61 protein-coding genes and 4 tRNA genes (2 of these 65 only partly in view) are annotated in these 55,529 nt (G+C 55.5%); 48 read left to right on the top strand and 17 right to left on the bottom strand.

Translation table 11 applies throughout. The annotated features are described in order from the left end of the window. A protein-coding gene (locus HUO07_RS09875; protein WP_176303413.1) for a putative bifunctional diguanylate cyclase/phosphodiesterase crosses the window boundary here: on the top strand, nt 1-538 show its end. 1,304 nt of this gene lie to the left of the window's left edge; the window shows 538 of its 1,842 coding nt (coding positions 1,305-1,842); the start codon falls outside the window, past its left edge; it ends in the stop codon at nt 536-538. Here HUO07_RS09875 and HUO07_RS09870 read toward each other — a convergent pair. The 9 genes from HUO07_RS09870 to HUO07_RS09830 all read right to left on the bottom strand — a co-directional run bounded on the left by HUO07_RS09870 (nt 535) and on the right by HUO07_RS09830 (nt 9,456). After that, entirely contained in the window at nt 535-1,029 is a 495-nt protein-coding gene (locus tag HUO07_RS09870) for a DUF2878 domain-containing protein (protein ID WP_176303412.1), read from the bottom strand. The genes HUO07_RS09875 and HUO07_RS09870 overlap by 4 nt on opposite strands. Then, nucleotides 1,030-2,298, bottom strand: a complete 1,269-nt coding sequence (locus HUO07_RS09865) for a class I SAM-dependent methyltransferase (RefSeq protein ID WP_176303411.1) — start codon at nt 2,296-2,298, stop codon at nt 1,030-1,032. Then, complete coding sequence (locus HUO07_RS09860) at nt 2,295-3,062, bottom strand: DUF1365 domain-containing protein (RefSeq protein ID WP_176303410.1); 768 nt, start codon at nt 3,060-3,062, stop codon at nt 2,295-2,297. Before HUO07_RS09860 ends, HUO07_RS09865 begins: the two co-directional genes overlap by 4 nt. Beyond that, nucleotides 3,059-4,438 carry an NAD(P)/FAD-dependent oxidoreductase gene (locus HUO07_RS09855; protein WP_176303409.1) on the bottom strand — a complete coding sequence of 460 codons (1,380 nt, stop codon included), beginning with the start codon at nt 4,436-4,438 and terminating at the stop codon, nt 3,059-3,061. The genes HUO07_RS09860 and HUO07_RS09855 overlap by 4 nt, the downstream gene beginning before the upstream one ends. Continuing rightward, complete coding sequence (locus HUO07_RS09850) at nt 4,435-5,220, bottom strand: SDR family NAD(P)-dependent oxidoreductase (protein WP_176303408.1); 786 nt, start codon at nt 5,218-5,220, stop codon at nt 4,435-4,437. Before HUO07_RS09850 ends, HUO07_RS09855 begins: the two co-directional genes overlap by 4 nt. A 36-nt stretch (nt 5,221-5,256) precedes the next feature. Further along, nucleotides 5,257-5,688: a nuclear transport factor 2 family protein gene (locus HUO07_RS09845; protein WP_176303407.1), complete on the bottom strand. Its 432-nt coding sequence runs from the start codon at nt 5,686-5,688 to the stop codon at nt 5,257-5,259. Between the two features lie 60 nt (nt 5,689-5,748). Continuing rightward, entirely contained in the window at nt 5,749-7,161 is a 1,413-nt protein-coding gene (gene phrB, locus HUO07_RS09840; RefSeq protein ID WP_176303471.1) for a deoxyribodipyrimidine photo-lyase, read from the bottom strand. Between the two features lie 84 nt (nt 7,162-7,245). After that, nucleotides 7,246-8,166 (bottom strand): MerR family transcriptional regulator, encoded by a 921-nt coding sequence (locus HUO07_RS09835; RefSeq protein ID WP_176303406.1) that lies wholly within the window; start codon nt 8,164-8,166, stop codon nt 7,246-7,248. A 240-nt stretch (nt 8,167-8,406) separates the two neighbouring features. Continuing rightward, entirely contained in the window at nt 8,407-9,456 is a 1,050-nt protein-coding gene (locus HUO07_RS09830; protein WP_176303405.1) for an NAD(P)/FAD-dependent oxidoreductase, read from the bottom strand. A gap of 166 nt (nt 9,457-9,622) precedes the next feature. On the opposite strand from HUO07_RS09830, the gene HUO07_RS09825 reads away from it, so the two are divergent. Beyond that, entirely contained in the window at nt 9,623-10,525 is a 903-nt protein-coding gene (locus HUO07_RS09825; RefSeq protein WP_176303404.1) for a TIGR01777 family oxidoreductase, read from the top strand. Between the two features lie 18 nt (nt 10,526-10,543). On the opposite strand, the gene rapA is transcribed toward HUO07_RS09825, so the two are convergent. Both rapA and HUO07_RS09815 read right to left on the bottom strand, forming a co-directional pair. Further along, nucleotides 10,544-13,489, bottom strand: a complete 2,946-nt coding sequence (gene rapA / locus HUO07_RS09820) for an RNA polymerase-associated protein RapA (protein ID WP_176303403.1) — start codon at nt 13,487-13,489, stop codon at nt 10,544-10,546. Between the two features lie 112 nt (nt 13,490-13,601). After that, complete coding sequence (locus tag HUO07_RS09815) at nt 13,602-14,405, bottom strand: TlpA disulfide reductase family protein (RefSeq protein ID WP_176303402.1); 804 nt, start codon at nt 14,403-14,405, stop codon at nt 13,602-13,604. Nucleotides 14,406-14,470: 65 nt separating this feature from the next. On the opposite strand from HUO07_RS09815, the gene HUO07_RS09810 reads away from it, so the two are divergent. Next, complete coding sequence (locus HUO07_RS09810) at nt 14,471-14,716, top strand: hypothetical protein (protein WP_101147131.1); 246 nt, start codon at nt 14,471-14,473, stop codon at nt 14,714-14,716. Between the two features lie 119 nt (nt 14,717-14,835). Further along, nucleotides 14,836-16,044: an ABC transporter substrate-binding protein gene (locus HUO07_RS09805; protein ID WP_176303401.1), complete on the top strand. Its 1,209-nt coding sequence runs from the start codon at nt 14,836-14,838 to the stop codon at nt 16,042-16,044. Between the two features lie 82 nt (nt 16,045-16,126). Here the strand turns inward: HUO07_RS09805 and HUO07_RS09800 are convergent, their stop codons facing one another. From HUO07_RS09800 to typA, 6 genes are all read right to left on the bottom strand, one after another. After that, the gene (locus tag HUO07_RS09800; protein WP_176303400.1) at nt 16,127-17,452 is read right to left on the bottom strand and encodes a branched-chain amino acid ABC transporter permease; all 1,326 of its coding nucleotides are present in this window, start codon (nt 17,450-17,452) and stop codon (nt 16,127-16,129) included. Continuing rightward, entirely contained in the window at nt 17,452-18,456 is a 1,005-nt protein-coding gene (locus HUO07_RS09795; RefSeq protein WP_176303399.1) for an ABC transporter permease subunit, read from the bottom strand. Before HUO07_RS09795 ends, HUO07_RS09800 begins: the two co-directional genes overlap by 1 nt. Nucleotides 18,457-18,472: 16 nt before the next feature. Beyond that, nucleotides 18,473-19,192, bottom strand: coding sequence for an ABC transporter ATP-binding protein (locus HUO07_RS09790; RefSeq protein ID WP_176303398.1), 720 nt, complete (start codon nt 19,190-19,192; stop codon nt 18,473-18,475). 76 nt (nt 19,193-19,268) lie between these two features. Beyond that, on the bottom strand, nt 19,269-20,039 hold the full coding sequence (locus HUO07_RS09785; RefSeq protein WP_176303397.1) for an ABC transporter ATP-binding protein: 771 nt from the start codon (nt 20,037-20,039) through the stop codon (nt 19,269-19,271). 50 nt (nt 20,040-20,089) lie between these two features. Then, entirely contained in the window at nt 20,090-21,535 is a 1,446-nt protein-coding gene (locus HUO07_RS09780) for a sodium-dependent transporter (RefSeq protein WP_176303396.1), read from the bottom strand. A gap of 272 nt (nt 21,536-21,807) precedes the next feature. Beyond that, the gene (gene typA, locus HUO07_RS09775; RefSeq protein ID WP_176303395.1) at nt 21,808-23,658 is read right to left on the bottom strand and encodes a translational GTPase TypA; all 1,851 of its coding nucleotides are present in this window, start codon (nt 23,656-23,658) and stop codon (nt 21,808-21,810) included. Between the two features lie 235 nt (nt 23,659-23,893). Between typA and HUO07_RS09770 the strand changes: the two genes are divergently transcribed. From HUO07_RS09770 to rpsD, 44 genes are all read left to right on the top strand, one after another. Next, a complete protein-coding gene (locus tag HUO07_RS09770; RefSeq protein WP_176303394.1) occupies nt 23,894-24,889 on the top strand; it encodes a biotin--[acetyl-CoA-carboxylase] ligase in 996 nt (331 codons plus the stop codon). Beyond that, nucleotides 24,886-25,725 (top strand): type III pantothenate kinase, encoded by an 840-nt coding sequence (locus tag HUO07_RS09765; protein WP_176303393.1) that lies wholly within the window; start codon nt 24,886-24,888, stop codon nt 25,723-25,725. Before HUO07_RS09770 ends, HUO07_RS09765 begins: the two co-directional genes overlap by 4 nt. Nucleotides 25,726-25,876: 151 nt before the next feature. After that, nucleotides 25,877-25,960 (top strand) — tRNA-Tyr (locus tag HUO07_RS09760). Between the two features lie 134 nt (nt 25,961-26,094). Next, a tRNA-Gly gene (locus HUO07_RS09755) sits at nt 26,095-26,168 on the top strand. A gap of 13 nt (nt 26,169-26,181) precedes the next feature. Further along, a tRNA-Thr gene (locus tag HUO07_RS09750) sits at nt 26,182-26,256 on the top strand. Between the two features lie 234 nt (nt 26,257-26,490). Continuing rightward, nucleotides 26,491-26,566: transfer RNA gene (locus HUO07_RS09745), tRNA-Trp, on the top strand. Nucleotides 26,567-26,640: 74 nt separating this feature from the next. Beyond that, a complete protein-coding gene (secE, locus tag HUO07_RS09740) occupies nt 26,641-27,024 on the top strand; it encodes a preprotein translocase subunit SecE (RefSeq protein ID WP_022520874.1) in 384 nt (127 codons plus the stop codon). Between the two features lie 8 nt (nt 27,025-27,032). After that, on the top strand, nt 27,033-27,566 hold the full coding sequence (gene nusG / locus HUO07_RS09735) for a transcription termination/antitermination protein NusG (protein WP_008959178.1): 534 nt from the start codon (nt 27,033-27,035) through the stop codon (nt 27,564-27,566). Between the two features lie 112 nt (nt 27,567-27,678). Further along, nucleotides 27,679-28,110, top strand: coding sequence for a 50S ribosomal protein L11 (gene rplK / locus HUO07_RS09730; RefSeq protein WP_007112017.1), 432 nt, complete (start codon nt 27,679-27,681; stop codon nt 28,108-28,110). A gap of 2 nt (nt 28,111-28,112) precedes the next feature. Further along, nucleotides 28,113-28,805: a 50S ribosomal protein L1 gene (rplA, locus tag HUO07_RS09725; RefSeq protein ID WP_176303392.1), complete on the top strand. Its 693-nt coding sequence runs from the start codon at nt 28,113-28,115 to the stop codon at nt 28,803-28,805. A gap of 325 nt (nt 28,806-29,130) precedes the next feature. Then, nucleotides 29,131-29,637, top strand: coding sequence for a 50S ribosomal protein L10 (rplJ, locus tag HUO07_RS09720; protein ID WP_008959177.1), 507 nt, complete (start codon nt 29,131-29,133; stop codon nt 29,635-29,637). A gap of 132 nt (nt 29,638-29,769) precedes the next feature. Then, nucleotides 29,770-30,138: a 50S ribosomal protein L7/L12 gene (rplL, locus tag HUO07_RS09715; RefSeq protein WP_008959176.1), complete on the top strand. Its 369-nt coding sequence runs from the start codon at nt 29,770-29,772 to the stop codon at nt 30,136-30,138. Between the two features lie 270 nt (nt 30,139-30,408). Continuing rightward, nucleotides 30,409-34,485 carry a DNA-directed RNA polymerase subunit beta gene (gene rpoB, locus HUO07_RS09710; RefSeq protein WP_176303391.1) on the top strand — a complete coding sequence of 1,359 codons (4,077 nt, stop codon included), beginning with the start codon at nt 30,409-30,411 and terminating at the stop codon, nt 34,483-34,485. A 10-nt stretch (nt 34,486-34,495) separates the two neighbouring features. Beyond that, a complete protein-coding gene (gene rpoC / locus HUO07_RS09705) occupies nt 34,496-38,710 on the top strand; it encodes a DNA-directed RNA polymerase subunit beta' (protein ID WP_176303390.1) in 4,215 nt (1,404 codons plus the stop codon). A gap of 227 nt (nt 38,711-38,937) precedes the next feature. Next, on the top strand, nt 38,938-39,312 hold the full coding sequence (gene rpsL / locus HUO07_RS09700) for a 30S ribosomal protein S12 (protein ID WP_008959173.1): 375 nt from the start codon (nt 38,938-38,940) through the stop codon (nt 39,310-39,312). A gap of 163 nt (nt 39,313-39,475) precedes the next feature. Then, nucleotides 39,476-39,946: a 30S ribosomal protein S7 gene (gene rpsG, locus HUO07_RS09695; RefSeq protein ID WP_101147115.1), complete on the top strand. Its 471-nt coding sequence runs from the start codon at nt 39,476-39,478 to the stop codon at nt 39,944-39,946. Nucleotides 39,947-40,175: 229 nt separating this feature from the next. Further along, on the top strand, nt 40,176-42,299 hold the full coding sequence (fusA, locus tag HUO07_RS09690; RefSeq protein WP_176303389.1) for an elongation factor G: 2,124 nt from the start codon (nt 40,176-40,178) through the stop codon (nt 42,297-42,299). Nucleotides 42,300-42,328: 29 nt separating this feature from the next. Then, nucleotides 42,329-43,522 (top strand): elongation factor Tu, encoded by a 1,194-nt coding sequence (gene tuf, locus HUO07_RS09685; protein WP_064235089.1) that lies wholly within the window; start codon nt 42,329-42,331, stop codon nt 43,520-43,522. 159 nt (nt 43,523-43,681) lie between these two features. Continuing rightward, nucleotides 43,682-43,993, top strand: coding sequence for a 30S ribosomal protein S10 (gene rpsJ, locus HUO07_RS09680; RefSeq protein ID WP_007112007.1), 312 nt, complete (start codon nt 43,682-43,684; stop codon nt 43,991-43,993). 151 nt (nt 43,994-44,144) lie between these two features. After that, nucleotides 44,145-44,783, top strand: coding sequence for a 50S ribosomal protein L3 (rplC, locus tag HUO07_RS09675; protein WP_176303388.1), 639 nt, complete (start codon nt 44,145-44,147; stop codon nt 44,781-44,783). A gap of 15 nt (nt 44,784-44,798) precedes the next feature. Further along, entirely contained in the window at nt 44,799-45,404 is a 606-nt protein-coding gene (gene rplD / locus HUO07_RS09670; RefSeq protein WP_176303387.1) for a 50S ribosomal protein L4, read from the top strand. After that, a complete protein-coding gene (gene rplW / locus HUO07_RS09665; protein WP_008959167.1) occupies nt 45,401-45,697 on the top strand; it encodes a 50S ribosomal protein L23 in 297 nt (98 codons plus the stop codon). The genes rplD and rplW overlap by 4 nt, the downstream gene beginning before the upstream one ends. A 17-nt stretch (nt 45,698-45,714) precedes the next feature. Further along, nucleotides 45,715-46,545: a 50S ribosomal protein L2 gene (gene rplB / locus HUO07_RS09660; protein ID WP_008959166.1), complete on the top strand. Its 831-nt coding sequence runs from the start codon at nt 45,715-45,717 to the stop codon at nt 46,543-46,545. A gap of 33 nt (nt 46,546-46,578) precedes the next feature. Then, on the top strand, nt 46,579-46,854 hold the full coding sequence (rpsS, locus tag HUO07_RS09655; RefSeq protein WP_008959165.1) for a 30S ribosomal protein S19: 276 nt from the start codon (nt 46,579-46,581) through the stop codon (nt 46,852-46,854). A gap of 18 nt (nt 46,855-46,872) precedes the next feature. Beyond that, nucleotides 46,873-47,205 (top strand): 50S ribosomal protein L22, encoded by a 333-nt coding sequence (rplV, locus tag HUO07_RS09650; RefSeq protein WP_007112002.1) that lies wholly within the window; start codon nt 46,873-46,875, stop codon nt 47,203-47,205. 10 nt (nt 47,206-47,215) lie between these two features. Further along, entirely contained in the window at nt 47,216-47,914 is a 699-nt protein-coding gene (gene rpsC / locus HUO07_RS09645) for a 30S ribosomal protein S3 (RefSeq protein WP_176303386.1), read from the top strand. A gap of 15 nt (nt 47,915-47,929) precedes the next feature. Beyond that, complete coding sequence (gene rplP, locus HUO07_RS09640) at nt 47,930-48,343, top strand: 50S ribosomal protein L16 (protein WP_007112000.1); 414 nt, start codon at nt 47,930-47,932, stop codon at nt 48,341-48,343. Continuing rightward, nucleotides 48,343-48,534, top strand: coding sequence for a 50S ribosomal protein L29 (rpmC, locus tag HUO07_RS09635; RefSeq protein WP_007111999.1), 192 nt, complete (start codon nt 48,343-48,345; stop codon nt 48,532-48,534). The genes rplP and rpmC overlap by 1 nt, the downstream gene beginning before the upstream one ends. Before the next feature lies 1 nt (nt 48,535). Beyond that, entirely contained in the window at nt 48,536-48,796 is a 261-nt protein-coding gene (gene rpsQ / locus HUO07_RS09630; RefSeq protein WP_007111998.1) for a 30S ribosomal protein S17, read from the top strand. Nucleotides 48,797-48,844: 48 nt separating this feature from the next. Continuing rightward, nucleotides 48,845-49,216 carry a 50S ribosomal protein L14 gene (gene rplN, locus HUO07_RS09625; protein ID WP_008959163.1) on the top strand — a complete coding sequence of 124 codons (372 nt, stop codon included), beginning with the start codon at nt 48,845-48,847 and terminating at the stop codon, nt 49,214-49,216. Between the two features lie 14 nt (nt 49,217-49,230). Beyond that, the gene (rplX, locus tag HUO07_RS09620; RefSeq protein ID WP_007111996.1) at nt 49,231-49,545 is read left to right on the top strand and encodes a 50S ribosomal protein L24; all 315 of its coding nucleotides are present in this window, start codon (nt 49,231-49,233) and stop codon (nt 49,543-49,545) included. 18 nt (nt 49,546-49,563) lie between these two features. Continuing rightward, complete coding sequence (rplE, locus tag HUO07_RS09615; protein WP_007111995.1) at nt 49,564-50,103, top strand: 50S ribosomal protein L5; 540 nt, start codon at nt 49,564-49,566, stop codon at nt 50,101-50,103. Nucleotides 50,104-50,113: 10 nt separating this feature from the next. Beyond that, a complete protein-coding gene (gene rpsN / locus HUO07_RS09610) occupies nt 50,114-50,419 on the top strand; it encodes a 30S ribosomal protein S14 (protein ID WP_008959162.1) in 306 nt (101 codons plus the stop codon). A 32-nt stretch (nt 50,420-50,451) separates the two neighbouring features. After that, nucleotides 50,452-50,844 carry a 30S ribosomal protein S8 gene (gene rpsH / locus HUO07_RS09605; protein ID WP_008959161.1) on the top strand — a complete coding sequence of 131 codons (393 nt, stop codon included), beginning with the start codon at nt 50,452-50,454 and terminating at the stop codon, nt 50,842-50,844. 9 nt (nt 50,845-50,853) lie between these two features. Then, complete coding sequence (gene rplF / locus HUO07_RS09600) at nt 50,854-51,384, top strand: 50S ribosomal protein L6 (protein WP_101147112.1); 531 nt, start codon at nt 50,854-50,856, stop codon at nt 51,382-51,384. 9 nt (nt 51,385-51,393) lie between these two features. Then, nucleotides 51,394-51,744: a 50S ribosomal protein L18 gene (rplR, locus tag HUO07_RS09595; protein WP_008959159.1), complete on the top strand. Its 351-nt coding sequence runs from the start codon at nt 51,394-51,396 to the stop codon at nt 51,742-51,744. 11 nt (nt 51,745-51,755) lie between these two features. Further along, nucleotides 51,756-52,256 (top strand): 30S ribosomal protein S5, encoded by a 501-nt coding sequence (gene rpsE, locus HUO07_RS09590; RefSeq protein WP_007111990.1) that lies wholly within the window; start codon nt 51,756-51,758, stop codon nt 52,254-52,256. Between the two features lie 6 nt (nt 52,257-52,262). Next, nucleotides 52,263-52,445, top strand: a complete 183-nt coding sequence (gene rpmD, locus HUO07_RS09585) for a 50S ribosomal protein L30 (RefSeq protein WP_008959157.1) — start codon at nt 52,263-52,265, stop codon at nt 52,443-52,445. A 3-nt stretch (nt 52,446-52,448) separates the two neighbouring features. Then, the gene (rplO, locus tag HUO07_RS09580) at nt 52,449-52,883 is read left to right on the top strand and encodes a 50S ribosomal protein L15 (protein ID WP_008959156.1); all 435 of its coding nucleotides are present in this window, start codon (nt 52,449-52,451) and stop codon (nt 52,881-52,883) included. Next, nucleotides 52,884-54,215, top strand: coding sequence for a preprotein translocase subunit SecY (gene secY / locus HUO07_RS09575; RefSeq protein WP_008959155.1), 1,332 nt, complete (start codon nt 52,884-52,886; stop codon nt 54,213-54,215). It begins immediately after the preceding gene. 67 nt (nt 54,216-54,282) lie between these two features. Then, nucleotides 54,283-54,396 (top strand): 50S ribosomal protein L36, encoded by a 114-nt coding sequence (gene rpmJ, locus HUO07_RS09570; RefSeq protein WP_008959154.1) that lies wholly within the window; start codon nt 54,283-54,285, stop codon nt 54,394-54,396. 123 nt (nt 54,397-54,519) lie between these two features. Continuing rightward, the gene (gene rpsM, locus HUO07_RS09565) at nt 54,520-54,876 is read left to right on the top strand and encodes a 30S ribosomal protein S13 (protein WP_007111986.1); all 357 of its coding nucleotides are present in this window, start codon (nt 54,520-54,522) and stop codon (nt 54,874-54,876) included. A 39-nt stretch (nt 54,877-54,915) separates the two neighbouring features. Beyond that, nucleotides 54,916-55,302, top strand: coding sequence for a 30S ribosomal protein S11 (gene rpsK / locus HUO07_RS09560; protein ID WP_007111985.1), 387 nt, complete (start codon nt 54,916-54,918; stop codon nt 55,300-55,302). A gap of 12 nt (nt 55,303-55,314) precedes the next feature. Next, nucleotides 55,315-55,529, top strand: the 5' end (the start) of a protein-coding gene (gene rpsD, locus HUO07_RS09555; RefSeq protein ID WP_008959152.1) for a 30S ribosomal protein S4. It continues 406 nt past the right edge of the window; 215 of the gene's 621 nt are visible here — the first part of the coding sequence; the start codon lies at nt 55,315-55,317; its stop codon lies beyond the right edge, outside the window.

Raw genomic sequence — 55,529 nt, 5'->3', positions numbered from 1 at the left:
CGGCATGCCAAAAATGACGATATGGGTCAATATTTCGGCACTGCAGCTCTTTCAAGGGGACCTAGAAAGCCAGTTGACGACCTGTCTAAAGCGCTATCAGTTGAAACCTTCGCAAATTGGTTTAGAGCTGACCGAGTCAGTGCTGCTTGACGAACGCGCTGGCGATATGGGGCCACGCCTACAAGCGCTGCGCGACCAAGGTTTTGCGATTGCCATCGATGACTTTGGGACAGGCTATTCGTCACTCGGTTATTTGAAGCGCTTGCCAGTAGATAAAATTAAGCTCGACCGGGCATTCATTAAAGAATTGCCACATGATCAGGCGGATGCCTCAATCGTGAAGGCGGTCTTAGCGATGGCGGAAGGCATGGGACTAGGAGTGATTGCAGAAGGCGTTGAAACCAAAGAGCAGTGTCAGTTTTTGGTGGATGCCGGGTGTACGTCCGTACAAGGTTTCTACTTTGCCAGACCGCTCCCCGCCGCGGAGTTGGAAATGCGTTTGCTGCCTGAGCCAGCCACTGCCTCTGTCGCTTCTTAACACTTATAAAAACGGCTAATGCCTACACACAGTACCGCCCATATCAGCGCCTGGGCTGGCAGCAGCCAAGGGGCAAGCGTCACCTCGGCGAGTAGCGCGCCGCCATAATAAGAGAGCGGGCCGCTTATAGCGCCACACAGCGCGGCTAGCAGCGGATAACGCCACAGCCACGCCAGCGAATGATAGACCAGCGTGGCAAACAGCGGCCAGAGCATCCATAGCCAAAGGGGTAATAACCCCAGCACCAGTGCCTGATCGTTAAAATCAAAGCCTCCCAACTGCTGCAAGCCACCATCAATCACCAGCCCGAGCAGTGCAAACCCCGCGATAAACCGCCACTCTCCAGGTAGGGCGCAGCGCCATAGATGCCAGGCTAGCAAGCTTCCGCCCGCCAGCGCGGCAACGCTTGAACCACCTACTACGCATAGCAGCCAGCCAGCTTCAAAACGCAGGGCATTGAACAGCAGCGTCTGCCACTTGCGTGATGCCATTTAGAGCGCGCCGGTGAGCGGTATGGGTTTCGCCGCTGGTTTCGCCAACAGCAGATGGCAGGTACCGATAGAGCGCTCGATGAAACCGCCTTCGCAGTAGCATAAATAGTAGCGCCACATACGGATAAAACGCTCGTCGTACCCCAGCGTGCGTATCTGCTCCAAGCTTGCTTCAAAGCGATGGCGCCACTCACGCAGAGTGCGGGCATAATGCGGGCCTATTTCATCCAGCGCGACCACGTTCAGCGACGTTTTACGCATTACGCTGCTTAACATGGCATGGTGCGAGGGTAGAAAACCGCCGGGGAAAATGTAGCGCTTGATAAAATCCATGTCGCGCTTAGCCTCTTCAAAGCGTTGGTCGCGGATGGTGATGGCTTGCAGCATGGCCTGCCCGTCGTCGGTTAACAGGCTATCCAGCTTGTTGAGGTAGGTATCGAGGTATTGGTGCCCCACGGCCTCGATCATCTCGACCGAAATAAGCCGGTCGTAGCGGCCGGTTAATTCACGGTAATCCTGTTTGAGCAGGGTAATTCTGTCTTCCAACCCCTCTTCTTTGATGCGCTGAGCAGTATGGGCGTGCTGTTCATCGGAAATGGTCGTGGTGGTGACACGGCAACCACGAGTTTTTGCCGCATGAATCGCCAGACCACCCCAGCCGGTGCCAATCTCTAACAGGTGATGCTCTGGCCGGACATCAAGCTTTTCAAGCATCAAATCCAGTTTGTAGGTTGAGGCCTCTTCCAGACTAGCTTCCGGGTAGGGGAAAACGGCGCTGGAGTACATCCAGTGGTGGCGATCCAAAAACGTCGAAAACAGGTCGTTACCAATATCGTAGTGGGCTGCAATGTTGCGCTTAGAGCCGCTTAGGCTGTTGCGCTGAAAACGGTAGGCGGCACCCAATAACCAACGGGCAATGCGGGCACTGCCGTTCTCCATTTTGGTATTGACCTGTTCCAGGTTGGCGGCAAACAGGCGGACCAGGGCGACCAGGTCGTCGGCGTCCCAATCAGCATCCATATAAGACTCGGCAGCACCGACGGTACCGCCGAAGGCCAGCCGCTTCCAGGCGCGCGAGTGGCGGATTACCACGGTTACCTGCAGCGGTCCTCCCTGACCTAAGTGGTGGCACTGGTCGCCTTCAATGAGGGTAATACGACCACCGCGAAAGGTATCCAGTTGGGCCACTAGGCGCGGTTTAAGCCACTTGGTTAAACGGTCTTGGGCAACCGGTTGAATATTTGGCGGCGTAGAACGCAGGGTCGTCACTTTGAAGTCTCCTTGCGCTGCTTGGGGTGGTTATAAACGGGGACGCGCTTCAGCCACAGGCGTAACGCTTCAAAATGAATGCCCGCGACGGTTTTCAGGCTCATCCATGGCTGGCGCGCCAGGGCTTTTATCAGCGCGCCACGAGTAGCGGGGGAGGCGTTCAGGGTCAGGGTGGCATCAAAATGGCACTGCTGTTCCCGCCAGTTCTCCATATGCAAAAAGAGCGTTTCGCCGGGGGCGTTAAATTTCCACCGGTAGGTCATATCCATGGGATTGAAAGGCGAAACGTGGAGGTCTTTGTCGAAACGGGCCTGGTGGCTGTGACGTGAAGGGTCCACCGCGCTGGCGTAACGGGTACGCTCACGCCAAGGCATATTGGTGACTTCGCTCAATACGGCTGCCAATCTACCCAAATGGTCATAGGCGTAGTAGACGGAAATGGGGTTAAACATGCAGCCCAGCGTGCGCAGTTGAGTAAGCACGCAAATCCGCCCCGTGGGGGCGCTGCCTAATTGACGAACGAGCTCTTCGCGCACGGCGGTTTTAAGCGGGCGATCCACCGGGCCTAGGTAATCCTCCCGCCGAAAACGCGCCAGGGCAGGCCTGCGGGCGCTAAAGCCGGGCACCTTGTCGAACAGGTCGGGCAGCTCGTCCAGATCCAACCACGCCATCCATACCTGATAGCTGAATGCGTGGGACTTGGGCGTGAAGCGGCGGTGGCGCAGGGTGCCACGATAGATACGCGAACGCGGTGCGGCAATCATCCCAGTCCCTCGACACCTTGCGGTGTCAGCAGCTCATGAGCAGGTAGCGCCAGCGGCTCCGCGGGAGGCAGGGCAGCTTCGTCACAGCCCAAGGCCTGGGCGACGCGCAGGGCGCTCCACACCCCGTCTTCGTGAAAACCGTTGCGCCAATAGGCGCCGCAAAAATGCGTACGCTGCGCCGTCGACGATATCTCAGCGTGGCGCGCCTGTGCCGCCTGGCCAGCCAAGGTGAACTGCGGGTGCGCGTAGGTATAACGCCCCAGTACTTTATCGGTATCAATGCTGGCGCTGTCGTTCAGGGTCACGCAAAACGTAGTGTCACTCTCTATCCGCTGAAGAATATTCATGTCGTAAGTGACCGATACCCGTGCCTCGCTATCGCGCTGATCCAAGCGGTAATTCCAGCTCGCCCAGGCACGTTTGCGCCGCGGCAGCAGCGAGGTGTCGGTATGCAGTACCACCTCGTTATCCTGATACGGCATGGCACCGAGTACCGCTTTCTCGTCCTCGCTGGCGTCACCCAGTATCGCCAAGGCTTGGTCGGCGTGGCAGGCCAGCACCACTTGGTCAAAGTGCTGGCTGCCAGCGGGAGTGGTAATCGTAACGCCAGCACGCTCTCCAGCACGTTCGCGAATAATCTTGGTCACCGGTGTGTTGAGGTGAATGCGTGATGCGTAGGGGGCCGTTAGGTTAGGGATATAGCTTTTCGAACCGCCCACCAGGGTGTACCACTGGGGGCGGTGATTAACCGATAGCAAGCCGTGATTGCGGAAAAAACGCACAAAAAACGCCAGCGGAAAGGCGCGTAAATCGCTGATGCTAGCCGACCAAATGGCGGCTCCCATGGGCAGTAAGTAACGCTGCTGGAAATCGCGGTTGTAATGGTGGCGATCCAGGTATTCCCCTAGGGTCATCTGTTCGGGGAGTTCGTTGCGATCAAGCGCTTTAGTGGCCTGCTTGTTAAAACGTAGGATATCGCGCAGCAGGCGATAAAAAGAGGGGTTAAATAAATTGCGTCGTTGGGCAAACATCGATCCTAACGTGTGCCCGTTGTACTCAAAGTCCCTTGCCGTTTCATGCACCGAGAAACTCATCTCGGTGGCTTGTGAGGCAACGCCCAGGGTCGCCATCAAGCGCTGAAAGTGCGGATAGGTCCAGTCGTTAAAGACAATAAAGCCGGTGTCGATCGCATACGTCTGCCCTTTTACGCCCACGTCCATCGTGGCGGTATGGCCACCCAGCCGTGAATCCGCCTCGAACAGCGTGACTTCATGCTGTGCGGAAAGATACCAGCCAGCGGCCATGCCGCTGATACCGCTGCCGACAATGGCAATACGCTGAGATGCCCCAGCGCTATTTGATACCACGGCACTCATGACGACTCCTTTTGGGCGCGAGTCATGCGCAGGCCAATTTGACGGCGCAAGGCAGGAGGCAAAATGCCCAGCAATTTGACCAGATAGGTGAACCGGCGTGGAAAATGGATATCCAGCCGACCCTTTACTAAGCCTGCGATAATGGCATCGGCCGCTTGCTCGGCGGTGACCTGCATGGGCATCGGGAAGTCGTTTCGCTCGGTGAGTGGCGTTTTCACAAAGCCGGGGTGGATAAGGCTGACATCAATGCCTTCCTGATCGAGATCCAAGCGCAGCGATTCCAGGAAGTAGCTGACGGCGGCTTTAGAAGCGCCATAGGCTTCTGCGCGGGGTAGCGGTAAATAGGCCGACGCGCTAGAGGTGGCCGCTAGCCGGGCGGGCAGACCCTGCTGCCGTGCTGCCCGTAGCAGCGGCAGAGCGGCTTCGACACCGTACAAAGTGCCAAATAAGTTGGGCTTAAAAACGCGCTCGACTAAATCCATATCGAACTGTTGAGCGTTCAGGTATTCGCAAGTACCAGCATTGAATAACGCTAAATCTAATGCCCCCAGGCGCTCGGCAATGGTCTCGCCAGCGTTAAGCACGGCTTGGCGGTCACTAACATCTAGCGGGAGCGGATGGGCATTGGGGTGGCCTTGGCACAGCGCTTCAAGTGACTCAGCGTTGCGGGCACTGAGTGCCACCTGATGGCCTTGGGCGATGAATTTACGGGCAAGCGCTTCACCAATGCCGGACGTGGCACCGGTTAACCAAATACGTTGGGGCGTTTCCCATGTGCTCATTAAGCCTCCTCGTGCGCCCCGCTGTGATGTTATTGCTTAGGCAAGGCGTTTTTTTAACCAGCGAATGGCGCTTCCCATCAGCGGTAAATGTTCGTAAAGCATGGCGCCAGCATCAAAATAATCGCGATGACGCTCAACACGCCCATCGGCGGCAAAGGTGAGTGCGCTACAGCCTTCGACCTTGACAGCTTGGCCACCTGCCAATCGGGGATGAATAAACGTCATGGTCCAGGTTACGAACGCTTGCTGCCCCTGTAACTGCCGAGTGTGGTAAGTGAAGTGGCACTGCTCGACATTTTCATACATGGTTGAAAAATAACGCGCTAACGCTTCGCGACCTTCAATATGGTGCAGCGGGTCACTAAAAATTATATTTTCAGTATATACCTCGTATAGCTTTTCTGTACAGGTATTGTCTAGTTTATTGAAAAAGGCGCAAAACGCCTCCAGCGCCGCAGGCTCAGCCATGACGGTCTCCTTGATTAACTTTGTAACTATAATGGCTTAAGGCAACGGGGACAGAAGCGATTATTTAGTGAGTGATTTAAATGCGTCCAGTGCACGTTGACGTGCTGCTTTGTGATCAACGATCGGCGCGGGATACGGCACATCGGTAAGCAGGTCCTGGGGCGGTGCGTGGCGTGCTTTCGCAGGAAGATCAGCAAGCTCAGGCAGCCAGTGGGCAATAAACTCACCGTCAGCATCAAAACGGGTGGATTGGGTGGTGGGATTAAAAATGCGGAAGTAGGGCGCGGCATCGGTACCCGTAGAGGCCGCCCATTGCCAACCGCCGTTGTTGGCGCAGAATTCACCGTCGACCAAGTGGCGCATAAAAAAGGCTTCACCGCGTCGCCAGTCAATCAGCAGGTGCTTGCTTAAAAACATTGCGGTCACCATGCGCAGCCGATTGTGCATCCAGCCGGTGGCGACTAACTGGCGCATGGCAGCATCGACGATAGGGTAGCCGGTACGCCCTTCGCACCAGGCTTGAAAGCCTTCATCATCATCGCGCCACTGCAACTGCTTGGTGTGTTCCTGGAAGGGTTGATAGCGGCACACCTCGGGAAACCCCACCGCGACATGCTGATAAAATTCGCGCCAGACCAGTTCGTTGACCCAAGTAGTAAGACCGATATCGCCATCGGCTAAGTGACCGCCGTTTTCGCTCATCACGGCTTGTAAACATTGGCGATGGGAGATCATGCCTAGCGCCAGATAGGGTGAGAGTTCGCTGGTACCACGTACCTTGGGTAGATCGCGCTGGTCTTTATAGTGACGGCCACGAAAGCGTAGGAAGCGCGCTAAGTTATCCGCCGCGGCATTTTCACCGGCTGGCCACAGCTGTCCATCGATAGGGGAGCTATCAAGCTTGGGAAGTTCAGGCAGCGGGTCGCTTTGAATATCCAGCGCCGCTTGCACCTGTGGCGTCGCGCGCAGCGCCAACTGATCAGCGGTGATCTGCTTGTGCCACGCCTTGGAGAACGGTGTAAATACCCCGTAGTAGTCGCCCTTCCCGGTTAGCAGGCTGCCGGGGGCAAACGCTATGGCATCGTGGTAGCCATGTGCGGTAATCCCGGGCTGTTTGAAGGCGTCTTGCACAGCCTGGTCGCGGTGGCGCTCATTGAGCGCGTACTCGTGATTGAAGTGCAACTGCTCAACATCATATTCGCGAGCGATCTCAAGCAGTACGTCTGGCGCTTGGTTATAGTGGTCAATATCGCGATGCAGCAGCGGAATATTCAATCCGTTAAGGGCTGTCTTAACGGCGGCGACACCGCGCGCCCAAAAGTCCAGCTTATTGGCGCCATGGCCATGCTCTTGCCACTGGGGAATACTGCGCAAAAAAACCGCGATGACAGGCCCTTTGGCCGCTGCAGCAGCCAGGGCACTGTTGTCATCAATACGCAAGTCGCTGCGCAGCCAAACCAATTGACGTTTCATAGGCTTTTCTGTCATAGGGGCTCCTGCGGCACAAAAAAATGGCCGGTCGCCAGAGGGCGAACGGCCAGGGTAAGAGCGGGCTGGTTACAGTACGCCAGACTCGCGTAAGAGAGGACGCAAGCGAGCAATCGCCTGGGGCAGGTCATCACCTAGCATGTGAACCGGGCTATCGCGCAGGTCGGCTTCGCGCAGGCGCGCCACTTCACCACACACGCCGATGGGCACATTAAGCGTCTCGGCGGCTTTAGGCAGCGCTTGGCGAATATAGCTGTCACTTTCGCGCTGGCCGCTAGACAGCAGTACCATCGACGAGTGTAGCCGCGCGACTGCCTGAGGGAGATCCTCAAGTGGCAGCGAGTGGTCAAGCATCTGTACTCGGTAGCCTTGCTCGCTGGCCATCAATGCCGACATCAACACCCACAGTGGGCCAGGGTCATCGGGCATGGCATTGAGCAAAATCAGCGGGCCCCGGGTAGCCTGGTTAGCATAATGCAAGCGGATACCCACTTGACTGCGCAAAAATGCTTCCAAGGTGCGGCGTACTAACTGATCTGCCTGAAGGGCCCATTTCGTCTCTAAGCTTAAAACGACCGGCTGCCAAAGCTCGTTAATGGCAATACTCAGCGGATAGAGCGCTAAGCTCTGGTAATAAAAAGCCTCTAGCTTGGGCAGGTCTAACGCTTCGATGATGGCTTGCAGCTGCAGGCGTTGGCTAGCCCAATCGCCAGCATCAGGGGTAGGCGTCTCAATTGTTTCTGGCTGGTCAAGCAAGTCGGCGACTTGACTGACCGGCACACCACGATTGAGCCACTGCAAGATGCGTTCGATGCGTGTGATGTCGTCTTGAGCGTAAAGGCGATGCCCTTTGGGGGTGCGCTGGGGGCGAATTAGCCCGTAGCGTCGTTCCCAAGCGCGAAGGGTGACCGAGTTTACGCCCGTCAAGCGAGATACTTCGCGTATCGGATAGAGCGGCGTATCGGGGGGATGGGTCGCCTTAAGACTCATGTGCGCCAGTACCTCTTCGTTAACTGCAATCTAGTGAACCGCAAGCTAGTTAACTGCAGCGCCGCGCTGTAAGGGCCGGACATTATTCGCCGCGGCGAAGGTGAAGCGTGTTCCATGTAGAGACTGCCTAATCAAAGATCTGAACATTAGTACGTTACTGTATGCTCATTTGTACAACTTGTCGCTACTCGGTACAACCTTTATAAGAATCCCTCTTAGCCCGTATAATATTTTATATAATTAGACCGACCGGCCTATTAGCGCTTTCCCTAAGCGGTGGCCTGATAGCCAGGCATCTTCTACGCGCCCGTCGCAAAAGTGATCGCCGCACAGGGCCAAACCGTTTTCGCTGTATAAGTATGTGTGTTCACAAGCGGCCGCCGGTTGTGCATAGCGCCACCGGTGCGCGCCTGTTTCAATCAGGTCGGGTAGCGTTGCTGAGGTGGGGAAAAGACTTTTTAGAGCGGCAAGAAGCTGGCGAGTCACCTCACTGGCAGGCTGCTCCAAATGTGCTTCGCTCCAGTCGAGTTGAGCCAGCAGGCTAAGGCTTTCAGGTTGAGCAGCGCGTCCTGGTTTTGTTTGGTTACGTGACACAATATGCAGGGCAGGGTGGGCAACTCGCGCCATCTGCCAGTCTGGGTCAACACCGGGTATGGCGGGAAGCGGTCTGTCAAAAATCGCCCATCCCGCCCAGCAGGCGCGTTGCTTTCGCGTTTGGCACGCGGTGGCCAAATCGTCGTCCCACGCTGCCAACAGTGCATGGGCCTGGGGCGGTGGTGCGCTGACCACTACCTGATCATAAGGCCCATGGGTCATGCCGTCCGCCGCTACCAACTGCCACCCTTTTTGCGTGCGTTTGAGTGACGTGATGGAAGTGCCTGTATGCAGTGCAGCCTGAGGTAGCACCGTTAGTGAGTCGGCCAAATGACGCGTCAAGGCACTCATTCTAGGAGCACCGGTGTAGCGCCTTTGCCCATCGTTATGCGCCTGCCAGCCATTTGGACTAGCCTGATAGGTAGCGGTGGGCCAAGAAGCGATGCAGCCAATGGATAGCCATGTATCGACCGCGCGCTGAAAGTCTGCGTTGTGTACGCTGAAAGCCTGGGCGCCTAGATCCAGCGTCGCGCTGGGTCTGCGCTTACTCGACATGCGCCCGCCAGGGCCACGGGCTTTATCAAACAGCGTAACGCTAGCGCCGCTATTGGCGAGCACCTGCCCACAGGCGAGCCCTGCAATGCCTGCACCAATGATGGCGACCGATTGATGAGCATTCAAAGGCAGTATCGCCATGGTTCCTCGCAGCGTTGTTTAGGTGTCTTATGAGTTGTTTAGGTGTCGTATGAATAGCGCTGAAAGCTTACTGTAGCAGTTGTGTATAGATATCGTACAATTTGTTCTTCGATTGATTCATTTCGCCAAGCTGACAACGAACGGTGGCACCAACAGGAGTAATTCCATGCGCGTATTAGTGACCGGAGGCAGTGGGTTTGTCGGCCAGCGGCTATGCCAAAAACTGATAGAGCAGGGCCACGAGGTGCAGGTGGTTTCCCGTCACCCTCATCAAGTACGCGATCGCTTGCCTAGTGGCTGCGATATTCGTGACAGCGCCCAGGCGTTTATTGAGTCGCCACCGGACGCGCTAATTAATCTGGCTGGAGAGTCTATTGCTGGTAAGCGCTGGAGCGATGAGCAGAAAGCCAAGCTGATAAATTCTCGTGTAGCGTCAACTGAGCAATTGGTCGCGTTGTGTGAACAGTTAAAGGCTAATGGTCAGCCATTGCCGAAGGTAATGGTATCGGGTTCAGCAATGGGCTATTACGGCGATCAGGGCAAGCGCGTAGTGACCGAAGAGACAATCCCTAATGATGAGTTTGCCCATCGTCTGTGCAAACAGTGGGAGGCAGCCGCCCAGCCGATTGAGGCGATGGGGGTGCGTTTAGCGATTTTGCGTACGGGATTGGTGCTAGATGCAGGCGGCGGCAGCCTGCAGAAAATGCTGCCGCCGTTTAAGCTAGGGTTAGGTGGCCGCTTTGGCAGCGGTGAGCAATTTATGCCGTGGATTCACCGTGATGATTTAGTCGCGGCGATTTTGTTTCTCATCAATCACGATACCTTGAGCGGCCCCTTTAACGGCAGCGCGCCGCACCCGGTCACCAACGCCACCTTTACCAAAACCCTGGCCAAACATCTCAATCGACCGGCCATTTTCCCCGTACCCGCGTTTGTCTTGAAGGCGGGGCTGGGGGAAATGTCTCGGCTATTGCTGACCGGGGCGGATATGCGCCCCGTGCGCCTTGAAGCGGCAGGGTTTACTTTCCAATACCCCACATTGGACAAGGCGCTTGAGGCGATCCTTTAGGAAACATTCGCTTGGCGATTAACGATCGGCGTCAACGGTGATAATTACCCGTACGGAATCCAGACGTAGGCGGGTATTTTCAATCGCTTCGCTGAGCGCCTTACGCTCATCTTTCAGCGCGTCAATTTCAGCGCTGCGTACCGCCGGATTGTGCTCGGCCAGCGCAGTTAAGCGGGCAATTTCGGCATCCAGTTGCGCACGCATGCGCGCTTCAGCATTTTCGACAATGCTGGGCAGCTGGCGCTCGGCTTCGCCCTCGCCTTGAGTGAGCAGTTCACGCAGTTGGTCATGGCGGCTCTTGATCAGATCACGCGCCAGGGATTTATTCACCTTCTGCAGGTTCTTGCCCAAACCGGTGAAGGAGATCTTGCTGGTCAGGTTGGCGCCAGATTCATCCAGCAGCAGGCGCACCGCGGTGGGTGGCAAGAAGCGGTTAAGATGCAGCTTCTTGGGCGCCGGGCAGTGGGTGCGGAACACCAGTTCGGCCATCAATCGACCACTGGGAATGGCGTCGTGGCGCAGTAGCGCCAGCGCCGAGTTGCCCATGGTGCCATCCAACACGCGGCCCATCATTTCCCGCAGCAGCGGGTGTTCCCAAGAGAGCCGCTGCACATCGTCGCGGACCAGTGCTTGGGCGCGGCTGTACGTGGCGGTAAAGCCCTCTTCGCCTTTAACCAGACCCGGCAGGCCATCCAGCATATGTTGGCTGGGCTGCAGGTGCATCAAGCCCTTGCCGATTTCCTGACTCTCCACGCCAAAAATATCCAGTGCCCGTTCAAGGTAGCGCGGCAGGGCGGCGTCTTCGTCAAGTTCACGCACGGCGTCGATGACCTGCTGAGCGCGGGCAGGGCGGCAGGCGTTGAGTTCCAGTAGCCGGTTGCGGCCCACATCGTGTTCCGCCAATTTGGCGTTAAACATCGTGCGGGTTTCGGCGATAATCTCTTCAAGCGCTTCATCATCCAGCAGGGCGTCAGCCAGGGCGTCACCAAAGGCATCAAACAGCTCGTTGCCGACTCCATGCGGGGCGCTGAACGCATCCATACCTTCGTTATACCAGCGCAGCAGACGCTCGCCGGGGCTGCCCTCAAAGGTAGGAATATGCAGCTCAATAGCGTGGCGTTGGCCGATGCGATCCAAGCGGCCAATACGCTGTTCGAGCTGATCCGGGTGCTGGGGCATATCGAACATGACCAGGTGACGGCAGAACTGGAAGTTGCGCCCCTCAGAGCCAATTTCCGAGCACACCAGTACCTGAACGCCTCCCTCTTCATCGGCAAACGCCGCTGCCGCGCGGTCACGCTCTATCAAGGAGAGGTCTTCGTGGAACACCGGCGCATGGTAGCCGCCCAGCACCCGCAACCCTTCAGCAAGGCCTTCGGCGGTTTCCCGGTGGTGGGCAATGATCAGGACTTTTTCGTTGGCGAAGCCGCTCTCGCTGTCGTCGCTGAGCTTTTCCAGCAGCCAGTTAACCCGGGGGTCAATGTGCCACCAGTCTTCGCCATTGAGTGGATCATTGCTAAGCTCTCGGTAGGCCGCATCGGGGTAGATCAGCACGTCTGGATGATCCATGCCGGTCTCGATCAGCAGCTCATCAAGATAATCCTCGTCGCGCTCGAGACGGCGCACGACGCGACGGTAGGCCGAAGGCAATGCTAACGGCGCGAGGTTTAAGCGCCGTTCCGGGAAGCCGCCTACGTGGCGGCGGCTGTTGCGGAACATCACGCGGCCCGTGCCGTGGCGATCCAGCAGCGCTTCACTGAGCTGGGCACGTGCGGCGTCCTGCTGCGCTTCGCTTGCCTCCTCGTTACATAGCGTGGCCAGCAGCGCCTGGCTGTCGCGGTCATCGGCTACCGCAGAGACGTGAGCACTCGCATCAGGGTTGCCGGGCAAAGCCTCCAAGGCATCGATGGCGCGTGCGACCTCGGTGTAGTGGCTCTCTTCGGCTTTGAAGCGCTCCAGGTCGTGGTAGCGCTCGCTATCCAGCAATCGCAGACGAGCAAAGTGGCTCTTGATGCCCATCTGCTCGGGTGTGGCGGTGAGCAGCAGCAGGCCTGGAATCACCGCCGAGAGCTGTTCGACGCACCGGTAGCCGGGGCCGCTGCCCTCTTCACTCCAGTCGAGGTGGTGCGCTTCGTCGACGATCAGCAGGTCGAACTGACTGGCTAGCGCCTGCTCCTGGCGTTGCGGGTTGGCAAACAGCCAGCCCTGGCTGGCTAGCACCAGCTGCGCGCTCTCAAAAGGATTGTAGCTGCCGTGGGCTTGGCTTTGGGTTTCATCTAACAGCGTGACGTTAAGCGAGAAGCGGCGCAGTAGCTCGACCAGCCACTGATGCGTGAGGCTATCGGGAACCAGAATCAGCGCACGCTCAACGCGGCCATTGAGTAACAGGCGGTGCAGAATCAAGCCCGCTTCGATGGTTTTACCCAGGCCCACTTCATCCGCCAGCAGTACGCGGGGCGCATGGCGGTTGGCGACTTCATTGGCGATATAGAGCTGATGAGGAATCAGGTCGATGCGCGGCCCGGAAAAGCCCAGCGCGTTGTGCTGCTCAATACGCTGATAGTGGTGCAGGGTACGAAAACGCAAATCAAACCAGTCGTTGCGATCGACCTGGCCAGTCAGCAGGCGGTCACGCGCCTGGTCGAACTGCATGGTATCGGCGAGTTTGGCCTCGGGCAGCTCGCGCAGGTTGCCATCGCTGTCTTCACCGATATAGGTAATCAGGCCACCGGACTCTTTGCTGTCATCAACCACCATCTGCCAGCCGTCGGCGGAGAGCACGCGGTCACCGCTGCCGAACATAACGCGGGTCAGCGGGGCCTGGCGGGTATTGTAGGTACGGGTTTCCTGACTGGCACTGAACAAAATGGTAACGCTACGGGCGTCGCAGTTAAGCACGGTGCCGAGCCCAAGCTCAGCTTCACCGTCGCTAATCCAGCGTTGGCCGGGAGAAAAATCGCTCATGATGCCTCGGAGGAGTCTGCAAAACGGGTCGACTGCCGCCGGGGGGAGCACCGGCGGCAACAGGGCGGGGGATTCTAACGCAAAGCAGCGGGGGGATTAAGGTGTATCGGCATCAATCTTTTAACCAGTGGTCCAGATGGGTGCGGGTAAGTTCGCCTACATGCACATCTAAGGTATTTCCCTGGTCATCAAATAGCACGGTAGTGGGCAGCCCCGGTGCTTCGAAAAGGGCCATTAACTGTTGGCTGGGGTCGCGTAGCGCATAGCGAAATTCAAGCTGCTGCTCATCTAAATAGCGCACCATGGGGAGCAGGTCTTCGCCTTGGTTTGCCACCACCACGCTGACGCCATCGCGCTGAGCGGCCTCCTCGAGCAGCGGCATTTCACGCAGGCAGGGCGGGCACCAGGTAGCCCATAAGTTGACGATAATCAGGTCACCGCTGTCGGTGAGCGACGGTAGATCCACCTGATTGCCCTCTATATCCTCCAGGGTGACTTCCGGTAGGGAGGTAACGGCAAAGTCGTTGCCAAAGGGCGCCAAGGTGACTAGTACCAGCCATAAGCTGGAGGCGGCAATCAGCATGGCCATCGCCCCTCCCGTAGCTAGCAGGCGTGCACGTAGCGTCCAGGCCGTCCATACCAAGCCTGCGGCCATGCCCCATAGGCCGTGGTAGCCGGGCTGCCACACTTTGAGCGCTTCAAGCGGGGCGGCGCTATAGCTATCCAGGTTAAGCATAAGGTGGCCCAATCGGGCGCCGACTAACCAAACAATGATAAGCCCGGTAAACCAGCGCTGCTGGTCACGCCGGGGAAGGCCTAGCAGTAACCGTGCACAGAGTAGCAACAGCAGCGCGCAGCCGATGGCATAAAGACGCGGTAATGAAATCAGCAGTGGGCCGAGAGCGATGGCATTCATGATTTTCTCGTGAAGCAGGTACACTGGCAGACCATACCATGCGAGCTACAAATTACGGAGATGTTATGCCCCCACCCGCTTTTGATAGGCTGCGCGCGCTAGCGATCGGCTCCCAGGCGATTGGCTTAATGCTGATAATTACGTTGGAAACGGTGATGGGTAACGCCGCTCGCCCCTGGCAGGGTTGGGTGTTGGCTGCGATGCTAGTTACCGCGTTAACGATTGCGCTGGTGCGGCTTTATCGCCACAAGCGCCTTCAGAAGCAGCTTGCTGAACGCAGGCGCTTTCTAGAGGAAGACGACGAGCGTTAGAAAGCGTTGCTTGTGTTTTTGGCGTTCCAGTTCCAGATTAATAGCAGCCTTAGTGATTGATCGCTGAGGCATACTAAAAAAATGCATCATCTCTTACGACACTGGGAGCGACAAATAATATGGTCAATAAGCGCGCATTAGCCACTGCTGTGGCGGCCTCTACCCTGGCAATGACGGGATTCGCACAGGCAGAGGTCAAAGTTGGCTTCTTGGGCGGCTTTACCGGGGGAATCGAAAGTTTGACACCATCGATTTTTGCAGGGGCGCAGCTAGCCGTTGAACAGGTCAATGAGCAGGGCGGTATTCTAGATGGCCAAACGTTGGAGATGCCGTCCGGCGATACCACCTGTTCGGATGCATCGGCCGCCTCAAACGCCGCTGACCGGATGGTGAACTCTGAAAATGTGACGGCGATTGTAGGTGCCCTATGTACGGGTGCAACCATTGCTGCAGCCAACAATGCGGCCATTCCTGGTGGCGTATTGATGGTCTCGCCTGCCTCTACGGCGCCTGCCGTATCAGAACTGGACGATAATGATCTGGTGTTCCGCACCGTACCGTCAGACGCTTTCCAGGGGGAGATGCTCGCGAAGCTGCTGCTTGAAAAAGGCATTGATGAAGTCGCCGTTACCTACGTGAACAACGACTACGGTCAGGGGCTTTCGGACGCCTTTAGCGCTGCATTTGAGTCGGGCGGTGGTCAGATCACTGAGAATCTTGCCCATGAAGATAACCGCGCGGATTATCGTTCTGAGTTAGGTTCGCTTTCAGTGAGTGGCGTTGAAACACTGGTAGTGTTGGCTTATGCCGATACGTCGGGTCAAACGGTACTGCGTCAAGCCTATGAAAGCGGCATGTTTACCCAGTACGTAGGCGCTGACGGCATGGTCGGCGATAGCCTGATTGAAGCCATCGGTGCGGACGTGCTGGACGGTATGATTGCCACGCGCCCCGGCAGTCCTGATCTGCCTGGCACCGAACTCTTTATCGAAGCCGCCGAAGCTGCTGAGCTGGATCCCACTGCCGTGTTTGCCGCCCAGGCTTACGATGCTGCTTTCCTGATCGCGCTGGCGATTGAGCAAAACGGCAGCGCTGACCGTGAAGGGCTTTCCGAAGCGCTGCGCAGCGTCGCCACTGCCCCCGGTGAGGTTATTCTGCCCGGCGAATGGGAGAAAGCGGTTGAGTTGATTGCCGCGGGTACCGACATCAACTACGAAGGCGCGTCTGGCTCGCATGAGTTTGACGACAACGGAGATGTACCGGGCGTGGTGGTAGAAATGGCCGTTGAAGATGGCACCTTTACCAGTAAAGGTCAGGTTGATCTTTAAACCTTCAACGTTTATCTAGAACTGTAAAAAAATGCCCGGCGGATCATCCATCGGGCATTTTTATTTGGGTAGCTTGTGTGGATTAGCTATGGCTTTTGACTTTCTCAGGCAGCAGCCCTTTAGGAGCAAAGCGCAGCACCATGGTAATCAGCAAGCCAATCACCAGTACCCGTGCCTGCAAGGCGCGGCTATCCATATTGCTTGGGGCATCCCAACCAAACGTACCCTCCCCAAACGCCACTGCTAGCTGCATCAAAAATAGCGCCAGCGGCTCAGACATAATCCAGATGATATACACCGCCACCGCGCCGAAAATAGTGCCCAGGTTGTTGCCCGGCCCGCCAAGAATCACCATCACCAGCACCAAGAAGGTATGGTTGAGCGGCAAATAGCCCTGAGGGTCAAAGAGGCTGTTAAAAGTGCCCAGTATGCCACCGCCCAAGCCCATCAGAATGCAGCCCAGCACGAAAATCTCCAGGCGACGCTTGTTGATATCTTTGCCCATGGCGGCAGCGGACACTTCGTTATCGCGAATCGCTCGAATCATACGGCCCCATGGGGCGTTGTAAGCGCGATTAAGCAGAAAGAAGATCACTGCAATGATCACCGCTGTAAACGAAAGGTAGATGGCGCGGGAGAGCGTAAACCCCAGTTCAGCAGGCCCTGGGGTAGGCCAGGGTAACGGCGACACCGTGGCGGTGCCGCGGGTCAGCCAGTCGGAATTCTTTAAAAACGCCTTGATGATCTCGGCAATGCCGAGGGTGGCAATGGCCAGATAATCGCTGCGTAAGCCCAGGCAGATATGACCAATAAAGTAACCGACGCCACCGGCCAGCGCGCCACCCACAATCCAGCCGGTCCAGGGCGGTAATCCTAGCCCGCCGACAAAGCCTGCCTGGCTCTCAATCGCATCAGTAACTTCACGTAGCTGGCTAATCACCGCGAGATAAAGCACAAGGCCTAACACGACTACGATAAGCGTACGTAGGGGCTTGGGCATGCCCAGGCGATCCAGTTTGCTAACAGCGACGATCAGCAGAATGGCGGCCACACCATACAACAGCACACGGCCTAGTTCGCCGGGTAGCGCGGTGCCCCAGAAGGCCTCGTTAACCGGAACGCTGAAGAGCATCGCACAGAAGCCGCCTAGGGCGACAAACCCCATCACACCGGCATTGAACTGCCCGGCATAGCCCCACTGAATGGTTAATCCCAACGCGAGGATGGCATAACAAGCGGCTTCAACGAGCATTCGCGTGCTGTATGCTGCGCCCATGAGGGCATAAACCGCCAGAATGGCCGCCAGCAACACGCCAAACAGGAACAATTCACGCAGCGGAAACCGGCGAGTTGGCGTTGCGTCTTGGGGCGTGTAGGCAGGGTTGCGTGTTTTAGCTGAATGGCTCATTAGATCACCTTGCCCTTGAACAGTCCGGTGGGGCGCCACACCAGAATGGCTATCAGAATGAAAAACGGCACTACAATCTTGTACTCCGTGCCCACGAAGGCGAGATTTGACGGCAGTTCCAGCCACGCGGGGAAGCTTTCCTGGAAGGGGCGAAGTAGAACATTCCAGTTAAACACCGCCAGTGTTTCGGCAAAACCGACCACAAAGCCGCCAGCAATGGCGCCATAAGGGTGGCCAACACCGCCGACAATGGCAGCGGCAAAAATAGGCAGCAGCAGGAAGAAGCTCAAGTCGGGCTTGAAGGTGACGTCCAGGGAAAGCAGCGTGCCAGCGATGGCGGCTAGCGCTCCTGCAATCATCCAAGTCACTGCCACAATGGTATTGGTGTTAATGCCCGATGCCTGGGCCAGTTCAGGATTATCCGACATGGCGCGCATCGCCTTACCCAGCCGCGAACGGTTAAGGAAAAGATGGAGTGCGACGACAGCAATGATGGTAATCACAAACAGATAAATCTGCGGTTCGGTGATGACAATCGGCGCGCGGGCGCCCTCGAAGGGCAGCGCAAGGCGAAAGATTTCTTTGCGGTCATCCACATAAAGACTCTGCCCACCGGTGCCGGAAAACAGGCGGATCAGCCCCTGCAAAATCAACGTCACACCTAGCGAGCCAATCACCAGCACGATGGGCTTTACCCCATGAGCACGCAGCGGCTTATAAAAGGTTTTGTCGATCCCTACAGCCAAGACGGCGGTGAGCAGCATCGCCAGCGGCAGCATCAAGACCCCCGTCGGCACGCCAAGGCTGGCGCCTGCCGCCGGGAACAGCGTGGTGAGCAGTAGCACCATAAAGGCACCGAAAGTCATCATGTCGGCGTGGGCAAAATGGGCAAAGCGCATGATGCTGAAAATCAGCGTGACGCCAATGGCACCAATAGCGTAAATGGAGCCGCTCACGCTGCCCGAAATCACCACATTATTAATGAAAAAAGCCAGTTCGTTCACATGTTTCTCCCTGGGGCTAACCGCCCAAAAAGCTTTTGGCGACGTCCGGGTCGGCGAGTAACGCAGCCCCAGTATCGGTAAAGCGGTTTTGGCCAGCGGCCAGTACAAAACCCTTATCGGCGATCGCTAGCGCCTGCTTGGCGTTCTGTTCCACCATCAAAATGCCCACGCCTGCGGCGTTGATCTGTTTGACGCGGTCAAAGATTTCATGCATGTAGAGTGGCGACAGTCCCGCGGTGGGCTCATCAAGTAGCAGCAGGCTCGGCTCGGCCATCAAAGCGCGCCCCATGGCAACCATCTGGCGCTGCCCGCCGGAGAGCTCACCGGCAGGCTGGCGGCGTTTTTCATATAGTGGCGGGAAGAACTCATACACCTGAGCCAGCATGCGCTTAACGTTCTGCGGCTTTAAAAAGGCGCCCATCTCCAGGTTTTCCTGCACCGAAAGGCTCGGGAAAACGTTCTTCTCCTGGGGGACAAAACCCATGCCACGTTGTACCAACTGGTTGGGGGGTAAGTTCTGGATCGGCTGGCCATTAAGCAGTATCTCGCCCTGACTGACATACAGTAGACCAAAGATCGCTTTTAGCATGGTGGATTTGCCAGCCCCGTTGGGGCCAACGATGACACCGACCTCATCGGCCTCCAGCGTCATGTTAACCCCGTTAAGAATGTTCATGCCGCCATAGCCGCCGTGCACATCGCGCGCGTCGATTAATGGCCTGGTTGTTGATGACATAAGCAAAGTTTCTCAGCAAGGTCGCTTACGTAAAGCGACATCATTGTAGTCATTGGTGAGTAGCGAACGGTCACTCTTAAGCGGCATCGGTGCCAAAGTAGGCTTCGATTACCTCAGGGTTATTTTGAATCTCGTTGATGTGGCCTTCTACCATCACGCTACCCTGGGCGAGCACGATCACCGGGTCGCAGAGCCGGGCTATCATCTCCATATCGTGCTCGATGACGAGAAAGGTGTAGCCCATCTCACGGTTGAGTCGCTCGATATTGCCGCTCAAATCGCCCAGCAGGGTGCGGTTCACCCCGGCGGCGATTTCGTCAAGCAGCACTACCTTGGCATCTGTCATCATGGTGCGGCCAAGCTCTAAAAGCTTTTTCTGCCCGCCGGATAAATTGCCCGCCAATTCATTACGCACATGGTGTAGCCCGACGAAATCAATTACCTCTAGCGCTCGGCGACGTACCTCGGCTTCTTCCCGACGTACCTTGCTAGGCTTTAGCCAAGCGCTGAAAAGGTCTTCACCGGCTTGCTTGGGCGGTACCATCATCAGGTTTTCCAGCGCGCTCATCTGGCTGAACTCGTGGGCGATCTGGAAGGTGCGCAGTAAGCCCCTATGAAACCGTTGGTCGGCGCTGAGCGTCGTAATGTCTTCTCCATCCAGTAGAACGTGACCGCTGTCGGGCGCCAGGGAGCCGGCAATAAGATTGAACAGGGTTGATTTGCCTGCGCCATTGGGGCCGATCATGCCGGTAATTGAGCCCTTTTCCACCTGAATGGAGCAGTCGTTAATCACCTGTAAGCCGCCGAACGCTTTGTTGACTCGCTGTACATCAATAAGAGGGTTCATGGTGTCTCCACGCGATGCAGGCGGCTATATAAGCCGCCTGCGCATTGTTATCAAGTTGTTTGTCGTGGCTTTTTAAGCCACCGCTGGCTGGCGGCAAACGCGCCGACAATTAGCAGCGCGCCTAGGGTGGGTATCAGATATCCCTCTACTTGAGGAATGGTGCGTAAAAACACAAAGGCGACAGCGGCGGGGGCCACAAAGCGCACTAGCAACCGCCAGACTTTAAACCACGTGACCGTAGAGCCCAGCTCTTTCATGACTTCGCTTTGGGTCAGCGCCCAGCCTGCAAACAGGGCAATCAGCAGGCCGCCCACCGGCATGAAGATATTGGTGAGTAGCTCGATAAATTCAAAGGCGCTACGCCCAAACAGGCTATGGAATATCGTCCCTTCGGCCCACACGTTAAAGCTGACAACCGTTAATAGGCCCATTGCCCAGGCGGCAATCACCATAATCGTAACGGCCTGGGGGCGAGTCATATCAAAGCGCTCTACCAAAAATGCCGCGACGGGCTCGATCAGCGAAATGGAGGAGCTGATGGCGGCGCCCAGTACCAGGATAAAGAACACGCCGCCGACCAGCGCGCCAAATGGCATCTCCGCGAAGGCCAGTGGCAGGGTGACAAACATCAGCCCAGGGCCTTGGCCTGTTTCCAACCCGGCACCAAACACCAGAGCAAAAATGGCCAGGCCAGCGACCATCGCCACAGCGGTATCAACAATGGCAACGGCAAAGGCGGTGCGGGTCAGCGATACGTCACTGGGCATGTAAGCGCCGTAGGCCATGATCGCTCCCATGCCTAAGCTCAGGGTAAAGAACGACTGACCCATGGCCTGCAGCCAGCCTTCAAGGCTCAGGTCGGCGATATTGAAAGTAAACAGAAAACGGGCGGCGGCGCCCACATCGCCATTAACCACACCGTAGGCCAGCACCACCAGCAGAATCACGAACAGCGCGGGCATCATAATGCGCAGGCCCGACTCGATGCCTTTATGGATTCCCATGCCAACAATCAGCGCAGAAAAGGCGATAAACAAGGTGTGATAGAGCGTCATCAGGCCTGGGGCTGCCAACAGGGCGTCGAAGCCATCGCTGATGGTTTGTGCGTCGGCACCGACCAGTGAACCGGTCAGCATCAGCCAAGTATAGTGAATCGCCCAGCCGGCGATGACCGAGTAAAAGCTTAAGATCAAGAACGCCGAGGCGGCGCCCAGCCAGCCGATGGTCTCCCAGGCGCGTGATGTGCCGTGGGTTTTGGTCAGGTGGCGCATCCCCATAATCGGGCTTCGGCGGCTGGTGCGCCCGAGCATGATCTCCGCAATTAGAATGGGGATACCCACCGCGAAAATGGTCAGCGCGTAGACCAAAATAAAGGCACCACCGCCATTTTCACCGGTGAGGTAAGGGAATCGCCACAGATTGCCCAGGCCAACGGCGGAGCCAACCGCCGCGAGTAGAAAAGTACCTTTATGCGTCCAGACGTTTTGACCGCTCATGGGTAAGAGTGTCCGTGTTTGGGTGTCAGGATGGGGATAGGTATCCAAACAATTGTATGAATATAGTGATGACAGCGTGCATTGGGCGTGCTGAATTTAGCGCTACTGTGCGATAGAACGCGCCGCCTTTCCAGCACCGTAACGTTTAGGCTGCGTTTAGTGGGCTGCTTGGCAAGCTGCTGACAGTGTTAAACGAGTGTTCGGTGGGTTTCGAATCGACATAAAAAAACCCGCTTGCGCGGGTTTTTTGGGTACTCACTGCTTGGAGCGGGTTACTTCTTGCTGTAACGCTTACGCTCGGTCTCTTTCAGCAGCTTTTTACGCAGGCGGATATGCGCCGGCGTGACTTCGACGAGTTCATCGGAATCGAGAAACTCAATCGCCTGCTCAAGAGAGAACTTAACCGGCGGGGTTAACACGATGTTTTCATCGTTGCCGGTAGAGCGCATGTTGTCGAGCTTCTTACCCTTGGTGGGGTTCACTACCATGTCGTTAGCACGGTTGTTGATACCGATCAGCATGCCTTCGTAAACTTCCGTGGCGTGATCAATAATCAGCTTGCCGCGCTCTTGCAGTGCATACAGGGCGTAGGCGAGAGCTTTACCGTCGACCATGGAGACCAGCACGCCATTACGACGTTCGATGGACGCTTCAGGCTTCAGCGGGCCGTAGTGATCGAAACGGCTGGTGAGAATGCCGGTGCCGGAGGTCAGGGTCAGAAACTGGCCACGGAAACCGATCAAGCCGCGGGCCGGAATGATGAAGTCGAGGCGAACCCGTCCTTTACCGTCCGGCAGCATGTTGGTCATTTCACCTTTACGGTAGCCCAGCTCTTCCATGATTGAGCCCTGGTGCTGCTCTTCACAGTCGATGATGACTTCTTCGTAAGGTTCCTGCTTCTCACCGTCAATCTCTTTGATGATGACTTCTGGGCGGCCGACGGCCAGCTCAAAGCCTTCACGGCGCATGGTTTCGATCAACACCGATAGGTGCAGTTCGCCACGGCCAGACACCTTGAATTTCTCAGGGGTTTCGCCCTGTTCAACGCGCAGCGCCACGTTGTGAATCAGCTCCTGATCAAGACGATCCTTGATATTACGGCTGGTCACGAACTTGCCATCTTTACCGGCGAACGGTGAGTCGTTGACCTGGAAGGTCATCGACACGGTGGGTTCGTCAACGGACAGCGGGGGGAGCGCTGTAACATTGGCCGGATCGCACAGCGTATCGGAAATCGCCAGATCATCGATGCCGGTGATGCAGACGATATCGCCAGCGGTTGCTTCGTTGGTCTGAACGCGCTCCAGACCCATATGGGTCATAACCTGGCCGATTTTGCCTTTACGCACATTGCCGTCAACGCCAATCACCGAGATCTGCTGGTTCGGTTTTACCGCGCCACGCTTGATGCGACCCAGGCCGATGACGCCCACATAGCTGTTGTAATCCAGTGCCGAAATCTGCATCTGGAAAGGGCCGTCGAGTTCCACCTTGGGCGGCTCGACGATATCGACGATGGCTTGGAACATGGGGTCCATGTTGTCGGCCAATTCTTCAGGATCCATACCGGCAATGCCGTTCAAGGCAGAGCAGTAAATGATCGGGAAATCGAGCTGTTCGTCGGAAGCGCCCAGGTTGTCGAACAGATCAAAAATCTGGTCGATCACCCAGTCAGGGCGTGCACCGGGGCGGTCAATTTTGTTGACGACCACGATGGGCTTCAGGCCTTGGGCGAATGCTTTTTGCGTCACGAAGCGCGTTTGCGGCATCGGGCCATCAACGGCATCTACAAGAAGTAGGACCGAATCAACCATCGACATGACGCGCTCAACTTCACCACCGAAATCGGCGTGCCCAGGCGTATCCACAATGTTGATGTGGTAGCCGTTCCCGTGGCTGTCTTGCCATTGAATGGCCGTGTTCTTGGCCAAAATGGTAATGCCACGCTCTTTTTCCTGATCGTTTGAGTCCATGATGCGCTCTTGACCTTCAGCTTTACGGTCAAGGGTGCCGGACTGGCTCAGGAGTTTGTCGACCAGAGTGGTTTTACCATGGTCAACGTGGGCTATGATCGCGACGTTGCGCAGGTTATTAACCGCGCTGGAGTTTTGCTGGTTTTGCATGCTGAGAGAGAACTCTTGTGAACACCCGTTTGTCCACGGGTCGGAAAATGCGGGTCGCAAGGGCTGGCAATTTGCCGACCATCTTGGCTCAGGGCTTGCGTCCAGCGGCTATTCTAGCATGTCGAAGGCTTCGCTGATATTACTGGAGCGCTTATCGACCTTGGTCGCCCTCAGGAAAGTTTTCGCAGCGAACCTCCATCCGCTAGAATAGCGCTTTTCCCATTGGGGCAGGAGCATGACCATCGGCAACCTGATGCGTTTGTTAAGCGATGGCGAGGTTCACTCTGGCGAGCAGCTGGGTGAAACGCTGGGTATTTCTCGTGCTGCGGTGTGGAAGCAGTTAAAAAAACTGGAGGCGCTGGGCGTTGAGCTAGTCGCCGTTAAAGGACGTGGCTATCGATTAGCGCAGCGGTTGGAGCCTTTGGAGGGCGCCAAAATCGTCGAGCGTTTGCCTGCTCAGGCACGCCATTACCTCGCACGCCTGTTTGTTGAAGATCAGTTACCTTCCAGCAATGAGTATTTGCGTCAGCGCTTTGAGCAGGGCGCAGGGCATGGTGAAGTGTGCCTGGTTGAGCTGCAAACGGCAGGGCGTGGGCGGCGCGGTCGTGTCTGGTCGACGCCTTGGGGGCAGAGTTTAATGCTCTCGCTAGGCTGGCGCTTTGAATCTGGCATCGGGGTGCTTGAAGGCCTGAGTTTGGCCGTCGGGGTTGTAGTGGCTCAGGTGCTAGAGCAGCATGGCGTGGCGCCCAAGTTAAAATGGCCCAACGATATCTTGCTCTCCGAGCAGGGCGATGCTGCCAGCGACGAGCTTGGCAAGCTGGCCGGCATTCTTATTGAAGTCACCGGGGATGCGGCAGGTCCCTGCGAGGTGGTGATCGGCATGGGCATGAATTTGTGGCTGCCTGCGGCTCAGCGAGCCGCCATCGATCAGCCGGTTGCGGCGCTGTTCGAGCGGTTGCCGGATATCTCGCGTAATCAGTTGGCCTCCGATGTTGTAGCCGGTCTATTGGCGATGCTGGCTGACTTTGAGCGCGTTGGCTTTAGCGCCTGGCAGGATGAGTGGAATCAACGTCATGCTTATGCAGGACTGCCTATTCGGGTGATCCAAGGGCAGCAGACCAGCGATGCCATCGCTGGGGAAGTAGATAAGAGTGGTAACCTTTGGGTTACCGAAAATGGTCACTCGCGACGCCTAGCCGGCGGTGAGATCAGCGTACGCAGGCGTTTATGATTCTGGACCTTGATATCGGCAACACGCTGTCAAAATGGCGGCTCAAGGATGCCGAGAGCAGCGAGATACGATCGCGCGGGGCGGTATGGACCCGTGAAGAGTGGCGACCAGGGGCTGACATCCCGGATCTTGACGTAGTAGAGGCGGTGCGTATTTCAAGCGTCGCCAGGGCGGCCGTGCTGGAAGAGACGGTTGCTTTGCTGCGTCGCCGGGTGCGTCATGTGCACGTAGCGCACTCAACTCATGAAGCGCTGGGGGTCATCAATGGCTATGAGGAGCCAGGACGCTTAGGCGTTGATCGTTGGATGGGGGCGCTGGCGGGCTATCAATTAGCGGGCGGTTGCTGTGCGGTAGATTGTGGCAGTGCCATTACTATCGACTTTGTATTGCCAGGTGGCCAGCATCTTGGTGGCTTTATTATTCCAGGGCTTCGCCTGATGAAGGAGAGCTTGAAGCTAGGTACCCGCAATGTGGCCATCGACCCAGAAAGCGAAGCGGATGAATTGCTAGAGCCAGGGCGGCGCACAGTTGATGCCGTTAATCATGGTATCTACATGGCGGCCGTCAGTGCGATTAATCGCATCTATAGTGAAGTCTGTGATCAGCAAGGCGTGGCGCTGCCGATGCTATTAACGGGTGGTGATGCCCGGGTTGTTTCACGGGGGGTGCAAGTGCCTCATGCAGTGTGGCCGGACATGGTTTACGGTGGTTTGGAAGCCTGTTTTCCCATGACCTTTGCTGAGCGTGCAGGCAAAATGTCAGGCGCGCCGCGAGTGCCGGAGCCTGTGTCGCTAGAAAAGATTCGTGCGGGACTTGCATTCTCAATGCTGCTTTGACAGAATGCAGCGCGTTCGAAGGCGAGGCGTAAGCGTCTTGCCATGTAGAAAGCATGAATGTTGAAAGTGTTGGTGGGCTAAGCTTTTAATAGCTAAGACGATTACCAAGCTTGACACATTTTTGAAGGCTGGCATAATGTGCCGCCACGTTGGAGAGATTCCCGAGTGGCCAAAGGGAGCAGACTGTAAATCTGCCGCGAAAGCTTCGAAGGTTCGAATCCTTCTCTCTCCACCAGAATTAAGCCGCAGCGATTTAATCGGTGCAGCTGAATGAAAAGCCGGTAGCGGGCATTGTCTACGATTTATAGCTTGGTAAAGGTAAGAGGCTATAGGGCGGCGCGTAGCGGATTGTCATTCAAGACAGGTTCTGCGGGCGTAGTTCAACGGTAGAACCTCAGCCTTCCAAGCTGATGGTGCGGGTTCGATTCCCGCCGCCCGCTCCAGTTAATGTGTTTGGCTCATGTAGCTCAGGGGTAGAGCACACCCTTGGTAAGGGTGAGGTCGACGGTTCAATTCCGTCCATGAGCTCCATATTGCAGATAAAGCGAGCGAAGCTCGCTTTTTTTGTCTCTGCGTTCAGGTGGTATAAAATAGCGTCTGAGCGTAAAGAAGGGGTTGTCAGAAGTGGCGTTTTTCGCTACCATGGCGCCCGCTGTTGTATAGGCGGTTGAAAAGACGCTTATCAATAGGTGTAGTTGGTTGATGTAGATTGATAGACAGATAGTTGAAGTAAAAAATTGGTATAGAAAGCCAGTACGACGATACAGGCCAGTAGCTCAATTGGCAGAGCAGCGGTCTCCAAAACCGCAGGTTGGGGGTTCGATTCCCTCCTGGCCTGCCAACCTTCCCCAGGTTGGTATGTCTTTTTCCAAAATTCTTTTATCGTTCGCCGCACCCTTGAGGAGTCTCGTTTTTATGAAGCCTGGTTCTGTAAAACATGGCGCCGAGGTGCAACAGACGCGCCATGACGGGCTCAAATGGGCGGCGGTCGTAGCGCTGCTTGTCGTTGCTGTCGTTGGTAATACCTATTTCGCCGATATTGGCCTGCTCTACCGCGTGCTAGGTGTAGTGGTGTTATGTGTGATTGCGGGTTTGATCGCGCTGACCACTACCAAAGGCCGTGATTTAGTAGAGCTTGCCAGAAGCGCCAAGAAAGAGATTCAGCGCGTTGTATGGCCGACCCGTCCCGAAACCATTCAAACCACAGCCATCGTGTTAGTGGCGGTTCTGGTGGTGGGGCTAATGCTGTGGTTGATCGACACTCTTCTTGGCTGGGCGATGTCCGGCGTCATTGGTTAGGAGTTTTCATGTCCAAACGTTGGTACGTCGTTCACGCTTATTCTGGGTTTGAAAAGCATGTCATGCGCTCACTTATTGAGCGTGTGAAAATGTACGGTATGGAAGATCGCTTTGGCGAGATTTTGGTGCCGACAGAAGAAGTTGTCGAGATGCGTGACGGCAAGCGTCGCAAGAGTGAGCGTAAATTTTACCCTGGCTATGTGCTGGTTGAGATGGAGATGGCCGACGAAACATGGCACCTCGTCAACGAGACGCCGCGAGTAATGGGCTTTATCGGCGGCACAAAAGAGAAGCCAGCACCGATTACATCACGCGAAGCAGATGCTATTTTGCTGCGTGTTAAAGATGGCACCGACAAGCCGCGGCCCAAAACAATGTTTGAGCCGGGTCAGTCAGTGCGCGTTGTCGATGGGCCGTTTGCTGATTTTAACGGCGTTGTCGAAGAAGTTAATTATGAAAAGAGTCGCCTTCATGTCAGCGTGCTGATCTTTGGGCGCTCTACACCTGTTGAGTTAGAATTCTCTCAGGTTGAGAAAGAGTAAGCTCTCAGGTTGAGAAAGAGTACGCGTATTTGATTCGTGCGGAATAGCTAAGTGGTTGTTTCGCTGGTACCGGGGAGCCTTCGGGCGTTACTACCCAATTGGAGCATAAACGATGGCCAAGAAAGTACAGGCTTATATCAAACTGCAGGTTGCTGCAGGTAAAGCCAATCCAAGCCCGCCGGTAGGCCCAGCACTGGGTCAGCACGGCGTGAACATCATGGAATTCTGTAAGGCGTTCAACGCTGCGACTCAAGAAATTGAGCCGGGCTTGCCGACGCCAGTCGTGATCACTGTCTACTCAGACCGTAGCTTCACGTTCGTCACCAAAACACCGCCTGCTGCCGTGCTGCTGAAGAAAGCTGCTGGTATCAAGTCCGGTTCTGGTGAGCCGAACAAGAAGAAAGTCGGCACCGTGACGCGTGAACAGCTCGAAGAGATCGCCAAAACGAAAGAGCCAGATTTAACGGCTGCGAATCTTGATGCCGCTGTGCGCACCATTGCTGGCAGTGCTCGCAGCATGGGCCTAAACGTGGAGGGTCTCTGATCATGGCTAAACTATCTAAGCGTGCGAAAGTTATTCGCGAAAAAGTAGACGCCACCAAATCCTACTCTATTGAAGAAGCGGTAGCGCTGCTCTCCGAGCTGTCTACGGTTAAATTCAAAGAGTCAGTTGATGTTGCTATCAACCTTGGCGTTGACCCGCGTAAATCTGACCAGGTTGTGCGTGGTGCTACCGTCATGCCTAACGGTACGGGTAAAGATGTGCGCGTTGCGGTCTTCACCCAGGGTGCCAATGCCGATGCTGCTAAAGAAGCCGGTGCCGACATCGTGGGTATGGACGACTTGGCTGAGCAAGTGAAAAAAGGCGTGATGGATTTTGACGTCGTTATCGCTTCGCCTGACGCTATGCGCGTTGTCGGTCAGTTGGGCCAGATCTTAGGTCCGCGTGGCCTGATGCCTAACCCGAAAGTCGGCACCGTAACGCCTGATGTAGCGACAGCGGTTAAGAATGCCAAAGCGGGCCAAGTGCGTTTCCGTACTGATAAAAACGGCATTATCCACACTACTCTGGGTAAAGTGGATTTTGACGTGGCAGCTATTAACGGCAACCTGGAAGCCCTGGTTGCTGACCTGAAGCGCCTCAAGCCGAGCGCGTCTAAAGGCATTTACTTCAAGAAAATGACTCTGTCCACTACCATGGGCCCGGGTTTAACAATCGATCACTCTGCTTTCGTGTAAAGCGAGTTATCGTTGGTTTTCTTTTAGGAACCGAGCAAGAACTTTGCGGTCCCCCGTTTGGTTATTGAAACTGGCCGGGGCATCGTCAAAGACCGCAGGTGCCGCGCTTAGTATGTACATTTAGCATTTTGTATATACAGGGGCGGCTTAATTGCCCTAGAAGCGCCTGCGCAGATGGTGTGGCCGCCAGTTGGTTAAGCTTAAAGCTTTCTGGTGAGCACCATCCCCAAGGCTTCCCGCGCTGCAGCGCTTTTTGCATAGCAGGGCAGGAAGAGATGGTAACCACCGGAACCTTCTTGGGTTCCGGCACGAAGGAGTGATCACTGTGCCACTAGCACTTGAAGGCAAGAAAGCGATTGTTGCCGAGGTCAGTGAAGCGGCCAAGGGCGCACTCTCCGTCGTAGTTGCTGATTCTCGCGGCGTTACGGTTGGTAAAATGACCGATCTGCGCAAGCAAGCGCGTGAGAATGGTGTAGAGCTGCGTGTTGTTCGTAATACGCTGGCTCGCCGCGCTCTCGAGGGCACTCAGTGGGAGTGCTTAAACGATAGCTTCGTTGGTCCTACGTTGTTGGCTTTCTCTACTGATCATCCGGGCGCTGCCGCTCGTTTGTTCAAAGAGTTCGCCAAAACGGATAAGAACTTCGAAGTAAAAGCGTTGGCCTACGAAGGTGAGCTGATTCCGGCTGCTGACATCGACCGTCTGGCAACCCTACCGACTTACGACGAAGCAATTGCCAAGTTGATGTCGGTAATGAAAGAAGCCTCCGCTGGCAAGCTGGTTCGTACTCTGGCCGCTCTGCGCGACCAGAAGCAAGAAGCCGAAGCTGCTTAAGCAGCGTTTCTTGCAGGCGGCGTAAACAGTACAGTATGACGGTATAAGCCATCATCAGCGCGCTGCTTGAACCGAGCAATGAATCCTGAGTCCTCGGCTGACCGAGACTCCCGCAAAGTTAGGAATGAAACAATGGCACTGTCTAAAGACGATATCATCAATGCTGTAGCCGACATGTCCGTAATGGAAGTTGTCGAGCTGATCGAAGCAATGGAAGAGAAATTCGGCGTTTCTGCAGCGGCTGCCGTAATGGCTGGCCCGGCTGCTGGCGGCGAAGTAGCTGAAGAACAGACTGAATTTGACGTCGTTCTGACCGCTGCTGGCGACAAGAAAGTTAACGTGATCAAAGCAGTACGTGAGATCACTGGCCTTGGCTTGAAAGAAGCTAAAGGTGCTGTTGACGGCGCTCCGGCGACCATCAAAGAAGGTCTGTCTAAGGACGACGCTGAAGCAGCTAAAGCTAAGCTGGAAGAAGCGGGCGCAACCGTCGAGCTCAAGTAATTATTGTGCGGACGGCTTTACGCGCTGCGTAAGCTTCCACGGCTGGCGGCGGGATATCCCGCTGCCGGCCTTTTTCTGTTGCAACTGGTGTTTCATTAATCGCAGTCGCAATAGGAACGTAGAAATAGTGTTATCGACTACAGTGTTATCGAACTAGATTTTCGACGGCGAGCTACCGATTTAGGAGCTTGCTGTCTGTGTCTGACGAAGCCCGCCGGGCAGCGATGACCACGCATCGGTCACCCATGGTGAACAAGCTGGGGAATACAGATGGCTTACTCATATACTGAGAAAAAACGCATCCGCAAGGATTTCGGCAAACTGCCCCAAGTGATGGATGTGCCTTACTTGCTGGCGATCCAGCTTGATTCCTATTACGACTTCCTCCAGCAAGATCGTTCGCCCGACGAGCGTCACGAAGTCGGCTTGCACGCGGCTTTTAAGTCCGTGTTTCCGATTGAGAGCTTCTCCGGTAATGCGGCGCTTGAGTATGTCAGCTACCGCTTCGGCACGCCGGCGTTCGATGTTAAGGAGTGCCAGCTGCGCGGCGTCACTTATTCCGCCCCGCTGCGCGTTAAGGTTCGCTTGATCATCTATGATCGCGACTCCTCAAACAAAGCAATCAAAGATATTAAAGAGCAGGAAGTCTACATGGGGGAAATCCCCCTGATGACCGAGAACGGTACCTTTGTTATCAACGGTACTGAGCGGGTTATCGTTTCCCAGCTCCACCGCTCGCCCGGTGTGTTCTTCGATCATGACAAAGGCAAGAGCCACTCTTCCGGTAAGCTGCTCTATTCAGCCCGCGTGATTCCTTACCGTGGTTCTTGGTTAGACTTTGAGTTTGACCCCAAAGACAACGTCTTTGTACGTATTGACCGTCGCCGCAAACTGCCGGCGTCGGTACTGATGCGTGCGCTGGGGATGAACACCGAAGAGATCCTGGCCGAGTTCTTTGAAACCAGTGTCTTCCACATTGAGAAATCCGGTTTCTCTGTGGAACTGGTGCCGTCGCGTCTGCGCGGCGAGACGGCTACTTTCGACATCAAAGATGGCGAAGGTAATGTGATCGTTGAAGAAGGACGTCGGATTACCCAGAAGCACATTCGTCAGCTTGAAAAAGCCGGCCTTGAGCGTCTGGATGTGCCGATGGAGTACCTGTTCGGCAAAACCCTGGCCAAAGATCAAATCGACTCTAAAACAGGCGAACTGATCTGTCCGTGTAACACCGAGATCACGCCAGAAGTGCTTGAGCGCATGGCGCAGGGCGGTATTACCCTGGTCGAAACGCTCTACACCAACGATCTTGACTGCGGTTCCTTCATTTCCGACACCCTGAAGCTGGATGCGACTAATTCCGCGCTTGAAGCGTTGGTCGAAATTTACCGCATGATGCGCCCCGGTGAGCCGCCGACTAAAGAGTCTGCCGAGACGCTGTTTAACAACCTGTTCTTCTCTGAAGACCGTTACGACCTCTCTGGCGTTGGTCGCATGAAGTTCAACCGTCGCCTGCGCCGTGATACTGACACGGGCTCCGGCGTACTGGATCGCAAGGACATCCTGGATGTGCTGCGCGAGCTGATCAATATCCGTAACGGCTTCGGTGACGTTGACGATATCGATCACCTGGGTAACCGTCGTATTCGCTGTGTGGGCGAAATGGCCGAGAACCAGTTCCGCGTTGGCTTGGTGCGTGTTGAGCGCGCCGTGAAAGAGCGTCTTTCCATGGCGGAAAGCGAAGGCCTGATGCCGCAAGACTTGATCAACGCCAAGCCGGTTGCGGCCGCGGTGAAAGAGTTCTTCGGTTCCAGCCAGCTTTCTCAATTCATGGATCAGAACAACCCGCTTTCGGAAGTGACCCACAAGCGTCGTGTGTCTGCACTCGGCCCCGGTGGTTTGACCCGTGAGCGCGCTGGCTTCGAAGTACGTGACGTTCACGCCACGCACTACGGACGTCTCTGCCCGATCGAAACGCCGGAAGGCCCGAACATCGGTCTGATTAACTCGCTGGCGACTTACAGCCACACTAACAGCTACGGCTTCCTCGAAACGCCGTACCGTAAAGTTGTTGACCGTCAGTTGACCGACGACATCGTTCACCTTTCAGCGATCGAAGAGGGCGATTTCGTTATTGCCCAGGCGTCGGCAGCGGTGGATGAGTCCAACAAGCTGAGTGATGACCTGGTTCAGGTTCGTCACCGCGGTGAAACGACCTTTATGCGTCCTGAACAAGTGACGCTAATGGACGTATCACCTCGTCAGGTCGTCTCGGTTGCCGCGGCATTGATTCCGTTCCTGGAACACGATGACGCCAACCGCGCCTTGATGGGTTCGAACATGCAGCGTCAGGCGGTGCCGACCCTGCGTGCCGATAAGCCGCTGGTAGGTACCGGCATGGAGCGCTTTGTTGCCCGTGACTCCGGTGTCTGTGCGGTAGCCAATCGCGGCGGCGTGATTGATTCTGTTGATGCACGTCGTGTCGTGGTACGGGTCAATGAAGATGAAATTATCGGCGGTGAAGCCGGTGTTGATATCTACAACTTGACCAAGTACACCCGCTCGAACCAGAACACCTGTATGAACCAGCGCCCCATCGTGCGGCCTGGCGACAACGTGGCGCGCGGCGATATTCTCGCTGATGGCCCGTCGGTCGATATGGGCGATCTGGCCCTGGGTCAGAACATGCGCATCGCGTTCATGCCCTGGAATGGCTACAACTTCGAAGACTCGATCCTGCTTTCCGAGCGAGTCGTTCAAGAAGACCGTTTCACCACGATTCACATTCAGGAACTGACCTGTGTGTCTCGCGACACCAAGTTGGGCTCGGAAGAGATTACCTCCGATATTCCCAACGTGGGTGAGTCGGCGCTCTCCAAACTGGATGAGGCGGGCGTTGTTTACATCGGTGCTGAAGTTGGCCCCGGCGACATTCTGGTCGGTAAGGTAACGCCGAAAGGTGAAACCCAGCTGACGCCAGAAGAGAAGCTGCTGCGTGCCATCTTCGGTGAGAAAGCGTCGGACGTTAAAGATACTTCGCTGCGTGCCCCCACCGGCATGAAGGGAACGGTCATCGACGTTCAGGTGTTTACTCGTGATGGCGTCGATAAAGACTCTCGCGCACTCTCTATCGAGCGTACGCAGCTCGATGAAGTTCGTAAGGATCTGCAAGAGACCTATCGTATCGCTGAAGACGCAACGTTTGAGCGTCTCAAGCGTACCCTCGACGGCCAAGCCGTTAACGGTGGCCCGAACCTTAAGAAAGGCGACGTGCTAGACGAAGCGTACCTTGACGAGCTGCCACGTCAGCAGTGGTTCAAACTGCGCATGCAGGATGAGTCTTACAACGAGCTGTTGGCCCAGGCCGACGAGCAGCTTGAAAACCGCCGTAAAGAGATGGACGAGCGCTTTGAAGATAAGAAGCGCAAGCTGACCCAGGGCGATGATCTCGCGCCGGGCGTGCTGAAAATCGTCAAGGTTTACATGGCGGTCAAGCGTCGCATCCAGCCAGGCGACAAGATGGCCGGTCGTCACGGTAACAAGGGTGTTATCTCCGCGATCATGCCGATCGAAGACATGCCGTTCGACGAGAAGGGTGAGCCGGTCGACGTGGTACTGAACCCGCTGGGTGTACCGTCGCGCATGAACGTCGGTCAGATTTTGGAAACCCACCTTGGCATGGCCGCCCGTGGTCTAGGGGTCAAGATCGAAGCCATGCTGCGCGATGCACGCGGACAGCAAGTCGCCGAGATTCGCGACTTCCTGGGGCAGATCTACAACACGCAAGGTACGCGCGTTGAAGATCTCGATTCCCTGACCGACGATGAGGTCATTGCCCTGGCGAAGAACCTCAAAGGGGGTGTGCCGATGGCCACGCCGGTGTTTGACGGTGCCAAAGAGCACGAAATCAAGCATCTGCTGAAGCTGGCGGACATTCCTGAATCGGGCCAGATGGCCCTGTTCGATGGCCGTACCGGTGACGCTTTTGACCGTCCGGTTACCGTCGGCTACATGTACATGTTGAAGCTTAACCACTTGGTAGACGACAAGATGCACGCGCGTTCTACCGGTTCTTACTCGCTGGTTACCCAGCAGCCCTTGGGTGGTAAGGCGCAATTCGGTGGTCAGCGCTTCGGTGAGATGGAAGTGTGGGCGTTGGAAGCTTACGGCGCTGCATACACGCTACAAGAGATGCTCACCGTCAAGTCGGACGACGTCGAAGGCCGCACCAAGATGTATAAAAACATCGTGGATGGCGACCACACCATGCAGGCAGGCATGCCGGAATCCTTCAACGTACTGGTGAAGGAAATCCGCTCGCTGGGCATCGATATCGAGTTAGAGAGCTAGGAGCCGTCCCATGAAAGATTTGGTGAAAGTACTCAAATCGCAGTCTCAGTCCGAAGAGTTTGACGCGATCAAGATTACCCTGGCGTCGCCGGACATGATTCGCTCCTGGTCGTTTGGCGAGGTGAAGAAGCCTGAGACCATCAACTACCGTACCTTTAAGCCGGAGCGGGACGGTCTGTTCTGCGCCAAGATTTTTGGTCCGGTAAAAGACTATGAGTGCTTGTGCGGCAAATATAAGCGCATGAAGCACCGCGGTATTATCTGCGAAAAATGTGGCGTTGAAGTGACCAAAGCCGCCGTGCGCCGTGAGCGCATGGGGCACATTGAGCTGGCTTCTCCGGTTGCTCACATTTGGTTCTTGAAATCACTGCCGTCGCGTATCGGCATGTTCCTCGATATGACCCTGCGTGATATCGAGCGCGTGCTCTATTTCGAAAGCTTTGTCGTCATCGACCCGGGCATGACCACGCTGGAGCGTGGTCAGCTGCTCAACGATGAGCAGTACTTCGAAGCATTGGAAGAGTTCGGCGACGACTTCGACGCTCGTATGGGTGCTGAAGCCGTTCAGGAGCTGCTCAAAGACATCGATCTGGAAGAAGAGATCAATCACCTGCGTGAAGAAATTCCGCAGACCAACTCTGAAACCAAGATCAAGAAGCTTTCTAAGCGTCTGAAACTGCTGGAAGCGTTCTACCACTCTGGCAATGCGCCGGCGTGGATGGTCATGGAAGTGCTGCCCGTGTTGCCGCCGGACCTTCGTCCGCTGGTACCGCTGGATGGCGGCCGCTTCGCCACCTCTGATCTCAACGACCTTTACCGTCGTGTGATCAACCGTAACAACCGCCTGAAGCGTCTGCTCGACCTCAACGCGCCGGATATCATCGTGCGCAACGAGAAGCGCATGCTTCAGGAAGCAGTCGATGCGCTGCTGGATAACGGCCGTCGTGGCCGCGCGATCACGGGCTCTAACAAGCGTCCGCTGAAATCGCTCGCCGATATGATCAAAGGTAAGCAGGGCCGTTTCCGTCAGAACCTGCTGGGTAAGCGCGTCGACTACTCGGGCCGTTCGGTCATTACCGTAGGTCCGACGCTGCGCCTGCACCAGTGTGGTTTGCCAAAGAAAATGGCGCTTGAACTGTTCAAGCCGTTTATCTACTCCAAGCTGCAGTCGCTGGGCTACGCTTCAACGATCAAAGCTGCCAAGAAGATGGTCGAGCGCGAGCTGCCGGAAGTGTGGGACATCCTCGCCGATGTTATCCGCGAACACCCGGTACTGCTTAACCGCGCACCCACGCTTCACCGTCTGGGTATCCAGGCGTTTGAGCCGCTGTTGATCGAAGGTAAAGCGATCCAGCTACACCCGCTGGTATGTGCCGCCTACAACGCCGACTTTGACGGTGACCAGATGGCGGTACACGTACCGCTGACCCTGGAAGCCCAGCTTGAAGCGCGTGCGCTGATGATGGCCACCAACAACGTGCTGTCGCCCGCTAACGGCGAGCCGATCATCGTACCGTCGCAAGACGTTGTTCTGGGTCTTTACTACATGACCCGCGAAAAGATCAACGCCAAAGGCGAAGGCATGGTGTTCTCTGACCTTAACGAGGTCGAGCGCGCGTTTGGTACCCAGTCTGTATCGCTGCACGCCCGGGTTAAAGTGCGCCTGGACGAGATCGATATTGAAGAGGAAACCGGCGAGCGCAGCTTCCATCGTCGTATTTATGACACCACGGTCGGTCGTGCGATGCTGTTCCGCATTCTTCCGGAAGGTGTCCCCTTCGAGCTGATCGATCAGCCGATGAAGAAGAAGGCGATCTCCAGCCTGATCAACGAAGTCTATCGTCGTGCCGGCCTTAAGCCGACCGTCATCTTCGCTGACCAGCTGATGTACACCGGCTTCCGCTTAGCGACTTGGTCCGGCGCCTCTATCGGTGTTAACGACTTCGTTATCCCCGAAGCCAAAACTGAGATCGTTGACGCGGCGGAAGCCGAAGTTAAAGAGATCGAAGACCAGTTCTCTTCTGGCCTGGTAACCGCCGGTGAGAAGTACAACAAGGTTATCGATATCTGGTCGAAGGCCAACGATAAAGTCGCCAAGGCGATGATGGTCGGCATTTCGAAAGAGACCGTGATTGATCGTGATGGCAACGAGGTTGAGCAGGATTCATTCAACAGCGTCTTCATCATGGCCGACTCTGGTGCTCGTGGTTCGGCTGCCCAGATTCGTCAGCTGGCCGGTATGCGTGGCCTGATGGCCAAGCCGGATGGTTCGATCATCGAAACGCCGATCGTTGCCAACTTCCGTGAAGGTCTGAACGTACTGCAGTACTTCATCTCGACTCACGGTGCACGTAAAGGTCTGGCGGATACGGCCCTGAAAACGGCCAACTCTGGTTATCTGACGCGTCGCTTGGTCGATGTGGCGCAAGATTTGGTTATCACTGAAGTAGATTGTGGTACCGAAAATGGCTTGACGCTGCATCCGATCATCGAAGGCGGCGACATCATTGTACCGCTCTCCCAGCGTGTCCTGGGTCGCGTGGTTGCGCAGGATGTCGTGCATCCGGGCAGCGGTGAAGTATTGATCGCTAAAGGGACATTGCTTGACGAGAAGTGGTGTGCAGAGCTCGACACCATGGGCGTCGACGAAATTATCGTACGCTCCACGATTACCTGTGAAACGCCGCACGGCGTTTGTGCTTCCTGTTACGGCCGTGACTTGGCTCGTGGCCACCAGGTCAACATCGGTGAAGCTGTCGGCGTTATCGCTGCCCAGTCAATTGGTGAGCCGGGTACCCAGCTGACCATGCGTACCTTCCACATCGGCGGCGCAGCATCGCGTTCATCAGCCGTGGATAGCGTACAAGTGAAGCACGGCGGCAAGGTTCGCCTGCACAACATCAAGCATGTTGAGCGTGGTGACGGCAAGCTAGTGGTGGTCTCTCGTTCGAGCGCCTTGGCTGTTGCTGATGACCATGGTCGTGAACGCGAGTACTACAAGCTGCCTTACGGCGCCGAGCTCTCGGTACGCGACGGTGACGTCGTGGATGCCGGTGCCATTGTCGCCAAGTGGGACCCGCACACGCACCCGATCGTTGCCGAAGTAGAAGGTAAGGCGCAGTTCATCGATCTTGACGAAGGTGTCACCATGCACCGTAGCGTCGATGAGATGACCGGCTTGTCCTCTATTGAGGTGATCGAGTCTGCAGCGCGCCCCATGGCTGGTCGCGATAAGCGCCCGATGGTTATGCTGCAAGACAGCGCTGGCGAGTATGTTTCCGTATCCGGTTCCAATACGCCGGTGCAGTACTTGCTGCCAGGCAACTCGATTATTTCGGTCGACGATGGTGTCACTATTGGTGTGGGTGAAGTCGTTGCCCGTATCCCGGTAGAAGCCTCGGCGAACAAAGATATCACCGGTGGTCTGCCACGCGTTGCTGACTTGTTTGAGGCGCGTAAGCCGAAAGAGTCGTCTATCCTGGCGGAAATCAGCGGTGTCGTTAGCTTTGGTAAAGAGACTAAAGGCAAACGTCGCCTGATGATTACCCCAGAATCCGGCGATCCGTTTGAAGCCTTGATTCCGAAGTGGCGTCAAATTGCCGTCTTTGAAGGCGAAACGGTTGAGAAGGGGGAAGTCATTTCTGATGGCCCGAGCAACCCCCATGACATCCTGCGTTTATTGGGTGTTGAGGAGCTCGCCAAGTACATTACGGCAGAAGTACAAGACGTTTACCGTCTCCAGGGCGTTGGTATCAACGATAAGCACATTGAAGTAATTGTGCGTCAGATGCTGCGTAAGGTAGAGATTGCTGATTCAGGCGACTCTGATTTCATCACGGGCGATCAAGCCGAGCTTGTGCGTGTGCTGGAACAGAATGAACGTCTTGAAAAAGAGAAGAAATTCCCAGCCAAGTACCAACGCATGTTGCTGGGTATTACTAAGGCCAGCTTGGCCACTGAGTCGTTCATTTCCGCGGCCTCCTTCCAGGAGACTACCCGGGTACTGACCGAAGCAGCGGTGACCGGCAAGCGCGATTACCTGCGCGGCCTGAAAGAAAACGTGGTGGTTGGTCGTCTAATACCAGCAGGTACGGGCTTGACTCACCACGCAGAACGTCGTCGCAAGCGCGAAGGCGTTGAGCAACTGTTCAATCCCTCGGCGACCGAGGTAGAGCAGGAGCTAGGTGCCCAGTTAACCGCTCTCGACTCTGACGACGAGCTGTAAATTTGGTGCTTAAAACAAGCAGTAAAATTAGTAAGTAGCATAAGTTGCTGACCTAAAAACGTCACCTTGCTGGTAAAACCGCCAGCAAGGCTTGACGGCACCTAGGGTCAGCCTTTAGAATGCGCAGCCTTTAACAGTGGGGTGGGTGCGCCCGCATCCACTGCACGTATTTGTTAAAAAGGCTACTTGTTGAAAGACAAGGCAACCATTGGAGTCAGCTAAACACCATGGCAACGATTAATCAGCTAGTGCGCAAGCCGCGCAAGCGCCCCGTCACTAAAAGTGACGTGCCCGCGCTGCAGGCCTGTCCGCAAAAGCGCGGCGTATGTACGCGCGTTTACACTACCACCCCGAAGAAGCCGAACTCGGCTCTGCGTAAGGTTTGCCGTGTGCGCCTTACCAACGGTTTCGAAGTGTCTTCTTACATCGGTGGTGAAGGTCACAACCTTCAAGAACACTCTGTCGTTTTGATTCGTGGCGGTCGTGTAAAGGATTTGCCAGGTGTGCGTTATCACACCGTTCGTGGCGCCCTTGACACCTCTGGCGTTCAAAATCGTCGTCAGGGTCGTTCTAAATACGGTACTAAGCGTCCTAAGTCTTAATAAGGCTGGGGTAGCTGTAGCATGGCCGATTTTATTGGGTGTGCTGAGTAGCGATTATCACGAATTTGACGGTCTGATAAGAGTAAGGTCGGGCGGCGCTTTGTCTTAGTACAAGCTCATGAGTTCCGGGTTTACCTGAAAGATCCTTAATTGAGGGCTTATCATGCCTAGAAGAAGAGTAGTAGCTAAACGCGAAATCCTGCCGGATCCTAAGTTCGGAAGTGAGCGTCTGGCGAAGTTCATGAACCACCTGATGGTCAGCGGCAAAAAGTCCATAGCTGAGCGTATCGTCTACGGTGCGTTGGACAAGGTTGCCGATCGTAGTAAAGAAGATCCGCTGGAGATCTTCGACAAAGCGCTGGAAGCCATCCAGCCCATGGTCGAAGTGAAGTCGCGCCGCGTTGGTGGTGCGACCTATCAGGTGCCGGTTGAAGTACGTCCGTCTCGTCGCCAAGCGCTAGCAATGCGCTGGCTGGTAGACGCGGCGCGTCGTCGCGGTGAGAAAACCATGGTGCAGCGTCTAGCAGGCGAAATGCTGGATGCCGCGGAAGGTAAAGGTTCTGCCGTTAAGAAGCGCGAAGACGTGCATCGCATGGCAGAAGCCAACAAGGCCTTCTCGCACTACCGTTTCTAAAATCGGTGTTTCTAGAAACTGCGTTTCTAAGCACGGCGTTTTTAAGTACGGCTTTATGGTTTTTATATGCACGTTGTTCAGCATGGCGAAGTGTTTGCTGAGTCGCGTTGTTGCAACGCATTAGTTGCAATATCCAGCCGCTACCATGCAGTGGTAGCGGCGGACGCATAAGCCTCGCTTGCATACGTCGCTAAATTAACGAGCATCGCCAACAAACGGGAGTTTCACCGTGGCACGCAAGACTCCACTAAATCGCTATCGTAATATCGGTATCGTCGCTCACGTTGACGCGGGTAAGACTACGACGACTGAGCGGGTACTGTTCTACACCGGCCTTTCCCACAAAGTGGGCGAAGTGCACGACGGTGCTGCGACCATGGACTGGATGGAGCAGGAGCAGGAGCGTGGTATCACTATCACCTCAGCTGCAACTACCTGTTTCTGGCAGGGCATGAACAAGCAGTTCCCCGAGCATCGTATTAACATTATCGATACCCCAGGACACGTTGACTTCACGATCGAAGTTGAGCGTTCTTTGCGCGTACTTGATGGTGCGGTTGTTGTACTGTGTGGTTCTTCCGGCGTTCAGCCCCAGACCGAAACTGTATGGCGCCAAGCCAATAAGTACGAAGTGCCGCGCATGGTCTTCGTCAACAAGATGGACCGTACCGGTGCTGATTTCTTCATGGTTGTCGACCAGTTGAAAGAGCGCCTGGGTGCAAATGCTGTGCCGATCCAGATTAACTGGGGCACGGAAGAAGACTTTAAAGGTGTTATCGACCTTATTCAGATGAAAGCCATCCTGTGGGATGAAGAAAGTCTGGGTATGAATTATGACCTCGTGGATATTCCTGCTGAATTGCAAGAAACAGCTGCAAAATATCGCGAAGAGATGGTCGAAGCGGCTGCCGAAGGCTCTGACGAGCTGATGGAGAAGTACCTCGAAGGCGGTGAGCTGTCGATTGAAGAGATCAAGGCCGGTCTGCGCGCGCGCACCCTGGCTAACGATATCGTTCTAGTTACCTGTGGTTCTGCCTTTAAGAACAAAGGCGTTCAGGCAGTGCTGGATGGCGTTATCGAATACATGCCTTCGCCGACGGAAGTTAAGGCGATCGAAGGTGAGCTCGACGATAAAGACGGCACCGTTGATACCCGCGAAGCGGACGACAGTGCACCGTTTGCGGCCCTGGCGTTTAAGATCGCCACCGACCCCTTCGTTGGTACGCTGACCTTTATCCGCGTCTACTCGGGTGTTCTGAAATCTGGTGACGGTGTGTATAACTCCGTTAAGCAGAAGAAAGAGCGTGTTGGCCGTATCGTTCAGATGCACGCCAATTCCCGCGAAGAGATCAAAGAAGTTCTGGCGGGCGACATCGCTGCTTGTATCGGTCTGAAAGACGTCACCACGGGTGATACCCTGTGTGATATCGATAACAAGATCGTTCTCGAGCGCATGGAGTTCCCGGATCCGGTAATCTCGGTTGCTGTAGAGCCTAAATCTAAGGCAGACCAAGAGAAGATGGGTGTTGCGTTGGGCAAGCTTGCTCAAGAAGACCCCTCTTTCCAGGTCAAGACCGACGAAGAGACCGGCCAGACGATTATTTCTGGCATGGGTGAGCTTCACCTGGACATCCTCGTTGACCGTATGCGTCGCGAGTTTAAGGTTGAAGCCAATATCGGTAAGCCTCAGGTTGCCTATCGTGAAACGATTCGCGGCAGCATTGAGCAAGAAGGCAAGTTCGTACGTCAGTCCGGTGGTCGTGGTCAGTATGGTCACGTATGGCTGCGTATCGAGCCGCTGACAGCAGAAGAGAAGGGTGAAGGCGAAGACGAACTGTTCTTCAAGTTCAACTCTGAGATCGTGGGTGGTGCGGTTCCGAAGGAATACGTTCCCGCGGTTGAGAAGGGTGCTTTTGAGCAGCTCAAAAACGGCGTCATTGCGGGTTACCCGATGATCGACGTTAAAGTAACGCTGTTTGATGGCTCCTTCCACGACGTAGACTCCAACGAGACTGCGTTTAAGATTGCTTCTTCTATGGCAGTAAAAGAAGGTGCCAGGAAGGCCAAGGCCGTGCTGCTGGAGCCGGTGATGAAGGTCGAAATCGTGACCCCCGAAGAGTTTATGGGTGACGTCATGGGTGACCTGAGCCGTCGTCGCGGCCTGGTGCAGGGTATGGATGACTCCTCTTCTGGTAAAGTCATCCGTGCGACGGTGCCATTGGGTGAGATGTTCGGTTATGCAACCGATCTGCGCTCACAAACCCAGGGCCGTGCGAGCTACTCTATGGAGTTCTCGAAGTACGACGAGGCGCCCTCCAGCGTCGTTGAAGCCGTCATCAATCAAAACGGTTAACCGTTAGCTAACGTAAAGAGGTTATAGCAGTGGCTAAGGAAAAATTTGAACGTTCCAAACCGCACGTCAACGTCGGCACCATTGGTCACGTCGACCACGGTAAAACGACTCTGACAGCGGCCCTAACCCGCGTGTCTGCTGAGGTTTTCGGCGGCGACTGGCGTGAATTTGATACCATCGATAACGCTCCTGAAGAGCGCGAGCGCGGTATCACGATCGCTACTTCTCACGTGGAATATCAGTCTGAAGAGCGTCACTACGCTCACGTTGACTGCCCAGGACACGCTGACTACGTCAAGAACATGATCACCGGTGCTGCGCAGATGGACGGCGCGATCCTGGTATGTTCTGCCGCAGACGGCCCGATGCCGCAAACTCGCGAGCACATCCTGCTGTCTCGTCAGGTTGGCGTACCGTTCATCGTTGTGTTCCTGAACAAAGCGGACATGGTCGATGATGAAGAGCTGCTCGAGCTGGTAGAAATGGAAGTTCGCGAACTTCTCGACCAGTACGACTTCCCGGGCGACGACACGCCGATCATCACTGGTTCTGCCTTGATGGCGCTGAACGGTGAAGATGACAAAGGCATGGGTACGACGGCCGTTGCCAATCTGATCAAAGCTCTGGATGAGTACATTCCTGAGCCGGAGCGTGCTATCGACCAGCCGTTCCTGATGCCGATTGAAGACGTGTTCTCTATCTCTGGTCGCGGTACTGTTGTTACCGGTCGTGTAGAGCGCGGCATCGTTAAAGCGGGCGAAGAAGTGGAAATCGTGGGTATCCGCGACACCACCAAAACGATCGTTACCGGTGTTGAAATGTTCCGTAAACTGCTCGACGAAGGTCGTGCTGGTGAGAACGTTGGCGCCCTGCTGCGTGGTACTAAGCGTGATGACGTCGAGCGTGGCCAAGTATTGGCCAAGCCGGGCACCATCAACCCGCACACTACCTTCGAAGCAGAAGTTTACGTACTGTCCAAAGAAGAGGGTGGTCGTCACACGCCTTTCTTCAAGGGCTACCGTCCCCAGTTCTACTTCCGTACCACCGATGTAACCGGTACTTGTGAACTGCCGGAAGGCGTTGAAATGGTCATGCCGGGTGACAACGTTCAGATGGTTGTTACCTTGATCGCTCCGATCGCAATGGACGAAGGTTTGCGCTTCGCTATTCGTGAAGGCGGCCGTACTGTCGGTGCTGGCGTTGTGGCCAAGATCGTCAAGTAAGCTACATGCTTGAATGATGAAGGGGGCTCTTGCGAGCCCCCTTTTCTGCGCACCAACAGCAAATGTTTGACATGGGCTTTTGGCGTGCCTATAATGCGCATCCTTTGAATGCGTGGGTAGACGGCTCGCGCCGTCGACATCCATTGGAGTTTAAGGCAAATGCAGAACCAAAAGATTCGCATTCGGTTGAAAGCATTCGACCATCGCCTGATCGATCAGTCCACAGCGGAGATTGTTGAAACTGCTAAGCGTACTGGTGCTCAGGTTCGTGGCCCGATCCCGCTGCCGACCAATCGCGAGCGTTACACCATTCTGATCTCGCCGCACGTCAACAAAGATGCGCGTGACCAGTATGAGATTCGTACGCACAAGCGTGTGCTCGACATTGTTGAGCCGACTGAGAAAACTGTTGATGCATTGATGAAGCTCGATCTCGCCGCTGGCGTTGACGTGCAAATCAAACTCAACTAATTACACTAGTCACTTTGCGGCCCAGCGCTCATCATTATTTGGCATGAGCAGCAGCCGCCGCGCCGTGAGGCGCCATACAATGTGCTAGTGGAATGCTCTGGAAAGGGCAGCCATAGCGGGTGATAGCCCCGTACACTATAGGAGACTGAGTATGACTATCGGTTTAGTCGGTAAAAAGGCCGGGATGACCCGTGTCTTTACCGAAGACGGCGCGTCTGTGCCCGTAACCGTTATTGAAGTTGATCCTAATCGTGTTACACGCGTTAAATCTGTCGAGTCTGACGGTTACGCAGCGATTCAGGTCACATCTGGCTCTCGCAAAGCGAAGCACCTCACCAAAGCGCAAGCTGGTCAGTTTGCCAAGGCGGGTGTTGAAGCTGGTCGTGCACTGATGGAATTTCGTCTTGCAGAAGGCGAAGCAATTCCTGAAGTGGGCGGCGAAATCACCGTATCCCTCTTCGAAGCTGGTCAAATGGTTGACGTGACTGGCACCTCTAAGGGTAAAGGCTTCCAGGGTGCTGTTAAGCGCTGGAATTTCCGTACCCAAGACATGACTCACGGTAACTCTCTGTCGCATCGCGCGCCGGGTTCTATCGGCATGTGTCAGACTCCGGGTCGCGTTTTCAAAGGCAAAAAGATGGCCGGTCAAATGGGTAACGCCCGTTGCACCGTGCAGAGCCTTGAGATCGTCCGTGTCGACGCCGAGCGTAACCTGCTGCTGATTAAAGGCGCCGTACCGGGTGCTCCCGGTAGTGACGTTATCGTTCGCAGCGCCGTGAAAGCAGGCTGAAGGGGATAATTACCAATGAATCTGAATCTTGCTGCAGGCACGGGTACCGTTGAAGTAGCCGACGCCACTTTTGGCAAAGAATTCAACGAAGCGCTCGTTCACCAGGTTGTCACTGCCTATTTGGCGGCTGGTCGTCAGGGAACCCGCGCACAAAAGAGTCGTTCCGACGTTCGTGGCGGTGGTAAGAAGCCGTGGCGTCAGAAAGGCACCGGTCGTGCACGTGCCGGTACCATCCGCTCTCCGCTATGGCGTAGTGGTGGCGTAACCTTCGCGGCGCGTCCGCAAGACTACACCCAGAAGGTTAACCGCAAGATGTACCGTGCAGCGATGCGCTCCATCTTGTCTGAGCTGGTACGTCAAGAGCGTTTAGTCGCGATTGAAGAGTTCGTCGTCGATGCGCCTAAGACCAAGCAGGTAGCTGCCAAGCTGAAAGAGCTCAACCTTGAAAAAGTGTTGATCGTCACTGAAGAAATCGACGAGAAGCTCTATTTGGCCGCACGCAACCTTCCCCACGTTGACGTGGTGGATGTCGCGGCAGCTGACCCGGTAAGCCTGGTAGCCTTTGATAAGGTCCTGATTACCGTCTCCGCCCTGCGTAAATTCGAGGAGAAGCTGGCATGAACCAGGAACGCGTATTTAAGGTTCTGCTTGGGCCGCACGTGACCGAAAAGGCCGCAATGGCAGCCGAGCGCAACCAGTACGTTTTCAAGGTGGCATCTGATGCTACCAAGCCCGAGATCAAAAAGGCCGTTGAAGCACTCTTCGGCAAAAAGGTCGGTAGTGTTCAGGTTCTGAACATGAAGGGTAAAACAAAGCGTACTGCGAACGGCGTTGGCCTGCGTAAGGGTTACCGCAAAGCGTATGTGACCCTGGCTGCGGGTGAAACGCTCGAAGACTTCTCTGGCGCCGAATAAGGGCAGGAGTACGGATAATGGCAATCGTCAAGACCAAACCCACTTCCGCCGGTCGTCGCCACGTCGTCAAGATCGTTGGCGAGGAACTGTTTAAAGGCCGTGCTTATGCACCGCTTTTGGAAAAACAGTCCAAGTCCGGCGGCCGGAATAACTACGGTCGTATCACCACCCGCCACGTGGGCGGTGGTCATCGTCACCACTATCGGTTGATCGATTTCAAGCGTACCAAGGATGGCATTCCTGCCACCGTTGAGCGCCTGGAGCACGATCCCAACCGCAGTGCGCACATTGCACTGCTGAAGTATGCCGATGGTGAACGTCGTTACATCATTGCACCGAAAGGTGTCAGCGCGGGTGACGTGCTGGAATCTGGTGTTAACGCGTCAATCAAGAAAGGCAATGCCTTGCCGCTGCGTAACGTTCCGCTGGGTTCTACGGTGCACTGCATCGAACTCAAGCCGGGCAAAGGTGCGCAGATTGCTCGCAGTGCCGGTACAAGCGCCCAGTTGGTTGCTCGTGAAGGTAACTATGCCACCTTGCGTCTTCGCTCTGGCGAAATGCGTAAAGTGTTGGCCGAGTGCCGCGCGACGTTGGGTGAAGTGAGCAACTCTGAGCACAGCCTGCGTCAACTTGGCAAGGCCGGTGCGAAGCGCTGGAGAGGCGTGCGTCCGACTGTTCGCGGTGTCGCGATGAACCCAGTCGATCACCCGCACGGTGGTGGCGAAGGCCGCACCAGTGGTGGTCGTCACCCGGTATCCCCATGGGGTGTGCCGACTAAGGGTCACAAGACGCGTAAGAACAAGCGCACCGACAAGCTGATCATTCGTCGTCGTAATAAGACGCGTTGATCTAAATTGCCAAGACATTAAGAGGTAACGGCTGTGCCACGTTCACTAAAGAAAGGTCCCTTCATTGACCTTCATCTTTTGAAGAAGGTAGAGGCTGCAGTGGAGAAGAGCGATCGCAAACCAATTAAGACTTGGTCGCGTCGTTCTATGATCCTGCCCAATATGGTAGGCCTCACTATCGCGGTCCATAATGGTCGCCAACACGTCCCGGTGCACGTCTCCGAGGAAATGGTTGGCCACAAATTGGGCGAATTCGCTGCTACTCGCACTTATCGCGGGCATGCGGCGGATAAAAAAGCCAAACGGTAAGCCAGAGAGGATTGAGAGATGGAAGTCACAGCTAAGCTGCTTGGCGCTCGTTTATCCGCCCAGAAGGCCCGTTTGGTGGCTGACCAGGTGCGCGGTAAACCTGTCGCCGAGGCACTCGACCTGCTGACCTTCTCACCGAAGAAGGCTGCCAAGCTGGTTAAGAAGGTGCTGCAATCCGCGATTGCAAATGCGGAAGAAAATAACGGCATGGATATTGACGAGCTGCGTGTCTCGACCATCTGCGTCGATGAGGGCATGACGCTCAAGCGTATCAAGCCGCGTGCCAAGGGGCGTGCGGATCGTATCTTGAAGCGCACGTGCCACATCACCGTCAAGGTAGCCGAGAAGTAGGAGTCGACCGATGGGTCAGAAAGTCAATCCAACAGGCATTCGACTGGGCATCGTCAAAGACCATGCTTCTGTCTGGTATGCTGAGCGCGGCGCTTACGCCGATAAGCTCAATAACGATCTCGAAGTGCGTAGCTTCCTGGAAGAGCGTCTTAAAAGCGCCTCTGTTAGCCGCATCCACATCGAGCGTCCGGCGAACAATGCCCGCATCACCATTCACACTGCCCGTCCGGGTATCGTGATTGGTAAGAAAGGTGAAGATGTCGACCGTTTGCGTCGCGATCTCACCCAGATGATGGGTGTTCCCGTGCATGTGAACATCGAAGAAGTTCGCAAGCCGGAGCTGGATGCCAAGCTAGTCGCTGCTAACGTAGCGGGTCAGCTTGAGCGTCGCGTCATGTTCCGTCGTGCTATGAAGCGCGCGGTCCAGAACGCAATGCGTCTTGGCGCTGGTGGCATCAAGATTCAGCTGTCAGGTCGTCTTGGTGGCGCTGAAATCGCACGTACCGAATGGTACCGCGAAGGTCGCGTTCCGCTGCACACGTTGCGTGCGGATATCGACTACGCCACTTACGAAGCTCACACCACCTACGGCGTTATCGGCGTCAAAGTGTGGATCTTCAAGGGTGAAATCCTCGGCGGTATCGAGGAAGTACGTGCCAAGGCCAAACAGCCTGCCGGCAACGCGCCCAAGAAGAAAGGTTCCAAGTAAGGGGAGAGCGAGTCGATGTTACAGCCCAAGCGTATGAAATTCCGCAAGATGATGAAAGGCCGCAACCGTGGCCTGGCGCATCGCGGAAGCAAGATCAGCTTCGGGGAATACGGCCTTAAAGCTACTGGTCGCGGCCGCATCACTGCGCGTCAGATCGAAGCAGGCCGTCGTGCGATCACACGTCACGTAAAACGTGGCGGTAAGATTTGGATCCGCGTCTTCCCTGATAAGCCGATCTCCAAGAAGCCGCTCGAAGTTCGTATGGGTAAAGGTAAAGGTTCTGTTGAGTACTGGGTTGCCCAGATCCAACCGGGTCGGGTCCTGTATGAAATTGAAGGCGTGTCGGAAGAGCTCGCTCGTGAAGCGTTTGAGCTTGCCGCACAGAAAATGCCCTTATCCACCACCTTTGCGAAACGGACGGTGATGTGATGAAAGCCCAGGAAATTCGTGAAAAGTCCGCAGGAGAGCTCCAGGAGCAACTCCTCGAACTCCTCCGCGAGCAGTTTAACCTGCGCATGCAGAAGGCCACTGGCCAACTGAGCCAGACTCATCTGCTCAAGCAGGTCCGCCGGGATATCGCCCGCGTTAAGACTTTGCTCAACGAGAAGGCAGGTGATTGAGATGGCCGAAGAAAACACAAAGCGTACGCTCACCGGTAAAGTGGTGAGCGATAAGATGGACAAGTCCATCGTCGTCATGATCGAGCGGCGCGAGCGTCACCCGATCTACGGAAAATACGTTAAGCGCTCCACCAAGCTGCACGCCCATGATGAGGCGAACCAGGCTAAGGCAGGCGATACGGTCTCTATTCAAGAGTGCCGTCCGCTTTCCAAGAAAAAAGCTTGGACGCTGGTCGAGGTGGTTGAACACGCCAAGGGTTAAATCCTGGCTTGTCAATCAGTGCAGTCAGATTAGGTTTGGAGAAAACCGATGATTCAGACTCAGACAATGCTGGATGTCGCCGACAACAGCGGAGCGCGCCGGGTGCAGTGCATCAAGGTGTTAGGCGGATCACACCGTCGTTACGCTCGCGTTGGTGATATCATCAAGGTCACGGTTAAGGAAGCGATTCCGCGTGGCAAGGTCAAAAAAGGCCAGGTGCTAAAAGCGGTCGTGGTCCGGACCCGTAGTGGCGTCCGTCGTCCCGACGGTTCGCTCATCCGTTTCGATGGAAATGCGGCAGTTTTGTTGAATAACACCAACGAACAGCCCATCGGTACCCGTATTTTTGGGCCGGTGACTCGTGAACTTCGTAATGAAAAGTTCATGAAGATCATTTCCTTAGCGCCTGAAGTGCTGTAAGGAGCGAGGCGGATATGCAAAAGATCAAACGTGACGATGAAGTCATCGTCATCGCCGGGAAGGATAAAGGCAAACGTGGCACCGTTAAGCGGGTATTAGAAAACCGCTTCTTGGTGTCCGGTGTGAACATGATTAAACGTCACACCAAGCCAAATCCCATGGCGGGAAATCAGGGCGGTATCGTCGAGCGTGAGGCTCCGATTCACGCGTCCAACGTAGCCATCTTCAATTCGGAGACCGGTAAGGCGGATCGCGTCGGCTTCCAAGTGAAGGAAGACGGTACCAAGGTACGTATCTACAAGTCGACGCAGACGCAGATCGACGCCTAACGCGAGTCGGGTAGCAAAATGGCGAACTTGAAAGAACGTTATCAAAACGAGGTAGCAGCTCAACTCAAAGAAGAGTTCAGCTATGCCAACGTTATGCAGGTACCCCGGATCACGAAAGTGACTCTGAACATGGGTATCGGCGAAGCAGTCAACGATAAAAAGTTGATTGACAATGCCATCGGCGATCTAGAGAAGCTCTCTGGTCAAAAACCGTTGGTGACCAAGGCACGTAAGTCCATCGCGGGCTTTAAGGTACGTGAAGGTTGGCCAATCGGTATTAAGGTGACCCTGCGCGCTGAGCGCATGTGGGACTTCCTGGACCGCTTGGTTTACATCGCGATTCCCCGCGTGCGTGACTTCCGTGGTCTTAACCCGAAGTCTTTTGACGGTCGCGGCAATTACTCCATGGGTGTGCGTGAGCAGATCATCTTCCCGGAGATCGAGTATGATAAGATCGATCGTATCCGAGGGTTGGACGTCACTATCACTACTACCGCCAAAACCGACGAGGAAGGTCGTGCGCTACTAACCGCACTGAACTTCCCCTTCAAGAAATAAGGGTTGGATCATGGCTAAGAAAAGTATGATAGAGCGTGAGCTTAAGCGTACGCAGCTGGTGGCAAAGTATGCCACCAAGCGCGCAGAGCTTAAGAAAATCATCTCAGATGTGAACACGTCTGAGGAAGACCGCTTCGAGGCGACGCTGAAGCTGCAGCAATTGCCGCGTGACTCAAGCCCGGTACGTCAGCGTAACCGCTGCCGTATCACCGGTCGTCCGCACGGTTTTTACAACAAGTTCGGCCTCGGCCGTAACAAGCTGCGTGAAGCCGCCATGCGTGGCGACGTTCCTGGTCTTAAAAAGTCCAGTTGGTAACGCCACGTAGTATCATCAGGAGCGCACATTAAATGAGCATGCAAGACACTCTGGCGGATATGTTTACCCGTATCCGCAATGCGCAGATGGCCACCAAGGAGACGGCTACCATGCCGTCCTCCAAGCTGAAAGTACAAGTGGCCCGAGTGCTAAAGGAAGAAGGCTACATTGCCGACTTTACGGTTGCCGAAGGTGTTAAGCCTGAGCTAACCATCACTCTCAAGTACTTTGAGGGTAAGCCGGTCATTGAGCATATTCAGCGGGTTTCCAAGCCGTCCCTGCGCCGTTACATGGGTAAGGACAACTTGCCTAAGGTCGCCGATGGTCTCGGTATCGCGATTGTCACCACGTCAACGGGTGTCATGACCGATCGTGCCGCGCGCCAAGCGGGTGTCGGTGGCGAAGTCATCTGCACCGTATTCTAGGAGGCTGGAATGTCCCGCATAGCGAAATATCCGGTTAAAGTGCCTGCCGGTGTTGACATTAAAATCAATGCCGACCAGCTGACCGCCAAAGGCGGCCAGGGCACGCTATCTATGACGATCCACTCTGATGTAGTGGTTAATCAAGAAGATGGCCAGCTGACCTTCGCCCCGAGTGAGTCTGCCAAGAGCTGGGCAATGGCCGGTACTACCCGCGCCTTAGTTCAGAACCTGGTAACGGGCGTATCCGAGGGTTTTACACGAACTCTCGAAATTGTTGGCGTCGGTTATCGTGCCCAAGCTAAGGGCCAGACGCTCAATCTTTCACTGGGCTTCTCGCACCCGGTCGACTACGAACTGCCTGAAGGTGTCTCAGCGGAAACGCCGAAGAACACCGTGATCGTGCTGAAAAGCGCGGACAAGCAGCAGCTCGGTCAGTGCGCCGCGGAAATCCGCGCTTTCCGTCCGCCCGAGCCGTATAAAGGCAAGGGTGTACGGTACGCCGACGAGCAGGTGCGTCGCAAAGAAGCCAAGAAGAAGTAAGGCAGGGTTATGAACGCGAAGAAAGAATCTCGTCTCCGTCGTGCCCGCCGCGCTCGCGCGAAGATCCGCGAGCTGGGCGTGTATCGCCTGTGCGTCAACCGTACCCCGCGTCACATCTATGCGCAGATTATCTCGCCGGATGGTGGCAAAGTGCTAGCCAGTGCTTCTACGCTGGATAAAGCACTGCGCGAGGGTGCGACCGGTAACTCAGATGCCGCCTCTAAAGTAGGTGCACTGATTGCCGAACGCGCTAAAGAAGCAGGCATCACCCAGGTGGCCTTCGACCGTGCTGGCTTTAAGTATCACGGCCGCGTCAAGGCGCTGGCCGACGCCGCACGTGAAGGCGGCCTGGAATTCTAAAGGGTTTTACGATGGCGAAGAACGAACAGCAAAGCGGTGATCTGCAAGAGAAGTTAGTGCAGGTCAACCGCGTCGCCAAGGTGGTCAAGGGTGGTCGTATTTTCGGCTTCACCGCACTGACCGTCGTTGGTGATGGTAAAGGTCGTGTCGGTTTCGGTCGTGGCAAGGCGCGTGAAGTGCCTGTCGCAATCCAGAAAGCGATGGATCAAGCTCGTCGCAACATGGTCAAGGTGAACCTCGCTGGCCACACGCTGCAGTACCCGGTAAAAGCCCGTCACGGTGCTTCCAAGGTGTACATGCAGCCGGCTTCCGAAGGTACCGGTATCATCGCCGGTGGCGCCATGCGCTCTGTACTAGAGCTTGCCGGTGTCCACGACGTACTGGCCAAGTGCTACGGTTCCACCAACCCGGTTAACGTGGTGCGAGCGACTGTTAAAGGTCTCTCCTCCATGCAAGCACCGGAAGACGTGGCCGCCAAGCGCGGTCTGTCTGTCGAAGCGATCACGGGGTAAGGCACCATGGCAGCAACGATCAAGGTTACCCAGATCCGCAGCACCATCGGCATTATGCCCAAGCACAAGGCTACTATGAAAGGCTTGGGCCTGCGTCGCATCGGTCATACGGTTGAACTGGAAGACACCCCTGCCGTACGCGGCATGATCCACAAGGTAACTTACCTTGTGCGCGTTGAGGGAGAGTAATCCATGAAACTCAATAACCTAAGCCCGGCTCCGGGCTCCAAACACGCTGCAAAGCGTGTGGGTCGTGGCATCGGTTCCGGTCTTGGTAAGACCGGTGGCCGTGGTCACAAAGGTCAGAAATCACGTAGTGGTGGCAGTGTTAAGCCTGGTTTCGAAGGCGGTCAGATGCCTTTGCAGCGTCGTTTGCCGAAATTCGGCTTTACGTCTGCAAAGTCTCTGGTCTCTGAAGAAGTACGCCTGGCTGAGCTTGCTAAAGTTGCCGGTGGTGAAGTCACCATGGCATCTTTGAAAGAAGCCAACGTGCTGAAGGACTCTACGCTACACGCGAAGATCATCCTTTCTGGCGAATTGAAAACGGCGGTTACCGTTCGCGGAATCAAGGTCACCAAAGGTGCCCGTGAAGCGATCGAAGCCGCTGGCGGCAAGGTAGAGGACTAAATGGCCAAGTCAGGAAAAATGCCGGCGATGGGCAGCGGTCTGAGTGAACTGTGGGCGCGTTTGCGCTTCGTGCTCCTCGCCATCGTGGTGTACCGTATTGGTGCCCACATTCCCGTTCCCGGTATCAATCCTGACCAGCTTGCTGCCTTGTTTAGGGAGCAACAGGGTACCATCCTAGGCATGTTTAACATGTTCTCGGGTGGCGCCCTGGAGCGCATGAGTGTTCTCGCCCTGGGCATCATGCCCTATATTTCGGCGTCGATTATCATGCAGCTCATGACTGCGGTCTCCCCTCATCTTGAACAGCTCAAGAAAGAGGGTGAGGCTGGCCGCCGCAAGATTAGCCAGTACACCCGCTACGGCACGGTGATACTGGCGTTTGTCCAGGCTACCGGCATGTCCGTCGGTCTGGCTAGCCAAGGCATCGCGTACAGTGCTGACTTTAGCTTCTACTTCACCGCCGTGATTACGTTTGTATCAGGCGCGGTGTTTATGATGTGGCTAGGTGAGCAGATTACCGAGAAGGGCATTGGCAACGGTATTTCGTTGCTGATCTTCGCCGGTATTGTCGCTGGACTACCCAGTGCCGTGGGTCAAGCCTTTGAGCTTGCCCGTAATGAAGGGGCCTGGAATGTTCTGCCGCTGTTAGCGCTGTCAGTGTTAGGTATTGCGACTGTCGCCTTCGTGGTTTTCATTGAACGCGGTCAACGCCGCCTCAAAGTTAACTACCCCCGGCGTCAAGTGGGCAATAAGATGTATGCAGGGCAAAGTAGCTACCTGCCTTTGAAGGTCAACATGGCCGGCGTTATTCCGGCGATTTTTGCCTCCAGTATTCTGCTCTTTCCGGCCTCTATTGGTCAGTGGGTAGGTGCCGGTGAAGGTATGGAGTGGTTGCAGCGTGCATCTCAGGCATTAGGCCCAGGTCAACCGCTTTACATCTTGCTTTTCGCGGCGGCAGTGGTATTCTTCTGCTTCTTTTACACAGCGCTGGTCTTCAACCCCAAGGATGTGGCTGACAATCTTAAAAAGTCAGGCGCTTTCCTGCCGGGCATTCGCCCCGGCGAGCAGACCGCTCGCTATATCGACAAGGTCATGACACGTCTAACCTTGTTCGGTGCCTTGTATATCACTGCGGTTTCCTTGATGCCCCAGTTCTTGATTGTGGCGTGGAACGTGCCGTTTTTCTTCGGCGGTACCTCGTTGTTAATCGTAGTCGTGGTCATCATGGACTTCATGGCCCAGGTGCAATCGCATCTCATGTCGCATCAGTATGACTCAGTGATGAAGAAGTCCAACCTGAAAGGCTACGGTAGCGGCGGTATCATGCGCTGAGGCGCCGCTCACCCCTATTAAGTTAGTGAGGGGGGCGTGCCGCGAGCCGGTTTTTGGAGAAAGATCGATGAAAGTTCGAGCTTCCGTAAAGAAAATGTGCCGTAACTGCAAGATCATTCGTCGCAATGGCGCTGTCCGCGTCATCTGCAGCGAACCACGGCACAAACAACGCCAGGGTTAATCCCCCTGGGTTGTATTAAGCGGTGCCAGCATACCCCTTGCCTTAGGGCGCTAAAAGGGGTATGCTGTTGCGCCTTTTGTAGATGAATAAACGAGCAAGCCGCTCAAATTTCGGAGTAAGCTGATGGCCCGTATTGCAGGCGTCAATATCCCGGACAACAAGCATGCGGCGATCTCGCTGACCTATATCTTCGGGATTGGCCGTACCCGTGCTGAGCACATCTGTGCAGCAGCCGGTATTGCCATGAATGCCAAGATCCAGGACCTGTCTTCTGAAGAAGTCGACACCCTGCGTTCTGAAGTTGGCAAGTACACCGTAGAAGGCGACCTTCGTCGTGATGTCACGCTTAACATTAAGCGTCTCATGGACTTAGGCTGCTACCGTGGTCTGCGTCATCGTCGTAGTCTTCCGCTGCGTGGTCAGCGGACTAAGACTAACGCGCGCACCCGTAAGGGCCCGCGTAAGCCGATCCGCAAATAACACGCACGTTCTGGCGTAAAGACAGGAATAGACATCAACATGGCTAACCCGCGTAGTAACCGTAAAAAGGTTAAAAAGCAGGTAGTGGACGCGATTGCGCATATCCATGCCTCTTTTAACAACACGATCGTGACGATCACAGACCGCCAGGGCAACGCTCTTTCTTGGGCGACTGCCGGTGGTTCGGGTTTTCGTGGTTCTCGCAAGAGCACCCCGTTCGCTGCTCAAGTGGCAAGCGAACGTGCAGCAACTGCTGCAGCCGAGTATGGTGTGAAAAACGTAGACGTACTGGTTAAAGGTCCAGGACCCGGTCGTGAATCCGCCGTGCGCGCACTGAATGCCGCCGGCTTCCGCGTGCAAAGCATCGTAGACGCGACGCCCATTCCCCATAATGGCTGCCGTCCGCCGAAGAAACGCCGCGTTTAAGGAGACAGATTCATGGCTCGTTATATTGGACCGAAGTGCAAACTGTCTCGTCGTGAAGGCACCGACCTCTTTTTGAAGAGTGGTGTGACTCCCTTCGAGAAAAAGTGTAAATCCGAGCAAATCCCGGGTGTACACGGCCAGCGTCGTCAACGTCTTTCAGACTACGGCTTGCAGCTTCGCGAGAAGCAAAAAGTACGTCGCATGTATGGCGTACTCGAAAAACAGTT

The sequence above is a fragment of the Vreelandella maris genome, from assembly GCF_013371085.1.
Classification (GTDB): domain Bacteria; phylum Pseudomonadota; class Gammaproteobacteria; order Pseudomonadales; family Halomonadaceae; genus Vreelandella; species Vreelandella maris.
The sequence above is the reverse complement of the archived record's forward strand: the minus strand, read 5'-3'. Positions and strand labels throughout refer to the sequence as shown.

What these genes read in the sequence shown, in the direction of transcription:
- HUO07_RS09870 (WP_176303412.1), bottom strand. Translation starts at nt 1,029, where the DNA reads ATGGCATCACGCAAGTGGCAGACGCTGCTGTTCAATGCCCTGCGTTTT.
- HUO07_RS09860 (WP_176303410.1), bottom strand. Translation starts at nt 3,062, where the DNA reads ATGATTGCCGCACCGCGTTCGCGTATCTATCGTGGCACCCTGCGCCAC.
- HUO07_RS09855 (WP_176303409.1), bottom strand. Translation starts at nt 4,438, where the DNA reads ATGAGTGCCGTGGTATCAAATAGCGCTGGGGCATCTCAGCGTATTGCC.
- HUO07_RS09850 (WP_176303408.1), bottom strand. Translation starts at nt 5,220, where the DNA reads ATGAGCACATGGGAAACGCCCCAACGTATTTGGTTAACCGGTGCCACG.
- HUO07_RS09845 (WP_176303407.1), bottom strand. Translation starts at nt 5,688, where the DNA reads ATGGCTGAGCCTGCGGCGCTGGAGGCGTTTTGCGCCTTTTTCAATAAA.
- phrB (WP_176303471.1), bottom strand. Translation starts at nt 7,161, where the DNA reads ATGAAACGTCAATTGGTTTGGCTGCGCAGCGACTTGCGTATTGATGAC.
- HUO07_RS09835 (WP_176303406.1), bottom strand. Translation starts at nt 8,166, where the DNA reads ATGAGTCTTAAGGCGACCCATCCCCCCGATACGCCGCTCTATCCGATA.
- HUO07_RS09830 (WP_176303405.1), bottom strand. Translation starts at nt 9,456, where the DNA reads ATGGCGATACTGCCTTTGAATGCTCATCAATCGGTCGCCATCATTGGT.
- HUO07_RS09825 (WP_176303404.1), top strand. Translation starts at nt 9,623, where the DNA reads ATGCGCGTATTAGTGACCGGAGGCAGTGGGTTTGTCGGCCAGCGGCTA.
- rapA (WP_176303403.1), bottom strand. Translation starts at nt 13,489, where the DNA reads ATGAGCGATTTTTCTCCCGGCCAACGCTGGATTAGCGACGGTGAAGCT.
- HUO07_RS09815 (WP_176303402.1), bottom strand. Translation starts at nt 14,405, where the DNA reads ATGAATGCCATCGCTCTCGGCCCACTGCTGATTTCATTACCGCGTCTT.
- HUO07_RS09810 (WP_101147131.1), top strand. Translation starts at nt 14,471, where the DNA reads ATGCCCCCACCCGCTTTTGATAGGCTGCGCGCGCTAGCGATCGGCTCC.
- HUO07_RS09805 (WP_176303401.1), top strand. Translation starts at nt 14,836, where the DNA reads ATGGTCAATAAGCGCGCATTAGCCACTGCTGTGGCGGCCTCTACCCTG.
- HUO07_RS09800 (WP_176303400.1), bottom strand. Translation starts at nt 17,452, where the DNA reads ATGAGCCATTCAGCTAAAACACGCAACCCTGCCTACACGCCCCAAGAC.
- HUO07_RS09790 (WP_176303398.1), bottom strand. Translation starts at nt 19,192, where the DNA reads ATGTCATCAACAACCAGGCCATTAATCGACGCGCGCGATGTGCACGGC.
- HUO07_RS09785 (WP_176303397.1), bottom strand. Translation starts at nt 20,039, where the DNA reads ATGAACCCTCTTATTGATGTACAGCGAGTCAACAAAGCGTTCGGCGGC.
- HUO07_RS09780 (WP_176303396.1), bottom strand. Translation starts at nt 21,535, where the DNA reads ATGAGCGGTCAAAACGTCTGGACGCATAAAGGTACTTTTCTACTCGCG.
- typA (WP_176303395.1), bottom strand. Translation starts at nt 23,658, where the DNA reads ATGCAAAACCAGCAAAACTCCAGCGCGGTTAATAACCTGCGCAACGTC.
- HUO07_RS09770 (WP_176303394.1), top strand. Translation starts at nt 23,894, where the DNA reads ATGACCATCGGCAACCTGATGCGTTTGTTAAGCGATGGCGAGGTTCAC.
- HUO07_RS09765 (WP_176303393.1), top strand. Translation starts at nt 24,886, where the DNA reads ATGATTCTGGACCTTGATATCGGCAACACGCTGTCAAAATGGCGGCTC.
- secE (WP_022520874.1), top strand. Translation starts at nt 26,641, where the DNA reads ATGAAGCCTGGTTCTGTAAAACATGGCGCCGAGGTGCAACAGACGCGC.
- nusG (WP_008959178.1), top strand. Translation starts at nt 27,033, where the DNA reads ATGTCCAAACGTTGGTACGTCGTTCACGCTTATTCTGGGTTTGAAAAG.
- rplK (WP_007112017.1), top strand. Translation starts at nt 27,679, where the DNA reads ATGGCCAAGAAAGTACAGGCTTATATCAAACTGCAGGTTGCTGCAGGT.
- rplA (WP_176303392.1), top strand. Translation starts at nt 28,113, where the DNA reads ATGGCTAAACTATCTAAGCGTGCGAAAGTTATTCGCGAAAAAGTAGAC.
- rplL (WP_008959176.1), top strand. Translation starts at nt 29,770, where the DNA reads ATGGCACTGTCTAAAGACGATATCATCAATGCTGTAGCCGACATGTCC.
- rpoB (WP_176303391.1), top strand. Translation starts at nt 30,409, where the DNA reads ATGGCTTACTCATATACTGAGAAAAAACGCATCCGCAAGGATTTCGGC.
- rpoC (WP_176303390.1), top strand. Translation starts at nt 34,496, where the DNA reads ATGAAAGATTTGGTGAAAGTACTCAAATCGCAGTCTCAGTCCGAAGAG.
- rpsL (WP_008959173.1), top strand. Translation starts at nt 38,938, where the DNA reads ATGGCAACGATTAATCAGCTAGTGCGCAAGCCGCGCAAGCGCCCCGTC.
- rpsG (WP_101147115.1), top strand. Translation starts at nt 39,476, where the DNA reads ATGCCTAGAAGAAGAGTAGTAGCTAAACGCGAAATCCTGCCGGATCCT.
- rpsJ (WP_007112007.1), top strand. Translation starts at nt 43,682, where the DNA reads ATGCAGAACCAAAAGATTCGCATTCGGTTGAAAGCATTCGACCATCGC.
- rplC (WP_176303388.1), top strand. Translation starts at nt 44,145, where the DNA reads ATGACTATCGGTTTAGTCGGTAAAAAGGCCGGGATGACCCGTGTCTTT.
- rplD (WP_176303387.1), top strand. Translation starts at nt 44,799, where the DNA reads ATGAATCTGAATCTTGCTGCAGGCACGGGTACCGTTGAAGTAGCCGAC.
- rplW (WP_008959167.1), top strand. Translation starts at nt 45,401, where the DNA reads ATGAACCAGGAACGCGTATTTAAGGTTCTGCTTGGGCCGCACGTGACC.
- rplB (WP_008959166.1), top strand. Translation starts at nt 45,715, where the DNA reads ATGGCAATCGTCAAGACCAAACCCACTTCCGCCGGTCGTCGCCACGTC.
- rplV (WP_007112002.1), top strand. Translation starts at nt 46,873, where the DNA reads ATGGAAGTCACAGCTAAGCTGCTTGGCGCTCGTTTATCCGCCCAGAAG.
- rpsC (WP_176303386.1), top strand. Translation starts at nt 47,216, where the DNA reads ATGGGTCAGAAAGTCAATCCAACAGGCATTCGACTGGGCATCGTCAAA.
- rplP (WP_007112000.1), top strand. Translation starts at nt 47,930, where the DNA reads ATGTTACAGCCCAAGCGTATGAAATTCCGCAAGATGATGAAAGGCCGC.
- rpmC (WP_007111999.1), top strand. Translation starts at nt 48,343, where the DNA reads ATGAAAGCCCAGGAAATTCGTGAAAAGTCCGCAGGAGAGCTCCAGGAG.
- rpsQ (WP_007111998.1), top strand. Translation starts at nt 48,536, where the DNA reads ATGGCCGAAGAAAACACAAAGCGTACGCTCACCGGTAAAGTGGTGAGC.
- rplN (WP_008959163.1), top strand. Translation starts at nt 48,845, where the DNA reads ATGATTCAGACTCAGACAATGCTGGATGTCGCCGACAACAGCGGAGCG.
- rplX (WP_007111996.1), top strand. Translation starts at nt 49,231, where the DNA reads ATGCAAAAGATCAAACGTGACGATGAAGTCATCGTCATCGCCGGGAAG.
- rplE (WP_007111995.1), top strand. Translation starts at nt 49,564, where the DNA reads ATGGCGAACTTGAAAGAACGTTATCAAAACGAGGTAGCAGCTCAACTC.
- rpsN (WP_008959162.1), top strand. Translation starts at nt 50,114, where the DNA reads ATGGCTAAGAAAAGTATGATAGAGCGTGAGCTTAAGCGTACGCAGCTG.
- rpsH (WP_008959161.1), top strand. Translation starts at nt 50,452, where the DNA reads ATGAGCATGCAAGACACTCTGGCGGATATGTTTACCCGTATCCGCAAT.
- rplF (WP_101147112.1), top strand. Translation starts at nt 50,854, where the DNA reads ATGTCCCGCATAGCGAAATATCCGGTTAAAGTGCCTGCCGGTGTTGAC.
- rplR (WP_008959159.1), top strand. Translation starts at nt 51,394, where the DNA reads ATGAACGCGAAGAAAGAATCTCGTCTCCGTCGTGCCCGCCGCGCTCGC.
- rpsE (WP_007111990.1), top strand. Translation starts at nt 51,756, where the DNA reads ATGGCGAAGAACGAACAGCAAAGCGGTGATCTGCAAGAGAAGTTAGTG.
- rpmD (WP_008959157.1), top strand. Translation starts at nt 52,263, where the DNA reads ATGGCAGCAACGATCAAGGTTACCCAGATCCGCAGCACCATCGGCATT.
- rplO (WP_008959156.1), top strand. Translation starts at nt 52,449, where the DNA reads ATGAAACTCAATAACCTAAGCCCGGCTCCGGGCTCCAAACACGCTGCA.
- secY (WP_008959155.1), top strand. Translation starts at nt 52,884, where the DNA reads ATGGCCAAGTCAGGAAAAATGCCGGCGATGGGCAGCGGTCTGAGTGAA.
- rpmJ (WP_008959154.1), top strand. Translation starts at nt 54,283, where the DNA reads ATGAAAGTTCGAGCTTCCGTAAAGAAAATGTGCCGTAACTGCAAGATC.
- rpsM (WP_007111986.1), top strand. Translation starts at nt 54,520, where the DNA reads ATGGCCCGTATTGCAGGCGTCAATATCCCGGACAACAAGCATGCGGCG.
- rpsK (WP_007111985.1), top strand. Translation starts at nt 54,916, where the DNA reads ATGGCTAACCCGCGTAGTAACCGTAAAAAGGTTAAAAAGCAGGTAGTG.